The following is a 57,205-nucleotide window of genomic DNA, read 5'->3' as shown; positions in this document are numbered from 1 at the left end:
GTGCCGTACCGGAATGGCATGTTGGGCGAGGCCCGTGCTGATCTCGCGCCAGTACTGCTCGACCAGGACAGTCATGGGGATCACCAGAGTGCCGCCGGTGTAGTCGAGTACGTGGCGGGCGGTCTCGACGACGAGCGGCCGCCACGGCGGCCAGTGCTGGAAGTTGCCCGTCCAGGGCAGCCCCGGCTTGATGTCCATGAGTGTCTCGCCGACCTTCTCGGCGTCGAACACCCGTGAATTTGGGATCAGTGGCTGCACGAGTGCGCTGGTCGTCGTCTTGCCTGCGCCGTGGGTGCCGTTGAGCCATACGATCATGGGCCCCAACGCTAGCGGCCCTCATGAGCCCGGCGCACCCGCTCGGAGAGCACCGCCCGCGCGCGCTCGACGGCCACGATGGACTCCCGGATCCGCACGGTGACCTTGACGGGCGTGGGACCGGTCGAAGGCGTTCGAGCTGGTGCACCGCGTTCCGGTTCCGTTCCGGTTCTGCCTGGGCGAGCTCCGAGGGGCCCTGGCAGCATTCCGTTGAGGGGTGTCAGCGCACCCTGACCACCGAGCTGCCCGCGCTGTTGAAGGCCGCGATGGAGAATCCCGAGGTGACCGTCAGCGCGGTGTGCGGCGGCTCGCTCGTACTGGCCATGGCCGGCCTGCTGGTGGGACGCCACGCCACGACGCACCACATGGGCCTGGACATGCTCGACGCCACCGGCGTCCACGCGGTGAGCGCCCGCGTCGTCGACGACGGCGACCTCGTCACCGGCGCCGGTGTCACCTCCGGACTCGACCTGGGCCTGTACCTGCTGGAGCGTGAGGTGGGCCCCCGGATCGCCCACGCCGTCGAGGAACTGTTCGCCCATGAGCGCCGCGGCACCGTCTGGCGGAACACGGGCCCGCAGCCCGCCCGATTCTGACCCGCCCCTCCTCCCGCAGCACATCGTCAGGAAGAACAGCAGCATGTCCGTCGAAGGCACCTGGGACCTGTCGATCTCCACCCCCATCGGCAGGATCAAGGCCGTGGCCGAGTTCCGGCGCGAGGACGCGGTCCTCGTCGGCACCGCCCGCGGGGCAGGAGAGGAAGTCCCGCTCAACGACGTCGTCCTCGACGGCGACCGGCTCACGTGGCGACAGGCCATCACCAAGCCCATGCGGCTGAACCTGGCCTTCGCCGTGACGATCGACGGCGACTCTCTCACGGGAACGTCCAAGGCCGGACGTCTTCCGGCCTCGAAGGTCACCGGCGAGCGCCGCACCCTCCGGGCGGGCGCGGAGCACTGATCCCGAGAGTCTCCTTCTCTCCTTGCCCGTCCTGGGGCCCATGAGAGACGCCGACGGCGACAGTGATCACACACCGCCGGGTCACGCGGATGCCGCAGGCCGCCGGCCCCGGGGGTATCGAACCGGCGCTGAGGTCGATCTCGCGGTCACTCGTCTTCTCCGGCGGGAGCCGTACGAAGGCGAAAGCCCGTCGGGCCGCGTCACATGACGATCACGAGGTCAGCGGAGGCGCCTTTTCGGCGGACCCGCGATAACGCCCGACGTCGTATCTGCGCTCGTTCTCGTCCAGTTTGGCGTTGGTCGCCTCGGCCAGATCCACGCCGAGGCTGTCGGCCAGTCGGACCAGATACGCCATCACGTCGGCGATCTCCCCGCGCACCCTGGCCAACGTCGCGGGATCGAGGTCGGCCGACTCGGCGGGGGTAAGCCACTGAAACTCGGCGACCAGCTCCCCGACCTCGCCCGCGAGGGCCATCGCCAGATTCTTGGGGGTATGGAACTGCTCCCAGTCCCTCGCCCGCGCGAACTCACGCAGCCTGAGAGCCAGTCGCTCCAGTTCGGTGCTCACTCCGACAACCTTATTCAGCTCGCCGCATCCCCCTCCGGCTCGCTCCGCATTGACGCGCTCTCGCCGGATCGGTGGCCGAGGACACCGTGGTAGGCCCGCCGAACGGCAACGGGCGGATCTCTGCGGGCCGAACCCTCGGCTTTCGATCGCGGTGAGGGCCTTGCGCCGAAGTCCGAGCGGACGGCTTCGGAAAACCGTCCGCTCCGCCGGTGAGTACGCGGGCGAGGCTGCTACGTGGGGCCGGCGAGGCGGTTCTCCCAGGCCCAGGCGGCGATCCCGACCCGGTTGCGCACCTTGAGCTTGGCCTGGATGGCCGACACGTGGCTCTTCACCGTGCTCAGCGAGATGAACAGCTCCGAGGCGATCTCCTGGTTGGTACGGCCCCGGGCGATGGCCCGCACCACCTCGATCTCCCGGTCCGACAGCGGCCGGGCGGTCGCGGCCGAGGGCGGCGCGGCGCCGGTGGTCAGGTGGCGCAGCAGCCGGACGGTGACCGACGGGGACACGAGGGCGTCTCCCGCGTGCGCGGCCCGTACGGCCTCCACCAGCAGCGCCGGGCCCGCGTCCTTCAGGAGGAAGCCGACCGCGCCGCCGCGCAGGGCGCCGTAGACGTACTCGTCGAGGTCGAAGGTGGTGACCACGACGACCCGGAGCGGGTCGGCGACGCCGGGGCCGGCCAGCGCGCGGGTGACCTCGATCCCGTCGAGGAGGGGCATACGGATGTCCACGAGGCACACGTCCGGGCGCAGCCGCCTGGCGAGGGCGACCGCCTCGGCGCCGTCGGCGGCCTCCGCGACCACGCTGATGTCGGGCTGGTCCTCGAGGATGAGCCGCAGGCCGCCGCGGACCATCGCCTGGTCGTCGGCGATCAGCACGTTGATGGTCATCGCCGCTCCCGCGCCGGGACGGGCAGCGTGGCGAGAACCGACCAGCCGGCCTCCTCGCCCGGACCGGCGCGCAGTGTGCCGCCGAGCGCCTCGACGCGTTCCCGCATCCCGACCAGGCCGTACCCGCGCCGGTGGGGGGACCGGACGGGCGCGCGCGGCGCGTCGTCGGCGACCTCGACGGTCACGGCCTCCCGATCCTGGCCGACGCTGATCGTGACGGACCGGGCCTGCGCCGCGTGGCGGGAGACGTTGGTCAGCGACTCCCGGACGACCCGGTAGACGGTGCTCGCCACCTCGGGCGGCCACGCCGACTCGGCGTCGTCGCCGGGCAGCCGCAGGCGTACCGTCCGGCCGCCGCCCTCGAAGCGCCCGACCAGCTCGCTCAGCCGTTCGGAGGCGGGCGGGGCCGGGTCCGCGTCGCCGGCGTCGCGCAGCAGCCCGACGACGCGGCGCATCGCGGCGAGCGCGTCGGCGCCGGCCGCCTCGATGCCGGCGAGCGAGGACTCCAGCGTCTCCGGGCGTTTGCGCGCGACGAGCTGGGCGGCCTGCGCCTGGAGCACGATGCCGGTGACGTGGTGCGCGACCACGTCGTGCAGCTCCCTCGCCAGGGCCAGCCGCTCGTCGCGGCGCACCCTGCCCGCCATGGCTCTCCGGCGGGTGGCGAGCAGCCGGGGCAACAGCCCGGCGGCGACGGCGGCGAGCCATCCCGCGCCGCTCAGCATCGTCACGGAGGGGATCCCGAAGGCGAACGTACGGGCGCAGAGCAGGCTGCCGGCCACGATCGCGAGCCCTCCGGCGGCGACCGCGCACGCGGACCGGGCGGGGAGCGCCCGTACGGCCGAGCCCACGAGCACGGACAGGCCGAGGGTCATCGCGGGCCCCGGTTCCGCGGGCAGGTCGCCGAACCGGGCGGCCAGGATCGCGACCGCCGCGACGGCCAGCCCGGCGAACGCCGCCCACGCCCGGTCGCGCCGCCGCAACAAGGCGATCAGGCACACCACGGCGCCGGCGGCGCAGTCGAACCCCCAGTAGCCGCCTCCCCAGCTTTCCGCGATCCGGGACGCCCAGAACGCGAGCGCCGCCGCGAACACGACGGCGAGCCCGGCGTCGGCCGCGTTCCTGGCCCGTCCGGCCAGCCACTCGGGAACGTTCACAACGGTCGAGGCTATGAGATGGACCCCGGCGGGTCATACCGGCCGAAAGTACGATCGCGGCGGCGGCGAACCCCGCTTTCGGCCGGTGCCGGAGCCGGGCCACGGCCCGCAGGATGAGCGCCATGCCACACGAAGCTCTCTCTCCGGTCCCCGACGCGGGGACGCCGTCCGAGGGGCGCGGCGGGGTGCGGCCGCCGTCCGCCCCGCCCCGCCGCGCCGACCGGGCCGGCTCCCCTCCCGCCTCTCCCGGCGGCTCTCCGTACGGTCCTCCCGGCGCGTCTCCCGGGCGGCCGCGCATCGCGGCACTCGACGTCGTACGCGGGTTCGCCCTGTGCGGGATCCTGCTGGCCAACGTCCAGCCGATCGCCAGCGTCACCGCCCTCCGCGTGGACGAGCCGACGGCGGGCGCGGCCGAGACGTGGATGGGCCTGCTCGTCGATCAACGCTTCTTCCCGATCTTCTCCCTGCTGTTCGGCGTCGGGTTCTCGCTGCTGCTGGAATCCGCCACGGTGCGCGCCGCCAAGCCACGCCCGCTCCTCCTGCGCCGGCTTCTGGTCCTGCTCGCGTTCGGAGCGGCGCACTTCCTGCTGCTGTGGCAGGGGGACATCCTGAGCTGGTACGCCATCGTCGGCCTGCTGGTGTTGCTGCCCTCCACCTGGCTGCCGCGGTGGGCCGTGGCCGCGCTCGCTCCCGTGCTCGTCACCGCGTCGCTGATCGCGCAGGGTGAACGGGTCATGCTGATCGCCGGGCTGTTCCTGCTGGGGTCCGCGCTGACCAGGTACGGGGTGATCGGCCGGATCGAGCGCTCCACCCGGGTCCCGGCCGTACTGGGCCTGGTCTTCGCAGCGGCGGCGGCGCCCGCGCTGTGGTGGCAGACGCGGACGATGTCCGGCGACCTGCGCGGTTTCTCCTCCGCGCTCGCCCTGGCCGGGGTGCTGCTGGCCGGGACGTACGTGTGCGCCCTGCTCGTGCTGCTCAGGACACCCGCGCGGCCGGTGCTGCGGGCCGTGTTCGCGCCGCTGGGCCGGATGGCGCTGACGAACTATCTGAGCGCGTCGATCCTCGTGCTGGGCGCCGCGCGCGTCCTCGGCCTGCCGCTCGGCCGGTCGTGGGCCGCGGTGTTCGCGACCGCGGGCGTCATCCTCGGAGTCCAGTGGCTGTGGTCCACGCTGTGGCTGCGCCGATTCCGCTTCGGTCCGATGGAGTGGCTCTGGCGCTGGGCCACCTGGGGCCGCCGCCCGTCCCTGCGGATCCGCTGACCGTCCGGCCGGACCCCGGTTCCCGCATCACAGGGGGAGGGCCATGCGGGAGCAGACCGCGACGAGTTCCTCGGTGTGCCGGACGATCCGCTCCACGACCTCGATCCCCTCCGAGGCGGGAAGCCGTACGGCCTCGCCGCCGAGCAGCCGGTAGGAGATCCACTCCTCGCGGACCCGCACCTGCCATCCGCCGCCCTCGTGCAGCAGGGTTCCGTCGCCGGTCAGGTCTGCGCGCAGGCCGCGGGCGGTGAGCAGCGCGTGGATCCGCTCGGCGGACCGGCGGCAGGCCCACGGCCGCCGCCGTGCCGTCGCGGTCTCCGGGACGAGCTCCGTGGTCCGGGCGGAGACCGGGACGGTGAAGAACACCGCCTTCCCCGGGTACGGCGACGCGCCGAGGCGGGCGCGCGTAGGGTGCACTCCCCAGCGGCCGCCGTGCTCGGCGGTCAGCGCGTCCACCAGGTGCAGCCCGCGCCCGCCGGTGGAGTCGGTGGGCGGCGACTGCGGCGGACGGCGGAACGGGCCCTTCCACGGCACGGGGTCGACCACCTTGACGACGATCTCCGGCACCGAGCACCGCCGCAGGTAGGCCCACATCTCCGGGCGGCCCGTGCCCGGAGGCGTCCGTTCCGTCCGGTACGCGTGCAGGAGGGCGTTGGTGGCGAGTTCGGAGGCGATGAGCGTGACGTCGTCGACGATGTCGCGCGCCAGGCCGAACTCCTGGCACAGGGCTCGCGCGACCGACCGCGCGAACTCCGCGCACGTCGCGTCCAGCGGCAACGACCAGGCGGGGAAGCCGCCGTCGCTCAGCTTCGCGGGGATGTCCATGACCCGTTTCCGGTACGGACGTCGCCTGTGATCAGCACCATGTCGGCTCCTTCGAGGTCGCGCCGGGGTGTACGCCGGCACTTCACCGCCGCGGGCGGCCGGGGGATCCCGGCCGGGCCGGGCCGGGGCGTCGATGTCACGTTTCCGCCTCCGGATCCTGTGAGCAGCGGGGGAAGCCGTTTCCATTAGGAAACTTTCCTAATCAAAACGGACCGGCGGTCGGGAGTCAAGACCCACGCGCGACTCCGGTGCGGCCCGGCCGGGCCCTCCTCGGCCCGCCCGTGTTCACCTCCGGGGCGGTGTGCTCGGGCGGGCCGGAACCGCCCCAGGGGGAGCCTGCCGTCCGACTCCTGGATATGACGGATGGGTTATAGTGGGCCGATGAGCTGGGAGATCAGCCTTCATCCCGAAGTGGAAGAGTGGTATCTGGCAATCTGCGTGGATGATCCCGAGACCGGCGATCTGATCGCGGACGCCATCGATCAGCTCGCCGAGGAAGGGCCGATGGCCCGACGCCCGCTGGTGGACCGGCTTCAGGGCAGTCGCTTTCACAATATGAAGGAGCTGCGTCCGCCCTCATCGGGAAAGAGTGAGATCCGGATCATCTTCGCCTTCGATCCGGCGAGAGAGGCGATCTTCCTGGTGGCGGGGGACAAAGCGGGTAACTGGGACGGGTGGTATCGCGCGGCGATCCCCCTCGCCGACGAACGGTTCGAGGCGCACCTGATCTCGTTGAAGGAGGAGGGACGATGAGCGGCGGATACTCCAAATGGTCCGATGTGAGGGCGAGGGCGCGCGCGCTGGATTCGCGCCCCGACGCCGAGCGTGCGGCAGGACGGCAGGCCGCCCGCCAGCGGCGCGAGGCGTACGTGCGCGGCCACCAGCTCGCCGAGATGCGCAAGGCCGTGGGAGTCACCCAGGTGGAGCTTGCCGAGGCCCTCGGCGTGACGCAGGCGCGGATCTCCAAGATCGAGAACGGTGAGGTTTCCGGGATCGACGTCGTACGCGCCTATGTCGCCGCGCTCGGGGGAACCGTCGATGTCGTCGCGACCCTGGGCGACCGTACGTGGAAGGTCGCCTGACGGATTCCGTGGGCGTCCGCGTCATCCTGACGCCGGGCCGGTCGCGGGCGGCGCGGTGACCGGCCGCCACGGCACCGGGCTGGACAGGACCATCGTGCTGGACGGCCTGCCGTACTGCGCGAGCAGGTCGATCAGCGCCTCGAACGCCTCCATCGACGGCACCGCGACCAGGAGCAGGCAGCAGGTGTCGCCGGTGACGCGGTACACCTGGAGGATCTCCGGCCGGGCCAGGGCCTCCTCGTCGCGGAGCACGCAGCGCGGTCCGTAGCAGGACATGCGGATCAGCGCCCGCACCGTGCGCCCGGCCAGTCCGAGGTCCACATGGGCGTGGTAGCCGGAGATCACCCCGCTCTCCTCCAGCCGCCGGACCCGCTCCGCCACCGCCGGCGCCGACATGTGCACCCGCCGGGACAGCTCGCTGTACGACAACCGCGCGTCCGCCTGCAGCTCGGCCAGGATCGCCCAGTCCATCGCGTCCACCCGCACGCCTCCCCGGATCGGCCCGTACGGCGGAGCCCGCGGCGGTGAGGGCCGGGGCTCCGCATGAATGGAAGGCGATCCGTCGATCTGGCTTCGGAACGGAAGGCCGATCAGTCTTATCGCCTTTTTCATCCTATTTCCCCCTTTCGTGTGGTCGCGGATCATTGGAGGAGGAACAAGGAGGGGATATGCGAACGCCCACGGTGGACTTCACGCACCGCACGCCCTATGACGAGTACGTCGGCACCGACGTCCTGCACACGCTCCTGAGGCCGCGGACCGACGTCCCCGAGGAGCCCGCCTTCCTGGTGACGACGCAGGTCATGGAGCTGTATTTCGGGCTGATCAGGACCGAGCTGCGGCTCGCCGTGCGGCGGCTCGACGAGGACGACCTCGTCGGCGCGACCGTCGTCCTGCGGAGGGTCACGCGTTATCTGGAGGTGCTGAACGCGGCCTGGTCGGCACTGGGCACGCTCACCCCGGCCCGGTTCAACGCCTTCCGCGAGAGCCTCGGCGAGGCGTCCGGGTTCCAGTCCGCGATGTACCGCCACGTCGAGTTCCTCCTCGGGAACAAGTCGGAACCGCTGACCCGCCCGCACCGTGCCAACCCCGAGGTGTACCGGGAGCTGCTGGACGCCCTGCGTGCGCCGAGCCTGTACGACGCCGTGCTCGCCCTGCTGTCCCGGCACGGCCACCCGATCCCCGCCGGGACGCTCGCCCGCGATCCGGCCGAGCCGTACGAGCCGAGCCCGGTCGTGGAGGCCGCGTGGGTGCGCGTCTACTCGGAGTACGGGCCGGGAGACGCGCTGTGGGAGCTGGCCGAGACGCTCACCGACGTGGCCGAGCGGTTCTCGGAGTGGCGCTACCGCCACCTGATGGCGGTGCGGCGCACGATGGGCGCCAAGATCGGCACCGGCGGCTCCAGCGGCGCGGGCTGGCTGGAGCGCTCGATGCGGCGGGACGTCTTCCCCGAGCTGTGGTCCGCCCGCACGGCCATGTGAGGCCGCCCGGCGCCCGTCGTCGTACGGAGGCCGGTATGCGGCCCCGGGGCCGATGTGCGGCCCCGGAACGCGCCGGACCCCGGGACCGGGTCACCCTGTGCCGCGGTCCCGGGGTCCGGTTCGAGGTCACCGGGTGAGGGCGTGCCGGTCGGCCTCCTCCTGCAGCTCGTCGAGGTCCGTGCTGATGACAGCCGTCGGGAGGGCGTCGGGCAGCTCGTCCTCGATGTGGCGCAGCCGCCTGATCCGCAACCCGACGACGCCCCACACCGCGAGGATCACGCCCGACACGGCCAGCATCACACCGATCGCCGGGCCCGTCGCCGCCCCGGTCAGCGACTCGGACCAGGAGGTGAGCGGCGCCGCCGTCAGGTAGCCCACCGGCGTCATCGCCGTGGCCAGCATCTGGTTCGTGGCCAGCACGCGGCCCTGCAGCTCGATCCTGACCTTGAGCTGGATGATCGACAGCCAGTGGGCGTTGATCACGCTGGTCGAGCCCCAGCGCAGGGCCAGCCCGACGGCGATCACCGGGATCACCGCCGCCGCTCCGGTCACGCCGACCAGGACGGTCGCCAGCCCCGCAAGGGCCACGAAGCCGACCATGCCGTCGGCGAGGCGGCGCGTGCCGCCCCAGACCATCATCACGACGCTGCCCAGCACCGCCCCGAGGCCGCCGACCGCCGTGACCACGCCCAGGTCGGCCGCGTCGCCGAGCGACAGCACCATGGGGGAGACCACGGCGAGCGTCAGCGCGGTGAAGTAGTTGACGACCATGAAGTATCCGGCCATCACCATCAGCGGGGGCCGCCGCACGAAGAACCGCCAGCCGCCGGCCACCGCCGACCGGAACGACTCCTCCCTGCGCCGGAACATCCGGTTCGGGATCCGTACGGCGAGCAGCGAGAAGAACGCGATCGCGAACGTCACCACGTCGGCGCCGACCACGACCGGCAGCCCGGCGAGCGCGACGAGCGCGCCCCCCGCGAGCGGCGCGACCAGGTTGCCCAGGCCGAGCCCGGCCTGCGCCAGCGCGTTGGCCTGCGGCAGGTACGGCTTGGGCACGAGCTGCGCGATGGCCGCCAGGTAGGCGGGACGGTGGAACGCGGTGACCACCGACGTGAGCGTCACGACGCCGCACACCACGACGAAGTCGAGCCGGTCCAGCCACAGGAGCACCGCCACGGCCGCCATGGCGAGGCCGTTGAGCGCGTCGCAGACCAGCATGATCCACCGCCGGTCGTACCGGTCGGCGACCGCGCCGCCCACCGGCCCCACCAGCACGGTCGGCAGCAGCGCCAGCATCGTGACCAGGGCGAAGTCGAAGACGGCCCCGCTGCGCTGGAACGTCCACACGCCCAGGCCGAACGAGCTGAGCGAGCTGCCGACCATCGACACGAGCTGGCCGAGCGCCACGGTGTAGAAACCGCCCAGGCCGCGCGGTCCGGCTCCCGCCGCCTGGCCCGACGCCCCGCCCGTACGAGTACCGTCCGTCCGGCCACCGTGCGCCGGTGCCGCGGGCGCCGAGGCTCCGGCTCCCGGCGGCCCGTCGCCCGGTGCGCCGGTCGCGGCGCCGGCGGGTGTCACCCGGTCCGTGTGCCGGGCACCGCCGGGTGCGCCGGACCGGTCGCCGTCAGCCTGCTCGTCCGCCGCTGTGCCGGGCTCGGTCCAGCGGCGCAGCGCCGCGGCCAGATGGTCGCCGAGCTGGTCGGCCTGGTGGCGCAGGAAGTAGTGCCCGGCGTTCGGGATCACCGCCAGTTCGACCCGGTCGGCGAAGGCCGTCCACTCCCGGTAGCGCTCCTCGTACAGCTCGGTGGCGCGGTCGGCGCCGCCGATGACGACCAGCACCGGCGCGCGCAGCCTGTGGCCTCCCGGCTCGGCCAGCCGCCGGGTGAACCACGCCTGCGCCTGGCGCGCGTCGTGCCTGAGCGCCTTGACGGCGGTCTCGACCGTGGCGCCCTCCAGGTCCTCGGGCAGGCCGCCCATCGCCCGCAGGACGTCGCGGTAGGCGCGGTCCGACAACCACCGGTCCGCGGGCAGGCGCCGGTTGAACCACGCGGACAACTTTCCGGGGAGCCGCGCGGTCGGGAAGCTGCCGCCGAGGAACACGCCGGTGACCGGCACGCCCGTCTCCTCCAGCCGCAGGGCCAGGGCGGTGGCGAGCGCCGTGCCGACGCAGTGGCCGTAGACCGAGATCGGCCCGTTCTCCCTGGCGGCGAGCTCGGCCACGCAGCGCTCGACCACCTCCTCCACCGGCTGCGGCTCCTCGTCGGGGCGGGCCGGGTCGTGTCCGGGCAGTTCGAGCGCCAGCACCTCCACGCCGTCGGGCAGTGCCTCGGCGAGCGGGCGGTAGACGGCCGCCGATCCTCCGCCGTACGGCACGCAGACCACGGTCGCGGTCACCGTGCCGCCCGCCTTCGGGCCGCCGAGCCGGTGCAGCAGCCCGCCGCCCTGCCCACCGGAGCGGCCGTCGAGGAGGGCGGCCAGCTCGCGCACGGTCGGGTTGGTGAACAGGTCGATGACCCGCAGCCCCTCGTCGATCTCGTGTACGGCCTTGACCGCGACGAAGGAGTCGCCGCCCAGTGCGAAGAAGTCGTCGGTCGCGCCGACGGCGTCCAGGCCGAGCAGGCCCGCCCAGATCTCGGCGACGCGCCGTTCGGTGCCGGTGGCGGGGTCCACCCGCTCGCCCGCGCTCACCGTGCCCAGCTCGGCGACCAGCCGCGTACGGTCCACCTTGCCGTTGGCGTTCAGCGGGAAGGCGTCCAGCAGCGTGATGACCGAGGGCACCATGTAGTCGGGAAGCGCGTCGCGCAGCGCCGCCCGGATGCCGTCCACCGTCGGCGCCCCCTCCGGACGGGCGCCGGGTGCCGCCTCCGAGCCCGGCGCGGCGGAGTCCAGCGCTCCTGTGCCGGTCGCTCCTGTGCCGGTCGCCTCCGGGCCCGGCGCGGTGGGGACCAGCCAGGCGGCGAGACGCCGTCCCGTGCCCTCGCCCACCGGCAGGACCACGGCCTCCGCGATCCCGGGCAGGCCCCGGCACACAGAGGCCACCTCGCCGGGTTCGACCCGGTATCCCCGGATCTTCACCTGGTCGTCGATCCGGCCGAGGAACTCCACGAATCCCTCGGAGGTCACCCGGGCCCGGTCTCCCGATCTGTACCACCGGCCGTCGTCCCGCGTCACATAGCGCGGGTCCTCCGGATGTCCCAGATAGCCCCGCGCCACCTGCGGGCCGCCGATCCACAGCTCGCCCGCCACGCCGTACGGCAGGGCGCGCCCGGCGCGGTCGGCCACGAAGCAGCGCGCCTCGGGGAGCGGCAGGCCCAGCGGGACGTTCGCGGTCGCCCGCGGCGCGTCCCCGGTCGAGCAGCCCAGCACCGCGACCGTCGTCTCGGTCGGGCCGTAGTGGACCTGGACCTCCAGGTCGGGCCGTACCTCCGCGATCCGGTCCACCAGCGACCACGGCACCGCCTCACCCGCGAGGACGAGTATCCGACGCGGCAGCACCGCCGACAGGTCGCCGTGCGAGGCCAGCAGCTCCAGGTGGCTGGGCACGCACTTGAGGAAGTCGACGGCGTGGCCGGTCATGTGGGCGGCGAAGGCGGGCGGGTCGGTCGCGGTGTCCCGGTCGAGCAGGTGCAGCGCGGCACCGGTGGTCAGCGCGCCGAAGACGTTGAGGATGCCGAGGTCGGCCGCGGCCGTGGACGCCAGCGCCCACGACCGGAGCGGCCCCGCCGGGGCGAGCCGGGACAGGATCCCGTCGAGGTAGGCGGTGATGTTCCGGTGTTCGACCGCCACACCCTTCGGCGTGCCGGTCGAGCCGGACGTGAAGATCACGTAGGCCAGGTCCTCGGGCCCGACCTCCACGCCGCCGGGCGGCGTCTGGACCGGCCCGCCGTCCGCCCGCGACGGCTCCCCACTCGTCGGCCCGGCCCCGTCCGACACGGCGTCCCGGCCGGGAGCGTCATCGGCTGAGGCGTCTTCGGCCGGGGGACCCGCGGCCGGGGGAGAGGGCACGACGGCGGTGACTCCGTCCGGCACGCGGGCCGCCAGGTCGGGGGCGCAGACCACGACACGGGCCCCGGCGGTGGACAACACCGCGGCGATCCGGTCGTCGGGCGCGGCGTCGTCGATCGGGACGTACCCCGCTCCCGCCTTGAGCGCGCCGAGCATGGCGACCGGCAGGTCACGGGTCCGCTCCATCAGGACCGCCACCCGGTCCCCGCGCTCCACGCCCGCCGCCCGCAGCCGGCCCGCGAGCAGGGCGGCCCGCTCCTCCAGCTCGCCGTACGTGAGAGTGCCGTCCGCCGCGACGACCGCCGTCGCCGACGGGGTCCGGGCCGCGTGCGCGGAGATCCGCCCGTGCAGGGTCGGCCCGCCGAGCGGCGTACGCCGGGGTCCCGTCAGCGTCGAGTCCGTGCCCGGATCGAGGTCGAGGTCGCCGATCAGGCGGCCGGGATCCGCCGTGATCTGGTCCAGGACCGCCACGAGGAACCCGGCCATCCGCCGCGCCGTCGCCTCGTCGAACAGCTCGGGACGGTACGCGAGGCCGGCCCGCAGCCCCGTGCCGGTGTCCTGGACGGTCCAGCTCAGGTCGAACTTCGCGGTCACCGGCCGCATCTCCACCGCCTCGGCGGCGAGACCGGGGAAGCCGGTGATCGGACCGGGCGCGTCGTAGACGTTGAGCAGCACCTGGGGCAGCGCCTGCCCTGATTCGAGCGGTTCGCCCGCGTGCGCGAACGCGTCCAGCGTCTCCGCGCGGGCCCGCTCGACCAGGCCGCCGCCGGTGAGGCCGTCCTCCACCGACGTACGGATGACCAGGGTCTGCAGGAAGCAGCCGACGAGCCGTTCGGTCTCGGGATGCCGCCGGCCGGACTCGGGCACCGCCACGGCGATGTCGGAGCCGCCCGACATCCGCGCGAGCATCGCCTGGAGGCCCGCGAGCAGCACCATGAACGTCGTCGCGCCGCGCGCGGACGCCAGCGCCCGCACCCGGGCGGCCAGCCCGTCCGGCAGCTCCAGGTCCAGCAGCCCCACTCCGGTGCCGGGGGCGGCCGGCCGCATCCGATCGGCGGGAAGCGCGATCTCGGCGGGCATCCCGTCGAGCTTGGCCGCCCACCAGCCGGGATCCGTCGCCTCGGCGGACAGCCGCTGCCATTCCGCGACGTCGGCGAACTGGCGGTCGAGGGCGGCGGGCGCGGGCCGGGCCCCCGTGCGCGCCGCGTAGAGGTCGGCGAGATCGCGGAGCAGGACGCCGCGCGACCAGGCGTCGCTGGCGATGTGATGGAGCACGAGGGCGAGCACGTGCTCGCGCGGGCCGAGCACCAGGATCGCCGCGCGCAGCGGATACTCCTCCGCCAGCCGGAACGGCCGCACGGCCAGCTCGGCGAGGCGCGCCGCCACCGCCGGATCGTCGGCCCGCCTCCCCGGAGTGGACGTGTCCAGGTGGGAGACCACCTCCACGACGACCCGTGACGCCGGACCGGTCACCGCGTACGGCTCCGCGTCGCGGACCTCGACGGTCGAGCGCAGCACCTCGTGCCGCTCGGCCAGGTCCACGACCGCGAGCCGGAGCGCCTCCGCGTCGAGTTCGCCGTCGAACCGGATCACGACCGGCACGTTGTAGGCCGCGCTGTCCGGGTCCACCTCTCCGGCGAGCCACATCTGGCGCTGGAGCGGGGTCAGCGGGATCGGGTCGGTGCCCTCGCGCCGGGGGATCGCGGCGGGCGCGGGAGCCGTCCCGCTCCCGGGCAGCGCGTCCAGCGCGGCGGCCAGGTCGGCGAGCACCGGGTGCTCGAAGATCAGCCGCAGCGGGACCGTCACCCCGAGCGCCGGGCCGAGCCTCCCCGCCACGCGGACGGCGGTGAAGGAGTCGCCGCCCAGCGCGAAGAAGTCCGCCTCCGCCCCGATCGAGCCATACGCGGCCGCGCCGCCCGAGCCGTCCGCGTCGTTCGCAGCCCCACCACCGGAGCCGTCCATGCTCACGCCGATCGGACGGCCGCCGCTGCCGCGCGTGCTCGCGGCGGCGGCCCTGGCCCCGAGGAGCTCCGCCCAGATCTGTGCGATCAGCCGTTCGCTGTCCGTCTCGGGGGCGCGGCCCGCGCCGTCCGCCGTGAGGCCGCCGGACGGTGCGTCCGCGAGCCCGTCGAGCAGGCGGGCCCGGTCCACCTTGCCGTTCGCGTTGAGCGGCAGCGCCTCCACGAGCGTGATCGCCGAAGGCACCATGTAGTCGGGCAGCACGCGTCGCAGCGCCGCGCGGATCCCCTCCGCCGTCGGCGCCGCGCCGGTCGCCGCTTCGTCCGCGCGGTCCGGCGTCGCGGCCGGGCTCACGTCGGTCGGTGCCGTGCCGGTCGACGGGGTGCCGGTCGGCGGGGTGCCCGCCGACGCCGGGGCGGGAACCAGCCAGGCGGCCAGCCGCCGCGCCGATCCCTCGCCCGTGGGAAGCACGACCGCCTCCGCGATCCCGGGCAGGGCCCGGCAGGCGGCGGCGACCTCACCCGGCTCGACGCGGTATCCCCGGATCTTGACCTGGTCGTCGATCCGGCCGAGGAACTCCACGACCCCGTCACGGGTGACGCGCACCCGGTCACCGGACCGGTAGTAACGGCCGTCCGCGCGCTCCACGTAGCGCGCGTCACCGGGATCGCCCAGATATCCCCGGGCGACCTGGGGGCCGCCGATCCACAGCTCGCCCGCCACGCCGTGCGGCACGGCACGCCCGGCCGGGTCGGCGACGAAGCAGCGCACGCCGGGGAAGGGCGTGCCGAGCGGCGCCACCGCGCCCGTGCGCGGAGTGGAGCCGGTCGCGCAGCCGAGCACCGAGACCGTGGTCTCGGTCGGGCCGTAGTGGACCTGGACCTCCAGGTCGGGCCGCGCCTCCGCGATCCGGTCGATCAGCGTCCAGGGGGTCGCCTCGCCGGCCAGCACGAGCAGGCGGCGGGGCAGCACCGCCGCGAGGTCGCCGTGCGCGGCCAGGAGTTCGAGCTGGCTGGGCACGCACTTCACGGCGTCCACCTCGTGGCGGCGCAGCCAGGCCGCGTACGCGTCGGGATCGACGGCCGACTCCCGGCCGAGCACGTGCAGCGCCGCGCCCGTGGTCAGCGCGCCGAAGACGTTCAGCAGGCCGAGGTCGGCGGCGATCGTCGAGACGAGCGCGTACGAGCGGGGGGCCGCCTCGCCCGAGCCGACCCGGGTGAGCACCGCGTCGAGGTACGCGGTCACCTGGCGATGCTCGACCGCGACCCCCTTGGGCGTGCCCGTCGAGCCGGACGTGAAGATCACGTAGGCGAGGTCTCCGCCGTCCGCCGCACCGCCGTCCCCTGGGCCCGAGGACGTCCCGTCAACGTCCGCCGCGCCGCCGTCTCGCGCGTCGTCCTCGCCGGAGGTCGAGCGGCTCACGGCACGGGGCGTCCCGGACGTCCCGTCGTCGTCCGCGTGGTCGCCGGGCGTGAGCGCGGTGACGCCGGCGGGCAGGCGGTCCGCGAGCCCGGGCGCGCAGACCGCGACCCGCACCCCGCCCGCCGCCACCATCGCGGCGATCCGGTCGGCGGGCGCGGCGTCGTCGATCGGCACGTACGCCGCCCCGGCCCTGAGCACGGCGAGCAGGGCGACCGGGAGGTCGCGGGTCCGCTCCATGAGGAGGGCGACCCGGTCGCCGCGCGTCACCCCGGCCGCGCGCAGGCGCCCGGCCAGGCGTTCCGCGTGAGCGTCCAGCTCCGCGTAGGTGAGGGCGCCGTCCGCCGCCACCACGGCCGTGGCCGACGGCGTACGGGCGGCCTGGGCGGCGATCCGGCCGTGCAGGGTCGGCTCGCCGAGCACGGGCGCCGCGGGCTCGGTGAGGGTGTGCCGGGCGCCGGGCTCCAGCTCCAGCTCGCCGACCGGGCGGTCCGGCTCCGCCACGAGCCGGTCCAGCAGCGAGCCGAACCAGCCCGCCAGGCGGGCGGCGGTGTCCGGCGCGTACAGGCCGGAGCGGTAGGTGAGCGTGCCGCGCAGCGTGGTGCCGTCGTCGAGGAACGTCCACGCCTGGTCGAACTTCGCCGCGAACGGCGGCACCTCGACCGTCTCGGCGGTCAGCCCGGGGAAACCGGCGACCTCCGCCGGGGCGTCGTAGACGTTGAGCAGCACATCGAACAGCGGCGCCGCCGTGCCGGACCGGGGAGGGCGCACCCGCTCCACGACGCGGTCGAACGGCACGTCCGCGTGGCCGAACACGTCGAGGGCGGCGGAGCGGGCCCGCCCGACCAGCTCACGGCCGGTGCCGGCGCCGTCCACGGTCCCGCGTACGACCAGGGTCTCGACCAGGCAGCCGACCAGGGACTCGGTCAGCGGGTGCCTGCGGCCGGACTCCGGCACTCCCACGGTGACGTCGGCGCTCGGCCCGGAGCCGCCGGACACCCGGGCGAGCGTGGCCTGGAGCGCCGCCAGGAGCACCATGAACACGGTCGCGCCGGTCTCGGAGGCCAGCGCGCGCAGCCGGGTGACAGTCTCGGGGGCGAGGGGCACGTCCACGACGCCGGCCCGCCATTCCAGGTCCGGCGGGCCGGGACGGACCTGATGGTCCGGAAGGAGCCCGGGGGAGGGTTCGAGCCCGGCGAGCCACTCCTCCCACCAATCCAGCGCCCGTTCGGTCTCGGGGGACGCGGCGCGTTCGGTGGCCCACGCGGCCACGTCCGAGTACCGCGTCTCGGGCGGGTCGAGCGCGGGTCCGGCGCCCAGGCGGAACCGGTACTGCGCCGCGAGATCGCCGAGGAGCAGCGGCTCCGACCACGCGTCGATCGCGATGTGGTGCATGAGCAGGAGCAGCACGTGCTCCCGGGGGCCGGCCGTGAGGAGGGTCGCCCGCAGCGGATACTCCTCCGCCAGCCGGAACGGCACCCGCGCCAGCTCCGCGATCCGGCCCTCGACCGCCTCGGGGGCGACCTCCTCCACCGCGACGTCGATCCCGTCCGCGCCGCCGGTCACCGCGTACGGCTCGCCGTCGCGGACCTCCACGGTCGAGCGCAGCACCTCGTGCCGCTCCACCACGTCCGCCACGGCCCGGCGCAGCGCGTCCACGTCCAGTTCGCCGCGCAGCCGCAGCGCCACGGGCACGTTGTAGGCGGGGCTGTCCCGCTCCATCTCGGACGCGAGCCACATGCGGCGCTGCACCGGCGACAGCCGCCACGGCCCGTCGTCCGTACGCCGCGGGATGGCCGCGGGGGCCGCCCGCCGGGCCTGCGCGATGCGCCGGTTGAGCAGCTCGCGCAGCTTGTCCTCACCGGAGACGACGGTCATGAGTGGGCCTCCTGTCCGGCCATCTCGGCGATGACCTGTCGTTCCACTTCGGCGGCGTAGTCGGCGAGCACGGGATGGTCGAACAGCAGCCGTACGGCGAGGTCGCAGGCGAGCGCCTCCCGCAGGCGGACCGTCACCCGGGTCGCCAGCAGGGACGTGCCGCCGAGCGCGAAGAAGTCGTCGCGCGCCCCCACGAGCGGCACCCGCAGGACCTCCTGCCAGATCTCGGCGGCGAACTCCTGCATGGGGCCTTCCGGCGGCGTGTGCTCCGCGGCGTCCGCCTCGACGCCCTCAAGCGCCCGCCGGTCGAGCTTCCCGCCGGCCGTGCGGGGCAGCGCGCCGTGCGCCGCCCACCGGCGCGGCACCATGTAGCCGGGCAGCCGGTCCCGCGCGTAGTCCTCCAGCTCCGCGGAGCGGGCCTCGCCGCGCCAGACGACATGGCCGATGAGGTGGGCGTCCGGCCCGCTCGTGGCCACCGCCGCGACGTCGGCGACGGCCGGGTGGCCGCGCAGCACCGCGTCGATCTCGCCCAGCTCGATGCGGTAGCCGCGCACCTTGACCTGGCCGTCCACGCGGCCGACGAAGTCGAGCGCCGGCGCGCCCGCGCCGTCGGAGACCCAGCGCACGATGTCGCCCGAGCGGTACCGCCGCCCCGGCGGCGCGACCTCGAGGTCGGGGACGAAGGCGGCGGCGGTCAGGTCCGGGCGCCCCCGGTAGCCGCGCGCCACACCGGGCCCGCCCAGCCACAGCTCGCCCGGCACCCGGGGCGGAAGCAGGCGGCCGAGCGGATCCACGACGTAGAGGCGCTCTCCGGGGATCGGGTGGCCGATGGGGACGCTGTCCCCGACCGGCCCGGTGACCGGGTGCACGGTGGACGCCACCGTCACCTCGGCCGGGCCGTACGCGTTCCAGAGGCCGGCGGACCGCGTCCGCAGCTCCCGGGCCAGCGCCGGGTCGAGCGGCTCGCCGCCGACCAGCAGCCGCATCCCCGGACGGCCGCGCCAGCCAGCCTCGACCATCAGCCGCATCCGGCTCGGCGTGGTGAGCACCAGGGTGACCCCGGCCGTGTCGCACAGCTCGGCCAGCGCCCCGCCGTCGAACGCCGTCGCGGTGTCGGCCATGACCATGCGCGCTCCGGCGGTCAGCGTGGCCCACAGGTCGAACGCCGAGGCGTCGAACACCAGCGGCGACACGGCGAGCACGGCGTCGTCCGCGGTCAGGCCGGGATCGGCCTGGACGGAGGCGACGAACGCCGCCAGCGCCCGATGGGTGATCTCGATGCCCTTCGGGCGTCCGGTCGAGCCCGATGTGAAGATCACGTATGCGAGGCCGTCCGGGGCGGCGTCCGGGATCTCGCCGCGCGGCACGGCCATCAGGGCCTCCGCGTCGAGCACCGTCACGCCGTCGATCCCGGAGACCGCGGCACGCGCCTCGTCGCCGAGCGCGAGCACCCGCCGCACTCCGCCGTCCTCGGCGATCGCCGCCAGCCGCATGGCCGGAAGGTCGGGGTCCATCGGCACGTACGCGCCGCCCGCCCGCAGCACGCCGAGCAGCACGGCGGGCAGGCGGTGGTCGCGCGGCAGGCTGACGCCGACCGGCGTCTCCGCCGTGACGCCGGCGGCGACGAGGCCGGTGGCGACCCTGGCGGAGACCTCCTCCAGCTCGCCGTAGGTCATCCGGCGCCCGGCCGCCTCGATCGCGACCCGGTCCGGGTCCTGGGCGAGGACGGCCTCCACGATGGTGCCGGGCGGCCGCACCTCGGCCCCGGTGCCCGCCGCGAGCAGCGCCGTACGCTCCTCGTCTGAGATCAGCGGCAGCGCGGAGACCGGTGCGGACGGGTCGGCGAGGCCGCGTTCGAGCGCGCGGAGCAGCGTGTCGGCCAGCCGCCCGGCGTCGGCCGCGTCGAAGCGCGACGTGGCGTACTCGACCAGCAGCTCGGGTCCGTCCGCCCCGGCGTTCACCAGGACGCTCAGTTCGGCGACCGCGCCGCCGCAGTCCAGCTCGCCGACCAGCTCGACCCTGACCGACGGGGCCTCCCGCCCGGCGTCCGGCGCGCTCTCCGATGCGATCTCCGATGCGATCTCCACGGCGACGGGCACGTCCTCCGGCTGCACGGACAACACGACCGGCGTCGGACCGGTGCCCGGAGCGCGGCGCACCGCGGCGGAGACCGCCGCCCCCGCCTGCTCCTGGTGGGCGAGCGCCTCCCTGATCGCCGCGCCCGCCGCGGCCACCAGATCACCGAACGCCGGGTCGTCCCCGAAACCCACCGGGACCGGCAGCACGCCGAGCAGCGGACCCATGACCGTGTCCAGGCCGGGCCGGTCGCGCTCCGCCGCGGTGACGCCGATCATCGTCTCGGCCCGCCCGGTCAGCCCGCCGACGACGGTGGCGAGCGCGGCCAGGTGGACCGCCGCCGGGGTGACGCCGCGCCCGGCGGCGAACCGCGCGATCCGCGCGTGCAGGGCCGGGTCGACCGCCCGCCGGATCCGCCGCCCCTCGTGCGTCGCCGTCCCCTCCGCGCCCAGCAGGCCGTACGGCACGGCGGCATCGGCGAGCGCCTCCCGCCAGTGGGCGATCTCGCGCTCCAGCGCCGCCTCCCGGCGCTCCTCCTCGGCCAGGGCGACGTCTCCGAGCTGGAGGGCGGGGTCGGGCACCGGCCGCCCGGCCAGCCCGGCGGCCAGCTCGTCGATCAGGATCCGGACCGACCAGCCGTCGAACCCGACATGGTCCGTCACCACGACCAGCTCGGCCGCCGCCGGCCCCGTCCAGGCGAGCACCGCGCGCAGCAGCGGCACGTCGCCGGTCAGCTCGAACGGGGTCGCCGCCCGGCCCGCGAGGTCGAGGATCGCTGACTCGCGCGCGTCCGCGGCCAGGCCGCGCAGGTCGTGCTCGTCCACGCGTACCGGCGCGGCGTCCCGGACGCGGACGACCGGCTCGCCGTCCCGCAGCTCGATCACGCTGCGCAGCGACTCGTGACGGCGCACGACGCCGTCCAGGGCGGCCCGGAAGCGGCCCGCGTCCTCGACGCCGGACACGCGGAACCGCATCGCGATCGTCGTGGCGCCGGTGCCGGGCTCCATCTCCCGTACGGCCCAGAACTGGCGCTGCATGTCCGTCAGCGGGTACAGGTCGCGCCCTCGGTGCCGGACCAGGGGAGCGCGCCCGCCGGATCCGCAGCGTACGAGCCGGGCCAGGGCCGCCACCGTCGGCTCGGCGAGGAACGCGTGCAGCGGCACCTCGGTCCCGAGATCGGCGCCCGCCCGCGCCACGACCCGCGCCGCCGCCAGGGAGTGCCCGCCGAGGTCGGTGAACCGGTCGTCCACGCCCACCCGCGCCGCCTCGACCCCGACCACGTCGGCGACGATCGCGGCGAGCCGCCGTTCGAGGTCGTCGCGCGGCGCGGTGCCCGCCCCGCCCGCGGCGGCGGCCCGTACGGCGCCGAGCGCCAGGCGATCGATCTTGCCGTTCGGGGTCAGCGGGAGGCGGTCGAGCAGGGCCACCCGGTCGGGCGCCATGTACCCGGGCAGGCGCCCGCGCAGGAAGTCCAGCAGCTCCCGCTCGTCCACGTCCTCGGCCTGGGCGTACCCGGCGAGCCGCCGGGTGCCGTCCGCGTCGGGCAGCGCCAGCACGGCGGCGGCGGTCACGCGGGGGTGCGCCGCCAGGGCGCGCTCGACCTCGCCCGGCTCGACCCGGTGGCCGCGGATCTTGACCTGGTCGTCGGCCCGCCCGGCGAAGTGGTAGACGCCGCCCTCGAAGCGGACCAGGTCGCCGGTCCGGTAGGTCCGCCCGACGCCGGGCAGCTCGACGAACCGGTCCCGCCCGTCGCCGGCCGGCCGGTTCAGATACCCGCGGGCCACCACGGGACCGCTCACCCACAGCTCGCCGGTCTCACCCTCGGCGACCTCGGCGCCGTCGGCGTCCCTGACGCTCACCAGGGCCCCCGCGATCGGCAGCCCGATCGGCGGGACGCCGGCCGCCCCGCGCGGGATCTCGTGCGCGAGGCACTGGATCGTGCACTCGGTCGGCCCGTACAGGTTGAGGACCCGGTCGACCCGCGGGTTCCGGTAGATCTCCTCGATCAGCTCGGGCCAGGCCGCCTCGGCTCCCGAGTGGACGAGGCGGGCGCGCGGGGGCAGCGGGCCGGTGCGCAGCAGCGCCGCCAGCACGGACGGCGGCCCGCCGAGGGCCGTGACCTCGTCGCGTGCGGCAAGGCCCGGCAGCGCGAGCAGGTTGTCGGCCAGGATCACGGTGCCGCCCGCCATCAGCGGGGCGAAGATCTCCATCACCGACGGGTCGAAGCAGACCGACGTGGCGGCCAGGTTGCCGGCGAGCGCCTCGGGCCCCCACGTCTCGACGATCCAGGCGAGCTGGTTCAGCACGCTGCGGTGCTCGACGGCCACGCCCTTCGGCCGCCCGGTCGACCCGGACGTGTAGATGACGTACGCGAGGTTCTCCGGCGAGACGGCGGCGCCGGGGTCGGTGTCCGGGGACTCGGCGTCGTCGGTGCCGACGTGGATGACCCGCGCGTCGGGGGCGTGGCCGAGGCCGGGAAGCGTGATCAGCGACTTGAGGCCGCTGTCGGCCGAGATGAGCCGGATCCGGTCCGGGGGATAGGCCGGGTCGAGGGGCACGTAGGCCGCCCCCGCCTTCAACACGCCGAGCAACGCGGGGATCAGGTGCTCTCCCCGGTCCAGAAGCACTCCGACCGGCTCCTCGCGGGCCACGCCGTTCCGCAGGAGGGTGTGCGCGATCCGGTTCGCGCGCCGATCCATCTCCTTGTAGGAGATTCGCAGATCACCGGCCACGTAGGCGATCGCGTCGGGTGTTCGCGTCGCCTGGGCCGTCACCGCCACATGAATGGTCACGGGCGCTGACATTAGACAGCCATGATCATGCAGTCGATGATATGTCACATGTTTGGTGCCAAAACGGTATAAGACTGCCTCATATCCCTTATTGCGGCCCAGCGATATCCGTGCCATATGCCTTCGGGCACCCGGTGGGGGAGGCCGTCCGGCCCCTCTCGGTCACCCCGCCGCGCTTCGCCTGTCCTGCCGCGCCCGGCCGGGGCCGCCGCCGGCCGCCGTACTGCGTGGCGGCGGCGGGGTCGCGAGAGCGGGCGTCGAAGCCCTCCCATGACGGCGACCCAGATATCTGATCTACAAGGTAAAGGCGCTTGCCCGAGATCGTTCCGAGATCTTCTCCGCGGAGGATGGAGCCGCTCGTGCACAACCCGTCCGCCCGGAAAACGCGTTGCCGCGGGACTCCCGCGAGGAGACACGATGCCTCTGGACCGATCCGCGAGCGCGACCGGCGCGTCCCCGGGATGGTCGCCGGAGACGTTCACCGAGATGGAGCGCGCGCCGAATCAGCTCCCGATCATCTACGGCACGGCCCGCCGCCTGTACCGGGACCTGCTGGCGGCCGGCGCGCTGACCCTCGTCCCCGGCATGGCGCTCCCGTCGGCCGTGCTGGCCGCCATGGGACACCGGGTCGTCGTCGTCAACGGGTCGCCGCACCTGCTCGGCGGCACGCGCCCGGCCTGCTGTACGCGGGCTACCTGACCGGCAACCCGCTCGGCCTGACCGCCTGCCGCGATCCGGAGTTCTCCGGGACTCCGGGCACCGCGCGGATCACCGAGGTGGTCGCCCCGGGTGCGCCCGCCCTGACGCTGGACCGGCGCGGCCGTCCCCTCCTGGCCGGGTACGACCGGAACGGGCCGCTGCTGGCCTTCCTCGCCTGCGAGGACGACGACTGCGCCCGCCGGACGACCGCCCCGCTCGTGTCCGCGTACGGGGGCTGCGGATTCTTCGACCTGGCCATCGGGCCCGACGGCCGGCCGCGCCTCCTCTGGTACGGACGGCTCCGGCCCGGCGACGACGACGCCTACCACTTCCTGACCTGCGCCGACGCCCGCTGCTCAGTAGGAGCGTGAGGCCGCCGGGAGGGTGAGCGGGCGGGTGGATCGCGGACCTCCCGTGACCCGCCGATCGGCCCGCTGAGGGCGGACCGGGCGGCGTCCCGGCCGATCGGGGACGCGGCACGCTATTGACGCGCGCGGCGCCGCTCGTGATACTCCGATCAAAGTTAAATTTGATTCAAATTCAAGTAGGTGGCGCGATGCGCAGCTCACCGGTGGCGTGCCTCAACGCGGTCCCCACGGCCCGCTCCTGGCTGAGGCGGCCGATGAGCACGTGGACCGCCAGGCCGTCCAGCAGGGCGTTGAACCACGGCAGGAAGTCCTCGACGGCGACCGCGCGGAAGATCCCGCTCGCCGCGCCGTCCTCGATGATCGCGGTGAGATCCCGCATCCAGCCGTTGTCGATCTCCTGCGCGGTTCGGCTCATCTCGTCGTTGGTCACCGAGCGCAGCCAGGCCTCCAGCCAGAGCTTCCAGGAGACGTCGTGCCTGTCAACGGGCAGGTAGAGCCGGATGTACCGTTCGAGCCGCTCTTCGGGATCGGGGACCCCGTCCAGCTCGCTCGCCCGGCGCTCGGCGAGCAGGCGCTCGCTCCAGCGGAAGGTCTCGGCGAGGATCCGGTCCCTCGACTGGAAGTAGTACAGCACCCGTGCCGGGCTCATCCCCGCGCGGTCGGCGATCTGCTGAACCTGGATCTCGGCGACGGGCCGCTCCGCGACCTCGGCCAGCGCGGCCTCCAGCACGATGCGGCGTGCCTGGCGGCCACGCTCCTGCGTCTTGGTCCGGTCAGCCATCCGCCCATCGCATTCAGAAGGAGAACCCCGTGGAGAATATCCTCCGCCGCAGGACCGTGCTGACCGCCGGCGCCCTCACAGCCGCCGTCGCGGCCACCGAGGCCGCCTTCGCCCCGGCGGCCGGCGCCGCCGCCGGCCCCGCCGACGTCGTCTTCACCGACGGGTACGTCTACACCGTCGACGCCGCCGACAGCGTCCATCAGGCGCTGGCCGTGTCCGGCGGCCGCATCGTCTACGTCGGCACCACCGAGGGCGCCTCCCGGTACGTCGGCAAGGGGACGAAGGTCGTGAACCTGGGGGGCCGGATGCTGATGCCGGGCCTGCACGACGGCCACCTTCACGAGATGTCCGGCGGCAAGGGCCTGCTCGACTGTGACCTGAAATACGCCGCCCTCACCGTCGAGGAGTTCCGGACGACCATCCAGGAGTACCTCGACAAGACCGCGGAGAAGGAGCCGGACGGCTGGGTCAGCGTCGTCAACTGGTACCAGCAGGCCATCCGGCCCGCGGGAACGAAACTCACCAAGGCCGACCTGGACGTCCTGGACACCAAGCGGCCCATCATCGTCCAGTCCAGCGACGGGCACACCGTGCTGGTGAACAGCCGGGCGCTGGAGCTGGCGGGGATCACGTCCGCCACCAAGAACCCGCCCGACGGAGTCATCGAACACGACGCGGAGGGCCGGCCGACCGGCATCCTGCAGGACGGCGCCGGGAACCTGGTCGACGCGAAGATCCCCCGGCCCACCCGTGCGGAGAACCTGAAGATCGCCCGTACGGCGCTGGCCGCGCTGGCCGCGCAAGGGGTGACCACGTTCATGGACGCCATCGCGACCGAGGACGCGCTGCGCGCCTTCACCACGCTCGCCGAGCAGGGGCGGCTCACCGCGCGGGCGCACTTCGCGCACCTGGTCGAGGTGACCGACACCGACCCGGTGCCGGAGCTGTCGCGGCTGCGGCGCACGTACGACGGCGGCCGGATCAAGCCCAGGCCGGGCGTCGCCGTACGCAACGCCAAGCTGTTCATGGACGGCGTCCTGCAGCATCCCGCCCAGACGGCGAGCCTGCTGGAGCCGTACCTGGTGCACAAGCACAAGCACTGGGTGCCAGGCAAGAAGATGGGCGAGCAGTACTGGGAGCCGGCCAAGCTGAACGCCGTCGTGCGGAAGATCGCGGCGGCCGGGTTCGATCCGCACATCCACGCCATCGGCGACCGGGCGGTCCGGATCGCACTGGACGCGTACGCCGGCCTGCGCAGGGCCGGGAACCGCACCGTGCGTCCCGCGATCGCGCACGCCGAGCTGGTCGATCCCGCCGACATCCCCCGCTTCGCCAAGCTGAACGTCACCGCCGCGATGGGATTCCACTGGGCCAAGCCCGCCCCCGACTCCGTCGAGTCGGTCAAGCCGTATCTGGGCACCCGCCGCTGGGCCAACTACGAGCCGGAAGGCGACATCCTCCGCGCCGGCGGCCGCATCTCGCTGGGGAGCGACTGGCCGGTCGATCCGCTGGACGAGTGGGGCGCGATCAGGACCGTCATCACCCGCACCGCCGCCCCGGACAGCCCGTACGCCGAGCAGGGCGCGATGACCCCGCACCAGCGGCTCTCCCGGGCCGCCGCCATCCGGGCGGTCACCTTCAACGGCGCGTACCAGCTCAGGCAGGAGGCGTACACCGGCTCGCTCGAGGCCGGCAAGTTCGCCGACCTCATCGTGCTCGACCGCAACGTGATGAAGGTGCCCGCCGAGCAGATCGCCCAGACCGAGGTCCTGCTCACCATGGTCGGCGGAAAGGTCGTGCACGGCACCACCGAGTTCGACTGATCATCACCCCGGACGGGCTCCCGGGGAGCCCGTCCGGGTCGGCGCGCCGTGCGGTCAGGCCGTGAGCACCCGCCAGGGCCGGTCCCGTGCGTCCAGCGGCGAACCGTCGGCGACGCGCGCCGTCCGGAGCGCGGGTTCGAGCACGACGGTGGCGAGGGTGGCCCACCGCTGGCCGAGTGGCAGGGACATGTCCGGCACGCAGCACAACCGCGGCTCGCCCGGGCCGGAGTGGAGGAAGCCGAGCAGTTCGCGCGCGTCGCGCGGCTCCGGCCGCCGCGCGAGGCGGGCGGCCACGAGGTCGTACCGCTCGCCCGAGTCCGGCTGGTAGAGCTCGTTCTTCTCGCCCTCTCGGGGGGTCGGGGAGAGGAAGTGGTTGGTGCGGATGACGGTCCCGCCGACCGGCTCGACGACGAACACCCCGACCGGGGTGATGTCGGTGGTGACGACGGTCTCGTGGTCGAAGAGGGTGAACGAGCTCGACGCGCTGACCGGCGCCGAACGCACGAGGTCGAGCGCCTCCGCGACCGACCCGGCCTCCTCCAGCACGGCGGCGGCGAGGACATGCACCGGGACGCCGCCGACGCCGTCCTCGCGATGCCCGAGGATGTTGAAGTGCAGCGCGAGCCCGGCCGAGTTCACCCCGACCTTCCCGAGGATGCCGTGCTCCGTGAGCCCGACCACGTCGTACCGTCCGCCGCGCACCTCGTGCGTGTGCCAGTACGGCGCGAGCTCCACGTGCCAGTCCCAGGTCTGCGCGCCGAAGGTGCGCCCGCCGTTCCCGCCGTTCCCGCCGTTCTCGCGGGTCTCCAGCCGGTGGACGATGGTCGAGCACTCGCCGGGACGGCCCTCGGCGCTCTGCGCGAGGATCTCGGTGCGCGCGTTGAGCGCGTGGACCCGCCAGGGGTCGATCCCGGCGCCCGCGGCGACGCCGTCCAGCTCCTCCCGCAGGCGCGGGCGGAACGCGCCGATCACGTCAGCCGTGCGCCGCGCGTCCTCGCGTACGCGCTCCTCGGTCAGGTCGGCCCGCCGGAAGAGCTCGGCGTACAGGCCGAGCCCGCCGGGGAGGGTGTCGCGCAGCCGTTCGCCGCGCTCCCTGCCGCGCTCGAAGGGGTCGGACGCGCTGACGGCGATGTGTCGCCTTTCGGGGTTCATGTCTTCCTTCGTTCGGGGGTTCAGCCGTGCTGCGGGCGGCCGTCGACGACCGTGGCGATCACGGGGTTGACGGCCTGCCGCTCGGGGGTGAGCCGCAGCGGGTTCTCGGCGAAGAGGGTGAAGTCGGCCTCGTACCCCGGCGCGACGCGCCCTCGGCTCGTGGCCCGGCCGGCGGCGATCGCGGCGTGGGTGGTGAGGCCCTCGTAGGCCATGCGGGCGGTGAGCGCCTGCTCCGGCTGCACCGGCGCGGTTCCCGGCTCCTCCACGGGACGGCGGAGCTGCGCGTCGGCGAGGAGGACCCGCGGATCGGCCGTCCCGATGGGCCAGTCCGAGCCGAGGGCGACGACCGCGCCGCGCTCCCGCAGGTCCCGGCAGCGCCAGCCGCGCGACGCGCGTTCGGCGCCGAGCCGTACCGACCAGTTGTCGCTGCGGTCGGCGCGCGTGTGCCGGGTGCCGTGGACGGGCTGCATGCTCGCGACGACGCCGAGCCGCGCGAAGCGGTCGACCGTCTCGTCCGGGATGGTCTCGACGTGCTCGATCCGGTGCGGGGCGGCGGGCCCGGCGCCGACCTCGGCCACGGCGTCGAGGGCGAAGCGCACGGCGCGGTCGCCGATCGCGTGGGTGGCGGTGGGGACGCCGCGGCCGGCGAAGAACGCGACCGCCGCCCGGTAGGCGTCCGGGTCCGTCCACAGCGCCGCGTGGTTCTCCCCGTAGGCGTCCGGTTCCTCCAGCCAGGCCGTGCCGTTGTCGATCGTGCCGTCGAGCATGAACTTCACGCCCTCGACGCTCCAGCGCCGCCCGCGCAGGCCCAGGAGCGCGGCGATCTCCCGCCAGGTCTCCGGACCGGAGTCGGCGGGGACGAGCGGCGAGCAGCGCAGCTTGATCGGCAGCTCGGCGCGCGACTCGATGTCCAGGAAGATCTCGTGGCTGGGCGGGCCGAAGTCCATCGCGTGACCGCCGGTGAGCCCCGCGGCGGCCGTCTTCGCCAGCTCCGCGAGCACGTAGTCGGCCTGTTGCCGTACGGAAAGCGCCGGGTAGAGGGGCTCCACCAGCGCCATCGCGCTGAGTTCGAGGAGCAGCCCGCTCGGCGCGCCGTCGGGATGGAGCGCCACCGACGCCCGGTCGTCGAACGTCTCCCGCCCGGTCAGGCCGGCCAGTTCGATGACGCGCGGGCTGACGACGAGCGAGTGGGCGTCCCGGAGCAGCAGCGCGACGGGCCGGTTCGGCAGGGCCTCGGCGAGCATCCTGCCGTGCGGGGCGCCGTCGAAGACGTTCGGGTCGAGCGCGTGGCCGAAGATCCACTCGTCGTGCGCGGTGCCGGCCGCGGCGGACCGGAGCGCGCCGAGCACGCCGTCGAGGGTGGCGATCCCGTCGAGGTCGACGGCCCGGCCCAGCTCGACGGAGCCCCAGACCGGGTGCACGTGGCAGTCGGTGAGACCGGGGAGCAGGACGGCGTCCTCGTACCGGTGCACGACCGTGCGCGGCCCGAGATGACGCTCGGCGACCTCGGCGCCGCCGACCGCGAGCACGCGTCCACCGGTCACGGCGATCGCGGTGGGCCTCGGCCCCGGCTCCGGTGTTCCGTCGAACGGTTCGACCTCGCCGACGATGTAGACGGCGTCCGCCGCGATGTCCATCGATGTTCCTCCTGTCGTGGGTCAGAGCGCGGCGAGCAGGCGCCGCGAGTACTCATGGGCCGGATCGGTGAAGAACCGCTCGGCCGGCGCCGTCTCGAGCACCTCGCCGTGACGCATCACCGCGATCGTGTCGGCCACGCGCCGTACCGCCGCGAGGTCGTGCGAGATGAAGAGGGCGCCGAACGTGTGCGAGGCCTGCAGTTCGCGGATGAGCTCGAGGATCTGCGACTGCACGGACACGTCGAGGGCGCTCACCGCCTCGTCGAAGACGATGAAGCCGGGCTCCGTGATGAGAGCCCGCGCCACGGACACCCGCTGCCGCTGGCCGCCGGAGAGCTCATGGGGGTACCGGTCGGCCGTCGCCGCGTCGAGCCCGACCTGCTCCAGGATGCGGACCACGCGCTCCCGCTGCTCCTCCCGGCCGAGACGGCGCGCGGCCACCGCGAGCGGTTCCCGCACCGAGACGCCTACGCGCCGCCGCGGGTTCAACGACCAGTGCGGGTGCTGCAGCACCGCCTGCACCCGTCCGCGCAGCGCCCGCCCGCGCTCCGCCGCGGGCCGTCCCAGCACCTCGACGGTTCCGCTGTCCGGCCGGCGCAGCCCGAGCGCGACGGATCCGGTGGTGCTCTTGCCCGAGCCGGACTCGCCGACGACCCCGAGCGTGCGCCCGGCCTCGACCTCCAGGGTGACGTCCTTCATCGCCCGGGACCGGGTGCGCCGCCGCCCCCATCCGCTGGTGAAGGTGACGTTCACGTCCGACATCTTCAGCACCGTGGTCATGCCTTCTCCCGTTCGTCCGCGGCGGGTGTCATCGCGAGCGCGTCCAGGAGCCGCCGCGTGTACGGATGCTCCGGCCGGCCGAACACGTCCTCGGTCGGTCCCGCCTCGACCACCTCGCCCGCCCGCATCACCATCACGCGTGTGCACCAGCGCCGCACCGCCCGCAGGTCGTGGCTCACCCAGAGGAGCGCGGCCCCCGACGAGGCGATGAGCCGCACCATGAGGTCGAGCACGTCCTCACGTACCTGGGCGTCGAGCGCCGCCGTGGGTTCGTCGGCGACGAGGACGCGCGGCTCGCGCGCCATCGCGAGCGCGATCGCGACCCGCTGGGCCATCCCGCCCGAGATCTCGTGGGGATAGAGGCGCAACACGCGCTCCGGCTCGCGGATCTGCACGCCGTCCAGCAGGGCGACGAGCGCCGTGTGGTCGTAGGGCCGCCTGAGCGGGCGGAGGGCGAGGCGGAGCTGGCGGCCGATGCGCAGGGTCGGGTCGAGGGAGCCGATCGGGTCCTGCGGGATGAAGCCGAGCACGTCGCGGCGCAGCGCGCGCAGGGCCGGGCCGTCGAGGCCGGCGACGTCCACGCCCCCGATCTCCACGGTGCCGGAGGTGACGCGGCACGAGCCCGGCGACATCCGGCCGAGCGCGGCCGACAGCGTGCTCTTGCCCGACCCGCTCTCCCCGACGACGCCGAGGAGGTCACCCGGTTCGAGCGACAGGTCCACGTCGCGGAGGGCGGCGATCGTGCCGAGACGGGAGCGGTACTCGGCCGACAGTCCGCGCACGTGTACGAGCGGGGCGCGGGTGGGGACGGTCATCCGAGGCTCCTCGTCTCGCGCGGCTCCAGGCGGTCCCGGAGGGTGTCGCCGATGAGGTTGATCGAAAGGATCGCCAGCACGAGCACGAGGGCCGGCGTGAAGAGCAGCCAGGGCGCGTGGGCCATGTAGGCCCCGCCCTGCTGGATGAGCGAGCCGAGCGACGACTGCGGCGGCTGCACGCCGTACCCGAGGAAGCTCATCCCGCCCTCGACGAGGATGCCGACGGAGAGCGCGTACGTGCCCTGCACGGCGATCGTGCCGCCGATGTTCGAGAGGACGTGCCGGCCGAGGATGACCGGGGCCGGCACTGCGCTGATCTTCGCCGTGGTGACGAAGTCCCGCTCGGCGACCGAGGCCGCCGCGGCAGTGATCATCCTCGTCATCAGGGGGACGGTGACGAGCACGATGGCGGCGACCGCGCAGGCCAGGCCGGGGCCGACGACCGCGGCGACCAGCACCGCGAGCACGATCGAGGGGAACGCGTAGAGGACGTCGCCGAGGCGCGTCACCGCTTCCCGCAGCGGGCCGCCGCAGTAGCCGGCGACCATGCCGAGGAGCGTGCTGACCACGGCGGTCGCCGTGACGGCGGCGATCGAGACGAGGAGGGTCGTCCCGGCTCCCTCCAGCACGCGGGCGAGCAGCGAGCGGCCGAGCGCGTCGGTGCCGAACGGCCACCGCGCCGACGGCGGCGAGAGCCGGGGCCCGACGATGGCGTCCGGGTCGCCCGCGAACGGGACGACCGCGGCGATCGCGGCGGTGGCCGCGATGACGGCGAGGACGCCGGCCGCGACGGTGAACAGGCCGTCCCGCCGCCGGGGCGCGACGCGGGACCGCCGCGCGAAGGACACGAGCGTCATCGGACTCCCTTTCGTGTGGTGGCGACGCGCGGGTCGAGCAGGCCGGACGCGAGCTCGGTGAGCAGGCTCACGACGACGAACGCCGCCGCCGTGAACAGCACGGTCGCCTGCACCACCCCGAAGTCGCGGCGGCCGAGCGCGGACACCATGTACGACCCGAGTCCCGAGATGTTGAAGAGGGACTCGACGATCACGGCGCCGCCGAGCAGGTAGGCGACGACGCTGCCCAGCAGGGTGAGGACCGGGATGCCGATGTTGCGCAGCACGTGGTGGCGGACGATGTGCCAGGGCGACTCGCCCCGGCCGATCGCGGCGGCGATGTGCGGCTCGACGAGGACGCCGAGCACCGCGTCCCGCGTGGTGCGCGCGGTCGCGGCGACCGAGAACACCGAGAGCACGAGCGCGGGCAGGATGAGCGCCTGGAAGGCCGCGCCGGACCCGGAGGCGCCGGTCGCGAACCCGCCGATCCGCAACCCGAGCGCGTACCGCGAGAAGACGTAGATCACCACGCTGCCGAGCACGAACTCCGGCAGGCTGATCCCGATCGCCGACAGGAGGCGGCCGGCCGCGCCGCCGCGGCCCCCGCCGCCGCGTACGGCGGTGAGGACCCCGAGCGGCACGCCGACGAGGAGGGTGACCGTGAGCGACATCGCCGCCAGCAGCGTCGTCAGCGGCAGCCGGAGCGCGAGCTCGTCGACGATCGGCGCCTGGGTGACCATCGAGATGCCGAGGTCGCCCCGGACCAGCGCGCCGAGCCAGAGGAAGAACTGGACGAACACCGGCTGGTCGAGGCCGAAGCGGGCCGCCACGGCGGCGCGCTGCTCGGGGCCGGCCAGCGGCCCGAGGATCACGTCCTCATAGCCGCCCGGCATGAGCCGTACCGCGACGAAGATCAGCAGGGAGATGCCGAGCAGGGTGACCGCCGCGCTGACGACGCGGCCGGCGATCCATCGGAGCATCGGCGGCTACTTCCCGAGCAGGCGGAAGTCGGCGATGTGGCGCAGGAAGTCGCCGTACCCCTCGTCGCTTTGCACGGTCGGGCTCACCACCGAGGTGTCCACCGCGAGGAACGACGGCCGGTGCACCAGCGGCACGATCTCCGAGTGGCGGTCGGCCGACGCGCACAGCTCGGTGAGCGCGGCGGCGCGGGCGCTCTCGTCGCCGGTCGCCTGGGCCTTGGCGATGAGCGCGTCGAGGTCCGCGTGGTCGCCGGCGAATCCGGAGGTGAAGCCGGAGAGCTTCGGGTTCCACCAGCGTGTGACCATCGAGGCGTCGACGTAGCCGACGAACCAGCCGATCGCGAGGTCGAACTCGCCGGGCCGGGTGGTGAGCACCCGCTTCTCGTACGTGCCGACGTCGTACTGCTCGATCTTCACGGTGACGCCGATCTGGGCGAGCTGCTGCTGGATGACCTGGGCGAGCTGCGCGAGCACCGGTTCGGAGTTGTCGATGAGGAGGTTCAGGGAGACGTTCTTGGCGCCGCTCTCCGCGAGGAGTCCCGCCGCCTTGCCCGGGCCGGCCTTCGCCGAGGGCAGTTCGGCGGGTGCGCACCCGCCGGGCAGGTTGCTCGGCGCGGCCGCGGTCGGCGCGCTCTCGCCGCCGAGGGCGACGTCGACGAGCGCCCGGCGGTCGATCGCCGCGTTGATCGCGAACCGCACCTTCTCGTCCGCCAGGGGCGAGCCGGGACGCCGCGAGTTGACGAGCAGGTAGAAGTAGTCGCTCTGCTTCTGCGCGAACACCTTCGTCTTCGGGCTGTCGGCGAGGAGGTCGATCGCGTCCGCGTTGTTGAAGTTCGCGATCTGCGCGCTGCCCTCGCGCAGGGCGGCCATCCGCGTCGAGTCCTGCGGGACGATGTCGACGGTCAGTTTGGTGATCTTCACCTGGTCGGCGTGCCGGTAGGACGGGTTGCGCTCGAACGTCCACGACTTGTCCTGCCGGTGCTGCGTGGCGACGTACGGGCCGCTGCCGACCATCTGCTTCTTGAGGTCGATCGTGCCCGCGTTCACCTCCTTCATCGGGAGCACGGCGGCCGGGGTGTTCGCCAGCGCCGCCAGGAACGGCGCGTACGGCTCGGCGAGCTTGACGGTCACGGTCGAGGCGTCGGTCGCCTCGACGCTCGACACCGGTCCGAGCTGCCCCGACCACACGCCGCCGCCCTCGCGGAGGCGTTCCAGGCTGCCGACGACGTCGTCGGCGGTGACCTTCCGTCCGTTGGAGAAGGTGGCCGCCGGGTCGAGGGTGAACACGTAGGTGCGGTCGTCGGGCGTGGTCCACGACGTGGCGAGCTCGGGGACGATGGCGAACTTCTCGTCCGTGGTCACGAGCGTCTCGTAGCTGAGGCCGGTCAGCATCCAGGTGCGGGCCCACTGCGCGGTCTGCGGGTCGAGGCCGTCGGCCTCGGCGGTGTCGTAGTCGAGCTGGACGGTCGCCTCGCCGGTGCGCGTCGCCGACGTGTCGGCGACGGCGGCGAATCCGGGGGCGACCTCCTTCTGCGGGGCGCGCTCGGCGGGAGCCGCCGGCGCGCAGGAGGCGATGGCGGTGACGGCCGCCGCCACGAGGGCGGCGGCGACGGGGGAGCGTGTCACGGGATGGCTCCTTCGGCATGGGCCGGATCGAACCGGGCCAACGCTAGAGAAGTAAAAGGTTTTATGCCATGCCGAGCAGATACTGTTATAAATCGATTTATGATCGTTCGACCGGGGGAGGGCCGCGGATGGCACGCAGGAAGGGCCTGACGATCGAGGACGTGGCGCGGGCAGCCGGTGTCTCGATCGCCGCCGTCTCCCTCGCCCTCAACGACAAGGGCACGCTCAGCCAGGAGACCCGGGCCCGCGTCAAACGGGTCGCCGCCGAGCTCGACTACCAGGCCGACGCCCTCGCCCGCGGACTGCGCCGCTCGCCCATGGGGACGATCGGGCTGGTGCTGCGCCCGCTCGACGCGATCGGCTCGTACACGCTGAACGGCGTCGACTTCTTCAGCCGGCTGCTCGCGGCGGCGGCGGTGGCGGCGATGGACCGCGGCATCGGGATGATGCTCGTCCCCAACCTCCTGAGGTCGCCGGTCCCCGCCTTCGCCTACTCCCTGGACGGCTACGTCGTCGCCGAGCCCGAGGTGGACGACCCCGTGGTGCGGCGGCTGGAGGACCGCGACATCCCCTACGTCTCACTCGGGCGGAACGTCGCCCGGCCAGACTCGCCGTACTGGGTGTCGTCGGACGACGAGGGCTCCATGGCGGCGGTGCTCGACCACTTCGCCTCCGCCGGCGCGCGCGACATCGTCCTGGTCGGCGGCACCGACTCCAACGGCTGGAACCAGGACTGCGAGGCCGCCTACCGGGCGTGGACGGCGGGGGCGGGGCTGCCTCCCCGCGTTCTGCGCGCCGCCGAGGGAGCCGGAATCCGGGGCGGTCGCGCCGTCGCCGCCCGGCTGCTCCGCGACGGCGTGCCCGACGCCGTCCTGTGCGCCACGGGACGGCAGGCCGTCGGCGTGCTGGAGGAACTGCGCGAGGCCGGAGTGAGCGTGCCCGGCCGTACGCTCCTGGCGACGGCGTCCGACTCCGAGCACGCCCGCACCGCGAGCCCCGCGATCTCGGCGGTCGACATGCACCCCGAGCGCCTCGCCGAGGGCGCCGTCGACATGCTCCACGGTCTGATCCACGGCACACCCGTCGCCGAGCGCGTCCGGCTTCCGACGTCGTTCTTCGTCAGGGAGTCCTCGTCGAGAGCCGGCTGAAGCCCCGGCGGAGCCGCGGCCCGTGGCCGCCGGTGCCGTGCGGCCGATCAGACGGGCTCGCCGGACGCGCCGTGGCGGCCGGTGAACTCCAGGATCCGCCGCCACGCGTCGGCGCACGCCTCTCCCCACTCGGCGTACGCGCGGTCGAAGAAGGAGTGCGGTGCGCCGGGGTAGGTGTGCCGGCTTCCGCCGAAGCAGAAGCCCACGGTGAAGGCGGGGCCGGTCGCCCCGCGCTCCGCCAGGTGCGCCACCACACACCGCCGTCGCCGGGAGAGGCGGTGTCGTCCTCGCGGCCGGACGCGCGGTGGAGGGAACCCGGCTATCGGGCCGGGAGTTCGCCCTTGAGGACCTTGGCGGCGTTGGACAGCCGGGTCTCGTTGAGCGCCTTGATGGTGTTCAGCCGGTCGCGGTGTCCGGCGATGACCCTGTTGTGATGGTCGGTGTAGACCGCCCGCCGGACGCCGTAATAGCCGGTGTCCAGGCGGCAGCCGGCGTCCGCGACGGCCGTCTCGATCTCCACCCGGGTGCCGCGGGGTTTCTCGATGTGGTCGTCGGCGGCCGTCACCGCCCACCGGCGGTCGCCCATCGCGTCGGCGGGGGTCGCGTAGTCGAAACCGGCTTCCTTCATGCACGCGCTCCACGAGCGCTCGGCCGCCCGGACCCTCGGGTCCTTCCACGCGAGATCGGCCGCGTCGTAGGAGAAGGTGAGCATCTCGTCGTCGTTGAACTTCCTGGCCGACTCGGCGGGCGGCACGCCCTTCGCCCCCTGGTTGAGGACGCCGTCCGCCTCCGCGAAGCATCCGCCGGGCGGCACCGGTGTGCCCCGGTACCGCTTGACCTTTCCTTCGAGCACGAAGAACTGCTCGTCCGTGACGCTGTATCCGGTCCGGATGCCGGTCTGCGCGGCCGCCGCCTCCTCCGCCTGCCCGGGCGGGGCCGCGTATCCGTACTTCTCGACCTGGTCGCGGTCGAGCAGGTCGATGTAGGAGGCGTTCCTCGGATAGGTCACCGGCTCCGTCGAGGGGCCCCGGAAGTCGATCCGGAACCGCCGCATGCAGTCCCGGATCAACGCGAACCGCGCGCGCTGGACCCGGGCCTGGTCCTCGTGGGTGAGCTGGTAGGCGTCAAGGGGCAGCGCGAGGTCGTCCCATGGGTCCGCCGGGTCGGCCGTGCAGCTCGTGACGGCGGCGACGCACAGCAGCGCCGCCGCCCACCGGAGGGTTCCGTACGTCGACAAGGAGATCATCGACCTTTTGTACCGAAGCGCGGCGAACCGCACCCCGCGTACGCGGAAGATCGCCGGTTCGGGTGCGCGGAGGAGGGTTGAACCGGCCGCAGGGGGAGGTTCTAGCGTTGCCCCCGTGATCGGGAAGGACAGGGCCGGACGCCGGTGGAGCATCGGGGAGCTGGCCGAGGCCAGCGGCGTGACGGTGCGGACGCTGCGCCACTACGACGAGATCGGCCTGCTGAGGGCCGGTGAGCGCACGGCGTCGGGGCATCGCCGCTACACCGAGCGCGACCTGCGGCGGTTGTACCGGGTGCGCGCGCTGCGCGCTCTCGGGCTGTCGCTGGACGAGGTCGCGGGCGTGCTCGACGACTCGGGGGACGAACCCGAGGCGATGCGCGCGCTGCTCGCCGCCCAGCTCCGGGACCTGGAGGAGCGAGCCGGACAGATCGCGCTGCTCATGGACCGGATCCAGGGGTTGCTGCGGCGGCTGGACGGCCGGTCGATGCCCGATCCAGACCAGTTCATGACGACCCTGGAGATGATCTCTGTGTTCGAGGCCTATTTCACGCCGGAGCAGCGGGAACGGCTGGCCGAGCGCCGCGCCGAGCTCGGGAGCGAGGCCGTCGACGCGGCCAGGACCGAGTGGGCCGGGCTGGTCGAGGAGCTCCTCGGCCATGTCCGGGCGGACACGCCGGTCGACGATCCGCGGGTCCGCGACCTCGTCCGGCGCTGGGACACGATCGGCGCGGCGTTCCACGCCGGGGACGAACGGACAGCCGGGGCGGCCCGCCGGATGTGGCGGGACCACGGCCCCGAGCTGGCCCGCGGCCTCCCCTGGTCGGCCGACCTGCTGAACGGCCTGGTCGCGTACGTGGACCGGGTGCGCCGGGCCGGGTGACGCGGCTCAGGGGTGGTGGCAGACGGCCTCGTGGCCCGAGGTGAGGACCCGGAACGTCACCTCCGGCGGCCGGTAGAGGGTGTTGTACACCGGGCAGTGCCCGATCGCCGCGGTGAACGACGCGCGCAGCCCCTCCGGGAGGCCGGGCGCCTCGACGTCGAGGGCGACCTCGCTGAGGTGCGCCGGTTGCAGGCCGAGCACGTACCGCGCGGTGACCGTGACGCCGGCGGGCAACTGGCATCGGTGCAGGTAGCGCTCGGCGCAGTGCGCGACGCACGCGGCGAGGCTGCCGACGAAGAGTTCGGTCGCTGTGGGACCGGTGTCGCTTCCGCCGAAGTCCCTCGGCTCGTCGACCCGTACGGAATGCCCGCGGATCCCGATGTCGAAGCGGCCACCGCCGTGCCACGCGACCCGCAGGGTTTCGCTCCGGCTCTCGGCCATGGGTGGCTCCACGCTCGTGACTTTCGCTCCCAGATGATGCGGGTGCCCCTCAACACTGACCGAAAAACCCCTCAAATCGTGCTATTTCCCCCAAGGTCAAGACCTTGGGCGGGGATGCGGCTCCGGCTGGACCGAGGCTCCGGGCGGAGCGGCCGACCCGCGCGTGCGGCCGGTGCGCCGCGCGTGCCCCTGTGATGCCCCCGCGCCATCTCGGGTAGTGGCGATGCCGTACGGCCCGGGGCGCGAGAGGGGGAGCGATGGCCGGACCGATCCTCGTCGGAGTGGACGGCTCCCCGGCCGCGACGGCGGCCGTCGTCTGGGCGGCCGACGACGCGGCCAGGAAGGGGGTGCCGCTCGCCGCCGTCCACACCATCCCGTCCCCGGCGTACGCGAGCCGCCCCTACCCGATCCCCGGGCTCGGCGAGGCGCTGCTGCGCGCGGGCGACCAGATCCTGCGGGAGGCCGAGCAGACCGCGCGGGACCGGCACCCGGACCTGGCCGTGTCCACGAGGCGGCTGGAAGGAGCCCCGGCCCGCGTCCTGCTCCGGGAGGCCGAGAACGCGTCCGAGCTGGTGGTCGGGAGCCGCGGCAGGGGCGGGTTCGCCGGGATGCTGCTCGGCTCGGTGAGCGGGCACCTCGCCGGTCACACCGCCGTCCCCGTCGTCGTCGTACGGCCCGGCCACATGCCGGGCGGCGTGCCGGACGCCGGAGCGGAGGTGGTCGTCGGCGTGGACGAGTCGGAGGAGTGCGAGCCCGCGCTGGCCTACGCGTTCGAGCAGGCCCGGCTGCGCGAATGCCCGGTCCGCGCGGTGTACGGCTGGCGGCTGCCTCCCGAGATCTACACCGGCTGGTTCGTGTACGACCTCCAGGAGATGCGGCAACTGCGGCAGACGATCGCCACCGGGAGGATCGCCGGGTGGCGCGCGAGATACCCCGGAGTGCGGGCGGAGGTCGAGGTGATCTGCGACCACCCGGTGCGCGCGCTGGTCGAGGCGTCCGCGACCGCGTACGTGCTCGTCGTGGGGTCGCACGGCAGGAGCGGGATCGGCGCGATGGTGCTCGGCTCGGTGAGCCGCGGCGTGCTCCACCACGCCCGCTGCCCGGTCGCGGTGGTGTGCTCCCGGCCCGGCGGCCGCCCACCGCCGCAAGGCCGGGAACCCCCCGAGTGACGGCCCTCGAAAGTCCCGAGGGCTCTCAGCGCAGCCGCCGGCGGTACGGCGAGGGCGGGGGAGCGGCCGGAGCGAGCCGGATCCGCACGTCCACCGCCGCGACCCCGTTGGGGGTGACGATCAGCGGGTTGATGTCGAGCTCGGCGACCTCGGGCAGGTCGTCGAGGAGCCGCCCGACGCGCACGATCCGCTCCTCCAGCGCCCGCACGTCCACCTCGGGACGGCCCCGGTATCCGGACAGCAGCGGCGCGCAGCGCAGCTCCCGGAGCATCTCGGCCGCGTCGCCGCGCGTCAGCGGCGGCACCCGGAACGCGTGGTCGGCCAGCAGCTCGGCGGTCACCCCGCCCATGCCGACCATGACGAGCGCGCCGAAGGCGGCGTGCCGGACGCCTCCCACGATCATCTCCACGCCGCCGGTCACCATCCGCTGGACGAGCCCGCCGGTCATCGCCGGGCCGATCCGCTCGGCCGTCTCCCGGTAGGCCTCGGCCACCTCCTCGGGGGTGCGCAGCCCCAGCCGCACCCCTCCGACGTCGCTCTTGTGCACCAGCCCGGGGCCGGTGGCCTTCAGGACGGCGGGCAGCCCGGTCAGGGCCGCCGCCTCGGCCGCGCTCTCCGGGCCGTCCACGCCGATCGACTCGACCACGCTCACGCCGTAGCAGCCGAGCAGCCGCGCCGCGGTGGGATGGTCGAGCCAGCCTCCCTCCGGCGTACGGGCGAGCTCCCGGGAGACGATCTCCTCGGCCGCGGCGAGGGCGCGCCGGTCCCTCTCGGAGTCCGTCCCCGGTTCCGGCTCCTCCGGCCGCGCCCGCCAGCGGGCGTGGCACACCGCGCGGGCCAGGGCGTGCACCGCCTGCTCGGGGAACGCGTAGGACGGCACCCGGCCGCCGATCAGCCCGTCGTGGCCCACGACGCAGGCGAGCACGGTCTTCGCCGTGTCCCGCGTCGCCTCGTCGATGGCGGCCTCCGTCAGGGCGCGGCCCGAGCCGAAGGGCGGCGTGTAGACGACGATGACGGCGTCCACGCCGGGGTCGGCGAGCACGGTCCCGATCGCGAAGCCCAGCTCGCCGGCGTCCCCGTCGGCGGTGAGGTCGATCGGGTTGCCGACGGCGGCCCCCGGCCGCAGCCGGTCGCGCAGCAGCCGCCTGGTCTCCGCCGACAGCTCCGGCACCTCCAGCCCCTGGCGTTCGCAGGCGTCGGCCGTCAGCGCCTCGGGGCCGCCGGAGTTGCCGACGATCGCGACCCGCGCGCCGCCGGGAAGCGGCTGCCCGATCAGGAGTCGGGCCGTGTCGAGCAGATCCTGGACGGTGTCGACCCGGATCACGCCGGCACCGGCCAGCAGCGCGTCGACCGCCGTGTCCGGGGTCGCCGCGGCGGCGGTGTGCGACCGTACGGCACGGTCGCCGGAGGCGCTGCGGCCGCTCTTGACCACCACGATCGGCTTGGTGCGGCCCACCCGCCGGGCGATCCGCCCGAAACGGCGCGGGTTGCCGAACGACTCCAGATAGAGGCCGATCACGTCGGTCCGGTCGTCGTCCTCCCAGTACTCCAGCAGGTCGTTGCCGCTCACGTCGGCCTTGTTGCCCACGGACACGAAACCGGACAGCCCGAGCCCGACCTCGGCCGCGCGGTCGATGAGCGCCACCGCGACGGCCCCCGACTGCGACATCAGGGCCAGGCGGCCGGGCGGGGGCGGCGTGGGCAGGAAACCGGCGTTGAGCCGCGACCCGGTGTCGACGACGCCCAGGCAGTTGGGCCCGACCAGGCGCATCCCCGCCTCGCGGCAGATCGCCAGCAGCTCCGCCTCCCGCTTCGCGTCGCCGGTCTCGGCGAAACCCGCGCTCACCACGACCAGGTTCCCGACGCCCGCCCTCGCGCAGTCGCGCGCCACGTCCGTCACGGCCTCCGCGGGGACGGCGACGACCGCCAGGCCGATCGGCCCGGGGACGCTGTCCAGGTCCGGGTACGCGGTGAGCCCGCAGAGCCGGTCCGCGCGCGGGTTGACCGGATAGATCGGGCCGGGGAAGCCGCCGTCGACGAGGTTGCGCAGCACCCGGTGGCCGACGCCGGACGGGTCGCGGCCGGCGCCGATCACGGCCACCGACTCCGGCGCGAACAGCCGGGCCAGAGAGGCCCGCTCCGCCTCGTGCGCGCGCTCCTCGACCTTCGCCAGGAGGCGGCGGGTGGGCCGCAGGGCGATGCGCAGCTCCACCTGGTCGCCGTCGTGCCTCCGCCCCACTTCCAGGCCCAGGTCCCGTACGACGTCGAGCATGGGACGGTTCTCGGCCAGGACGTCGGCGACCATCTCGCGGACGCCGCTCTCGGCGGCGTCCAGGGCCAGGTGCTCCAGCAGGAGCGTGCCGAGCCCCAGACCGTGCACGCCGTCGTCGAGGAGGATGCCGAGGTCGGCCACCTGCCCCGCGCCGTCGGGCACGTACTCGGCGACCGCCACGAGCCGGCCGTTCATGAGGGCCACCAGCGCGTGGCCGGGATACCCGGGGTCGGTCAGGTGATCGGCGTGGACGTGCGCGGAGGCCCGGCCGCCGCTGAAGAAGCGCAGATAGGCCGAGCGTTCGCTGGTCCGGTCGACCAGCGCGTGCAGGGTGGGCCGGTCCGCGGGACGCAGCGGGCGCAGATGCGCGATCCCGCCGTCGCGGAGGAGGACGTCGCATTCACCGGAGGGCGCTCGTTTCATACCTCCAGCCTCGGGGCGGGCGAGCGCCGGGAACAGGGCCTTTGTGCCCGGCGGGCACGGGCTCTCGCCCCTGCTGATCGCCCCTGCTGATCGTCCTGCTGGTCGTCCCTGCTGGCCGTCCGCGCCGATCGTCCTCGGGCTCGCCGTCCCGTCCGGCGGCGTGCCCGATCACATGGCGTGCTGCTGCGGTTTCGCCTCCACCCAGCGCTGCGCCGTGTCGGCCTGGTCCCGCAGCCCGGCCAGGAGCGCGGCCAGGGCCTCGTGATCCATGTAGGCCGTCTCGCCGATCGACGACGAGTGCGCCCTCACCTGCTCGGCCAGGGAGTCGATCGCTCCCAGGGCTCCGACGATGTACCGGGTCTCCTCAGAGTTCAGATCGCACATGAAGTTCACCGTAAAAACGAGAAATGTCGTGGTAAAGGTTTGCCGGGGGTGAAGGCCCTTCCCCGCCGGACACCCTGTCGGGGACGCCACTCCTGTTGACAGGCGCGGCCCGCGCGTCTCCGTCCCGCGGCGTCGAGGACGGCGCCTCCGCCCGCGCGCCGCTGGGTCGCGCTTCTCACCGGCGTACCCGCCTGGGAGGATGCTGGGCATGTCGTCCGAGGAGCCGGCCCTGCGCCTGCCGCGAGCCATCGTGTTCGCGGCGGTGTGCGTCGTCGTCTCCGCCGCCGCGCACGCCTTCGCGGGCGGCGGCGCGGTTCCGCCCGACGTCATGGCGCTGGGCGCCGTCGGGGCGCTCGCGATCGCGTACGCGCTGAACGCCCGCGAGCGCGGTCCCGAGGTGGTGCTCACGGCGACGATCGGCGTCCAGGTCCTGCTGCACGAGCTGTTCGTCTGGTCCGCGCCGGGCGCCTCGCTGACGCCCCTGCCGGCCGCCGGGATCACGCCGGCCGTGTACCCGCTGCCGACCGTGCCACCCGGAACGGGGCACGGCGGCCACCTCGGCGTTGGCATGTCGCTGGCGCATCTCGTGCTCGCGGTCACGACGGGCTGGTGGCTGTATCGCGGCGAGCGTGCCGTGTGGCTGATGTTGCGCCTCTGGAGCGCGGCCCCGTTCGCCGTGCTCCGCTGGATGCGCGCGGTCTCCGCCGGGATGTTCACGGCGCCGGACCGGCCCGTGCCGCAGACCGAACCCGGGCCGTACATCGGGCGGGAGGTCGAGGCGGCGATCCATCGGCGCGGCCCGCCGAGCCGCCCCGCGCCGGCTCCGACCCGCTGACGCCGGCACACGCGACGATCGAACGCTCCGCGACATCGCGAGAGCGCCTTTCCGCTTTGCCCGGTACAGCCGGGTTCTTCGTCTATGGAGTCAGTGATGGCATTCTTGCCACGAATCATCCGCGGTGGCCTCGTGGCCGCGCTCGGCTGCGGGATGTTCCTCACCTTCGCGACGCCCGCCGCCCAGGCCCACGACAGCCTGAAGAGCAGCACTCCCGCCGAGAACGCCGAGGTCACCGACCTCAAGGAGATCGAGCTCGACTACAGCGCCCAGGTCCGGTTCCCCGTCATCGCCATGCGCGACAGCGCGGGGAAGCCGGTCGGGGTCGGCGCGCCCCGGTCCGAGGGGGCCAAGGTTCTCGCCGACGTCACGGCGCCGCTGGCGCCCGGCGGGTACGTGATCGCCTGGCGCGTCGTCTCCTCGGACGGCCACCCCATCGAAGGGGAGATCCCGTTCACGGTCACCGGTTCCGGAGGCGCCGGGGCGGCCACGCCGACGGCCGCCATCTCGCCGTCGATCGCCGCCGCCACGAGCGAGGCGTCGCCCGGCACCTCATCCGCGCCTTCCGCCTCGACGGAGGCGCCCACCTCGTCCGCGTCGACGGCCGCGGCGGCGCCGGACGCGGACGGCCCGCGCGGCGCGGGAGGCTGGATCTGGGGCGGGCTGCTCGCCGTGGCGGTCGTCGGCGCGGTCATCTGGCTGCGCAACAGCAGGGGAGGCGCCCCCGGCCGGCAGGAACCGGGCCAGGGATAGGAGCTCCGGCGCGAGCGCGGCCGGGGCCGGGCAGGCGGCCGGACCGTGGTTCGGACGGCGGATCGGACGGCGCGGGGCGGCGGCGCTGGTCAGGGGCGGGGCTCGGGCTCCAGGGCGAGCACCTCCTCGGGGCTGCGCGGGTCGGGAGCGGCGGCGGGCAGCCCGCCGAGCGCGCGCAGCACCCGGCCCACCGCCGGGCCCCAGGCCGGGCGGAGCGAGGCGCCGCGCAGCAGCGCGGAGTCGGTGAGCAGCGTGTCCGCCGGGCCCGCGTGCAGCGTGCCGCGCGCGATGATCGCGGCGTCGTCGGCCCACCGGTGGGCGAAGTCGACGTCGTGCGTGGACACGATGATCGTCGTCCCGCCCGCGCGCAGCCGTTCCAGCGTCGTGAGGAGCGCCTCCGTGCCGGCCGGGTCGAGACCGGCGGTGGGCTCGTCCAGGATGAGCACCACCGGGCGCAGGGCGAGCGCTCCGGCGATCGCGACCCGCTTGCGCTGGCCGAAGGACAGCAGGTGGGTGGGCTGGTCCGCGAGCGGGAGGATCTCCATGTCCTCCAGGGCCGAGGTCACCCGGGCTGCCGCCGCCTCCGGCGGCAACCCGAGGTTCAACGGGCCGAAGGAGACGTCCTGGCGGACCGTGGCCGCGAAGAGCTGGTCGTCGGGATCCTGGTGGACGAACTGGACCTGCGTGCGGAACTCGGCGAGCGCCACGCGTCCGTAGGAGAGGGGCCGGCCGCGCAGCAGGACGGTGCCCGCCATGGGGCGCAGCCCGCCGCACAGGAGACGCAGCAGCGTGGTCTTCCCGCCGCCGTTGGGTCCCAGCACGGCGAGGGAGGTCCCCTGGGTCACCTCCAGGCTGAGCTCCGAGAAGACCGGGGGAGCCCCCGGATAGGAGTACGAGAGCCGGTCGGCGGCGAGCACCGCGGTCATTGCGGCTTCCCTTTCGGACGAGGAGGTCGGGGACTTCACGGCGCGATGTCCGGACCGGGCCCGGACGCCGCCTCAGGTGACGGCCGACGCGGAGGTCAGCGCGAGGGTCAGCCCGGCCGCCGCCAGCCCGGGAAGCGGGGCGAGCGCGAGGAAACGCCCGGACAGGGGGAGGGGCTCCACGCTCACGGCGAGGCTTCCCGTGTAGCCGCGGTCGCTCAGGCCGTCCTCCAGGCGTCTGGCCCGGTCGAAGGACAGGACGAAGACCTGCGCGGCCAGCCCGGTGACGGACCTCCACCTGGCCCCCCACGACAGGGTGCCGAGCCGGTCCGCCTGGGCCCGCCGTACGGCCTCGACCGTCTCCAGCACGACGGACAACATCCGGTAGACGAGACCGGCGACCTCGGCGAGGCCGGACAGGCCGCGCCTGCGGGCGACGCGGGGGAGCACGTCGGCCAGCGGGGTCGTCATCGCGAACAGGAGCTGCGCGAGGACGGCGGCCACGCAGCGGCCGATCACCTCGCCCGCCCGCGCCGCGCCGCCGGGTGCCCAGGCGAGCCCGGACGCGTTCACGCTGACCAGGAAGGTCAACGAGCCGGTGACGACGAAGGCCAGCGGGGCGCGCGCCGAGCGCAGGAACGCGCGCGGCGGCACGCGGGCCCAGCCCAGCGCGACCGCGAGCGTGATCGCGGCGGTGACGGGGGCGCCCGGCCAGGGCGGCAGGAGCAGGGCGCACAGGAGCAGCGCCCCCGCCAGGACCGCCTTGGCCGCGGGATGGCGCCGCCGCCACGGGCTCCGATAGGCGGCGGCGTCGATGGCGAGCACGTGGAGGACTCAGGAGACGGGCGCGCCGGGTCCGGCGGCCGTTCCTCCCGCCCTCGGCACGTCCCCCGGCTCGGGGGAGCCCCCGGACGCCCGCGCGTGTTCCGTCTCCCGCGGACCGCCGACCGGGTCGGGCGCGGCCGGGTGCGCCGAGGCGGTGGCGTGCCGCAGCCGGTTGCGGGTGCGCGCGACCCCGAAGTAGTACCCGAGGAAGCCCGCGCCGACCGCGGCCTGCAGGGCGAACAGGGCGGACTCGATCTCTCCCGACGGAGGCTCGTACAGCGAGGCGAACCACGGCCGGTAGTCGGGCGCGAGCTCGCTGATCGCCGTCTCGGCCTGCGCGTCCGCGCCCGCGAAGGGCTCCTCGTGCCCGTCGCCCGCCCCGATCGCCAGGGGCAGGACGGCGAGCGCGGCGACGGCGGCCAGCAGGAGCAGGTTGACGAGGACGTTGCGCTTCACGAGGCCACCTGGCCTTCCTTCAGGACGCGGAGCCGGATCAGCTCGGCCGCGCTGGTGGAGCGGAGCAGGCGTACGACGAGCACGGTGAGCAACCCCTCGCTGACGGCCAGCGGGATCTGCGTCACCGCGAAGATCGCGCCGAACTTGGTCAGTGCCCCGGTGAAGCCGCTCGCCGGGTCGGGGAAGGCGAGCGCGAGCTGCGCCGACGTCACGCAGTACGTCACCAGGTCGGCGACGAAGGCTCCGGCGAAGACCGCGACGAGCAGCCCGCCGCCCAGGCGCCGGACCAGCGCGTACGCTCCGTAACCGGCCCAGGGGCCGACGACGGCCATGGAGAAGGCGTTGGCCCCGAGCGTGGTCAGCCCGCCGTGGGCCAGCAACAGGGCCTGGAACAGCAGCGTGATCGTGCCGAGCACGGTCATCACGGGGGGCCGGAAGAGGATCGCCCCCAGCCCGGTGCCGGTGGGGTGGGAGCAGCTCCCCGTGACCGACGGGATCTTCAGAGCCGACAGCACGAAACAGAACGCGCCCGACGCTCCGACGAGCAGCTTGGCCTCGGGGTTCTCCCGCAACTGGCGGTTGAGGCGCACGACGCCGTGGACGACGAAGGGGGCGGCGGCGACGGTCCACCCCGCCGCGTGCAGGGGAGGGAGGAATCCCTCGGCAATGTGCATGGCGAAACTCCGACCTTTCCAGCACCTCGTGGATGGTGTTTCCGTGCCTTGGCCGGTCTCCTGGCTGACGGGTTGGAAGGTCTCGCTCGCCTTCCCAGGCGGCTGGCGCCCAGTGGCTTCCGCGTACGCGGATGAGCGGGACCATGCCCGATCACAGTGGCGAGGGCCGCGCCGGATTCGCGTCCCGGATCGGGACGCACACCGGACTTCCCGTTTGCCGAGGCGGCTTCAGAGTAAGCCTGGCCTCTCCCTATCGACAAGGCAGGGTATGTGCGTGGGTTCGCCGTTACGTCTCGCGGGACGGAGAAGATCCGGAGTGGCGGACGAGTTCGGCATCACCCCGAGCCGGACGCTCCGCGAGGAAGCGGGACGAAGTTGACGTTCGCGATCGGGGCGGGATACGTTCCCGGGGATTCGCGGTGGTTCCGAGGGAAGTCCGGTGAGATGCCGGTGCGGTCGCGCCACTGTATCCGGAACGCGAGTTCCGGGAGCCAGGTCACTCGGCCGCCGCGTCCTCGTCTGACGGGACGCGTCATCCCAGGGAGGCAACGATGAGCGGGCCGGCGACCTCGCCCCCGAACCCGATTCCCCACCACGGCACACCGCGCGCCCGGACACGGCGCGACGCGCTCCGCCGCGCCGCTGGATCATCGTGACCGGCGGGTATCCGTTCAGCGCGGTGGTGGGGCTCGACGACCTCAAGCTCGCGCTGATCCTCAACGCGGTCTCCCCCCGGGTGGGCGGCGTGCTGGTGCGCGGGGAGAAGGGCACCGCCAAGTCCACGATCGTCCGCGCGCTGGCCGCCCAGTTGCCTCCCGTCGAGGTGGTGGCCGGATGCCGGTTCGCGTGCGACCCGTCCGCTCCCGACCCCTCCTGCCCCGACGGCCCGCACGGCGCCGGCGAGGGCCGCCGGACGCGTCCGGCGGCGCTCGTGGAACTGCCCGTGGGCGCGTCCGAGGACCGGCTGGTGGGCGCGCTGGACATCGAGCGGGCGCTCACCGAAGGCGTCAAGGCGTTCGAGCCGGGCCTCCTCGCCGCCGCCCACCGGGGCGTGCTCTACGTCGACGAGGTCAACCTGCTGCACGACCACCTCGTGGACCTGCTGCTCGACGCCGCCGCGCTCGGGACCTGCGTCGTCGAGCGCGAGTCGGTCTCCGTGCGGCACGCGGCGCGGTTCCTGCTCGTCGGCACGATGAACCCGGAGGAGGGCGAGCTGCGGCCCCAGCTCCTGGACCGCTTCGGGCTGACCGTCGAGGTGCGCGCGTCCCGCGACCCGGCCGAGCGGGCCGAGGTCGTACGGCGGCGCCTGGCCTTCGACGCCGACCCGGCGGGGTTCGCGGCGCGATGGGAGGCGGAGGAGGCGGCGCTCGCCCGGCGCGTCCTGCGCGCCAGGGAGCGGGTCGCGGACGTCGTCCTGCCGGACGCGCGGCTCCGCCAGATCGCGGGGGTGTGCGCGGACTTCGAGGTGGACGGGCTCCGCGCCGACCTGGTCACCGCCGCCGCGGCGATCGCGCACGCGGCATGGCGGGGCCGCACGAGGGTGACCGGAGAGGACGTGCGCGCGGCGGCCCGGCTCTCCCTGCCGCACCGCCGCAGGCGCGACCCCTTCGACGCGCCCGGCCTCGACGAGGACCTCCTCGACGACCTCCTGGCCCGGCACGACGAATCCGATCCGGACGACGACCCGGACGGCCCCGCCCCCGCCCCCGGCTCCGGACCGGGGCCCGATCCGGAGCCCTCCCCGGATTCCGGTTCGGCTCCCGGCGCGGACCGCCCCGACGCCGGCCCAGGTCCCGATCGCGGCCGCGACTCCGGCGTGGGGCGCGGCGGCGAGCCGAACGCCCCCGAAGCCGGCGGGCCGGAGCGCGCCGGCACCGGTGACTCCGGGGCCGCGGGCACCGGGGAGGCGGCACCGGGGGAGGGGGACGGCGGGTCGCCCGGCGCGGTTGCGGACCGGGTGATCGCCGCGGCCGAGCCGTACCGGGTGCGCGCGTTCCGCGTCCCGGGACTGGGGGAGGGCGCGGCGGGGCGGCGTTCCCGGGCGCGCACCCCGAACGGCCGCACCGTCGGCGCGCGCGTCCCCTCCGGACGGCTCCGGCGGCCGCACCTGGCCGCCACCCTGCTGGCCGCCGCGCCGCACCAGCGCGAACGCGGACGCACGGGGCCCGGCCTGCTGGTACGCGACACCGACCTGCGCGAGGCGGTCCGCGAGGGCAGGGAGGGCAACCTCGTCCTGTTCGTCGTGGACGCGAGCGGCTCGATGGCGGCGCGCAGGCGGATGAGGGAGGTCAAGGCCGCCGTGCTGAGCCTGCTCCTGGACGCCTACCAGCGGCGGGACAAGGTCGGGCTGATCACCTTCCGGGGGCCGGGCGCCGAGCTGGTGCTGCCGCCGACCTCCTCCGTGGAGGCCGGGGCGGCGCGGTTGCGGGAGCTGCCGACCGGGGGCCGCACCCCGCTCGCGGACGGGCTGCGCCGCGCCGCCGAGGTGCTCCGCGTGGAGCGGATGCGCGATCCGTCCCGGCGGCCCCTGCTGGTGGTGGTCACGGACGGCCGGGCCACGGCGGGTGGCGACGTCGCCGGCGCCGCCGCCCGGCTCGCCGGCACGGCCGGCATCGTGGTGGACTGCGAGAGCGGTCCGGTGCGGCTGGGCCTCGCGCTCGACCTCGCCGCCCGGCTGGGCGCGCCCGCCGTACGGCTCGACGCGCTCGCGGCGGGGGGACTGCGCGACCTCGTCCGCGACCACAGGAACGGGCATGTGAACGGGCGCCGGAAGGCGCATCCGCGCGAGCGCGGGAGGGGCCGAGACCTCGCCGGCGCCCGCGTGGACGGACGCCCGCGCGACGACTACAGGAGGGCGGTCTGAGATGCCGCAGGGCAAGCCGGCCGTCGTTCCCGACGACGGCCTGACCACACGGCAGCGCCGCACCCGGCCGCTGCTGATCGTGCACACGGGCCCCGGCAAGGGGAAGTCGACCGCCGCCTTCGGGATGGCGCTGCGGGCGTGGAACCAGGGGTGGCCGATCGGGGTGTTCCAGTTCGTCAAGTCGGCGAAGTGGCGCATCGGGGAGGAACACGCCCTGCGGGTGCTCGGCGCCTCCGGCGAGGGCGGCCCGGTGGCCTGGCACAAGATGGGCGAGGGCTGGTCGTGGATCCAGCGGCCCGGCACCGAGGAGGACCACGCCGCCGACGCCCGTGAGGGCTGGGAGCAGATCAAGCGCGACCTGGCCGCGGAGACCTACCGCTTCTACGTGCTCGACGAGTTCACCTACCCCCTCAAGTGGGGGTGGCTGGACGTCGGCGAGGTCGTCGAGACGCTGACCGGGCGGCCGGGCGTCCAGCACGTCGTGATCACCGGCAGGGACGCCGATCCGCGGCTGGTGGAGGCCGCCGACCTGGTCACCGAGATGGGCAAGGTCAGGCACCCCATGGACGCCGGGCAGAAAGGCCAGAAGGGCATCGAATGGTGATCCCGCGACTGGTGATCGCGGCGCCGTCCTCGGGCAGCGGGAAGACCACGGTCGCGACCGGCCTGATGGCGGCGCTGCGCGCCAGGGGGCTGCGGGTGTCGCCGCACAAGGTCGGGCCCGACTACATCGACCCCGGCTACCACGCGCTGGCCACCGGCAGGCCGGGACGCAACCTCGACCCGTGGCTGACCGGCGCGGACCTGGTCGCGCCGCTGTTCCTGCACGGCGCGCGCGGCGCCGACCTGGCCGTGGTCGAGGGCGTCATGGGCCTGTACGACGGGGCCGGGCTGGAGGAGTTCGCCTCCACCGCGCACGTCGCGCGGCTGATCGAGGCGCCGGTCGTCCTGGTCGTGGACGCCGCCCGGCAGGGCCGTTCGGTCGCGGCGCTGGTGCAGGGGTTCGCCTCGTTCGACACCCGGGTGCGGCTGGCCGGGGTGGTCCTCAACCGGGTCGGCTCCGAGCGGCACGAGGAGATCTGCCGGTCCGCCCTGTCGGAGAGCGGCGTCCCGGTGCTCGGCGTGGTCCCGCGCGTGGACGGCGTGGCGACCCCCTCGCGCCACCTCGGACTGATCCCGGCCGCCGAACGCCGTGCGGAGGCCGTGGCCGCCGTCGGCCGGATGGGGGAGCTGGTCGCCGCGTCCTGCGACCTGGAGGCGCTGGTCGCGCTCGCCCGTTCCGCCCCGCCGCTCGCCGCCGCCCCCTGGACACCGCCGCCGGCCGCCGAGCCCCGCGCCTCTGCGCTCGCCGAGATGTCCGCGCCCTCTCCACAGCCGCCGGGCCCCGGGGCGGCGCGGAGTGCCGCGTCCCCGCACGGGCGCCGGGCCGGGAGGGGATCGCCGCGGCCGGTCGTGGCGGTGGCGGGCGGCTCCGCCTTCACCTTCGGGTACGCCGAGCAGGCCGAGCTGCTGGCCGCCGCCGGAGCCGAGGTGGTGACGTTCGACCCGCTCCGCGACGAACGCCTCCCCGAGGGCGCGGGGGCGGTCGTCGTCGGCGGCGGCTTCCCCGAGATGTACGCGGCCGAGCTGTCGGCCAACGAACCGCTGCGCCGCGAGGTGGCCGGCTTCACCGGGCCGATCGTCGCGGAATGCGCCGGGCTGCTGTACCTGGCACGCGAGCTGGACGGCCACCCCATGTGCGGCCGGCTCCCGGTCACCGCGACGATGACCGGAAGGCTCACGCTCGGCTACCGCGACGCGGTGGCGACCGCGGACTCGGTGCTGACCCGCGAGGGGGAGCGCTATCGCGGCCACGAGTTCCACCGCACCGCCGCCGACCCCGGGCACGCGGAGCCGCCGCTGTTCCGCTGGCGGGGCGGCGCGGACGGCTTCGGCGGGCCGCGGCTGGCCGCGTCGTACCTCCACCTGCACTGGGCCGGCAGTCCCGGGCTGGCCGCCCGCCTGGTCGCCGCCTGCGCCCCGGCGCCGCCCGGGACGCCGGAACGCGGCTGACCGGAGCCGGTGCGGTCAGGTGAGGTCCAGGTCGATGACCTGGTAGAAGGCGTTGCCGGTGTCGGCGACCTCCCACACCGCGAGGAGCACGTGGTAGCCCTTGCGGTCCCGGGGCAGGCGGACGCGGTGGACGGTCGGGTTGTCCGGGATGAGGTCGTCGCTCGACCAGAACGGCTGGCCCGCGTTCTGGATCGTGGCGATGGGAGCGGGATCGAACTGCGAGCGCGCCAGCGGCTTGTTCGGATCCCAGCTACCGCTGGTGAGGAAGTAGTTCCAGCGGCGGGTCTTGTGCGGTGCGTGCATGTGCCAGGTGATCTCCAGTTCCTGGCCCGCGCGCGCCGGGTGCTTCGTCCAGTCGTCCCGCGGCTCGTCGAGCGAGGCGGCGAAGTCGAGCCCCGCGCTCGCGATCTTCCCGTCCACTGGGGGCGTGTTGTTGGCGACGTCGTCCGGGGCGTAGGGGTCGCGCAGGCCGGCCTGCATGGCCGGGAAGAACTTCCCCGCCTCCAGAGCGGCGGCCTGCCAGTCCTGGAGGTGGAAACCGGCTCTGGACTGCGGGCTGGTCACGTTGCCATGCCGTGCTGATGACATGTTTTCTCCTCGCTGGCGTGCAGAGTGTGTGTCCCCCACGTGTGTTACCCAGAGTGGTGACATAACTACCCAATGCACTCAAAGGGGAGAAAGCGGTCTCGGCTCGGGTCTATCGCCCGCCGCTAAGGAGACCGCACCAGATAGCCGGCGCGCGGCCGGCGCCCAGCGGGTCTCGGCGCCATGTCAGCGGTCCTCCAGGTCGCCTTCGATCGCCAGATACGCCGCGCGCAGCTCCTCGAGGACCTCCGGGTCCGGGTGCTCCCACATCCGGCGGTCGGCCGCCTCCAGCAGCCGCTCGGCGATCCCGTGCAGCGCCCACGGGTTCGACCGGGTCATGAACTCCCGGTTATCCGGGTCGAGCACGTACGTCTCGGCCAGCCGGTCGTACATCCAGTCGGCCACCACGCCGGTCGTCGCGTCGTACCCGAACAGGTAGTCCACGGTGGCCGCCAGCTCGAACGCGCCCTTGTAGCCGTGGCGGCGCATCGCCGCCAGCCAGTTGGGGTTGACCACCCGGGCGCGGAAGACCCGCGCGGTCTCCTCGTGCAGCGTCCTGGTGCGGACCGCGTCCGGGCGGGTGCTGTCCCCGACGTACGCGGCGGGCGCCCGCCCCGTCAGCGCCCGCACGGTCGCGATCATCCCGCCGTGGTACTGGAAATAGTCGTCGGAGTCGGCGATGTCGTGCTCGCGCGTGTCGATGTTCTTCGCCGCCACCGCGATCCGGCGGTACGCGTTCTCCATGTCCTCGCGCGCGGGCGTCCCGTCCAGGTCCCGGCCGTACGCGTAGCCGCCCCACACCGCGTACACCTCGGCCAGGTCGGCGTCGTCGCGCCAGTTCCTGCTGTCGATGAGCGGGAGGAGGCCCGCGCCGTACGCGCCGGGCCGGGAGCCGAAGATCCGCAGCGTGGCCCGCCGCTCGTCGCCGTGGACCGCGCGGTCGGCCTCCGCGTGCGCCCGCACGTAGTTGTCCCCGGCGGGCTCGTCCAGGCGCGCGACCATCCGCACGGCGTCGTCCAGCATCGTGACGACGTGCGGGAACGCGTCCCGGAAGAACCCGCTGACGCGCACGGTCACGTCGATGCGGGGACGGCCCAGCTCCGGCAGCGGGATCGGTTCGAGACCGGCGACCCGCCGGGACGCCTCGTCCCACACCGGCCGGACGCCGAGCAGCGCGAGCACCTCGGCCACGTCGTCGCCCGACGTGCGCATGGCGCTGGTGCCCCACACGGACAGGCCGACCGAGCGCGGCCACTCGCCGGTCTCGTCCCGGTACCGGTCGAGCAGCGAGTCGGCCATCGCCTGCCCGGTCTCCCAGGCCAGCCTGCTCGGCACCGCACGCGGATCGACGGAGTAGAAGTTCCGCCCGGTCGGCAGCACGTTGACCAGCCCGCGCAACGGCGAGCCGCTCGGCCCCGCCGGGACGTACCCGCCGTCGAGGGCGTGCAGCAGCGCGCCGATCTCGTCGGTGGTCCGGGCGAGCCGGGGCACGATCTCCTCCGCCGCGAACCGCAGCACCTCGCGCACCTCCGCCGTGTCCCGCCCGGCCGTGTCCCGCCCGGCCGTGCCGAGCACGGACGCGGTGACGCCGGGCACGGCCGACGGATCCCAGCCGCGCCCCTCCATGCCCTCGACGAGCGCGCGGGCGAGCGACTCGGCCTCGTCCACGCTCACCCGGGCGGCGGCGCCGTCCTCCGCCAGGCCGAGCGCCTCGCGCAGCCCCGGCAGCGCCTCCCGCCCGGCCCAGATCTGGCGGGCGCGGAGCACGGCCAGCACGAGGTCCACCCGGGCCTTCCCCTCGGGGGCGACGCCGAGCACGTGCAGGCCGTCGCGGATCTGGGCGTCCTTGACCTCGCACAACCAGCCGTCAACGTGCAGCAGGAAGTCGTCGAACTCCGTGTCGTGCGGCCGGTCGGCGATGCCCAGGTCGTGGTCGAGCCGGGCGGCCCGGATCAGCGTCCAGATCTGCGCGCGGATCGCGGGCAGCTTCGCCGGGTCCATCGCGGCGATCGAGGCGTGCTCGTCGAGGAGCTGCTCCAGGCGGGCGATGTCGCCGTACGTCTCGGCGCGGGCCATCGGCGGCACCAGGTGGTCGATCAGCACCGCGTGCGCCCGCCGCTTGGCCTGGGTGCCCTCGCCGGGGTCGTTCACCAGGAACGGATAGATCAGCGGGAGGTCGCCGAGCGCCGCGTCGGGCCCGCAGGACGCGGACATCCCCGCCGACTTGCCGGGCAGCCACTCCAGGTTGCCGTGCTTGCCGACGTGCACGATCGCGTGCGCGCCGAACTCGTCGGCCAGCCAGCGGTAGGCGGCCAGGTAGTGGTGGCTCGGCGGCATGTCCGGATCGTGGTAGATCGCGATCGGGTTCTCCCCGAAGCCGCGCGGCGGCTGGACCAGCACCACGAGGTTCCCCGCCCGCAACGCGGCCAGCACGATCTCCCCGCCGGGGTCGCGCGACCGGTCCACGAACAGCTCGCCGGGCGGCGGCCCCCAGTGGCGCTCCACGTCGCCGCGCAGGTCGTCCGGCAGCGTCTCGAACCAGGCCCGGTAGCGGCCGGCCGGGATCCGCACCGGGTTCGCCGCGAGCTGCTCCTCGGTCAGCCAGTCCTGGTCCTGGCCGCCCGCCGCGACGAGCGCGTGGATCAGCGCGTCGCCGTCCTGCTCCGCGACACCGGGGAAGCCCTCCCCGAGGTCGTACCCGGCGTCCCGCATGGCGGCGAGCAGCCGGACCACGCTCGCGGGGGTGTCCAGGCCGACCGCGTTGCCGATGCGGGAGTGCTTCGTCGGATAGGCCGAGAGCATGACCGCGACCCGCCGCCGCGCCGCGGGGACGTGCCGCAGCAGGCCGTGCCGTACGGCGATGCCGGCGACGCGGGCCGCCCGCTCCGGATCGGCGGCGTAGACGGTCAGCCCGTCGGCGTCGATCTCCTTGAACGAGAACGGCACGGTGATGATCCGGCCGTCGAACTCGGGGATCGCCACCTGCGACGCGGCGTCGAGCGGGGACAGGCCGTCGTCGTCCGCACGCCACGCGTCCCGCCCGGTCGTCAGGCACAGGCCCTGCAGGATCGGCACGTCCAGCTCGGCGAGCGCGCCGACGTCCCACGCCGCGTCGTCGCCCCCGGCCGACGCGGTCGCCGGGCGGGTGCCGCCCGCCGCGAGCACGGTGACGACCAGGGCGTCCACCCGCCGGAGGGTGTCCAGCAGCTCGGGTTCCGCGGTCCGCAGCGACCCGCAGTAGAGGGGCAGCGCCTGCCCGCCCGCGTCCTCGACCGCCCGGCACAGGGTCTCGACGAACGCGGTGTTCCCGGCGACGTGGTGGGCGCGGTAGTAGAGCACGCCGATCACCGGGCCGTCCGCGCGCCGTGCCGTACGCTCCAGCGGGCCCCAGCTCGGCAGCGGCTCGGGCGGGGCGAACCCGCGCCCGGTGAGCAGCACCGTGTCGGAGAGGAACGCGTGGAGCTGGGCCAGGTTCGCCGGGCCGCCGTGCGCGAGGTACGCGTGCGCCTCGGCGCACACCCCGCCCGGCACCGTGGACAGCTCCATCAGCTCGGCGTCGGGCGCCTGCTCGCCGCCGAGCACCACGACCGGGCGGGGGCCGGCGAGCAGCGCGTCCAGCCCGTCCTCCCAGGCCCGCCGCCCGCCGAGAAGCCGTACGACGACGAGGCGGACGCCCTCCAGCAGCGCCGGGAGGTCGTCCACGTCGAGCCTGGCCGGGTTGCCCAGCCGGTAGCCCGCGCCACTGGCCCGGGCGCTGAGCAGGTCGGTGTCGGAGGTCGACAGCAGCAGGACGTCAGCCTGCCCGCGGGACGGCACGGAGCGCACGCGAAATCCTCCCTCGGGGTCCTCGCCCCGGGTCGTGGTCGTCACGACGGCAGGAGTCTCCTGGCTCCCGGATCGACGCTCGCCCCGGCCTTCCCGTCCGTCGCCGGACCGTGGCCTTCGGTGGGGGTCGCTCCCCGGTTACAGTGGCGGGACCGCGCCGGTTTCACACCGGCTTCCTCCCTGTGCCGTCGCCTGGGATCACACTATGCCAGGCGGACATCCCCCGGGAAACAGGGCGTTAGCATCCTCTGCGTGTTCATCGGTGACCTTTCCGGACGCTCCGGACCCGACGCGTGCCCGGGAGCGCTTCAGATCCACGCCGCCGCGGACGGCGGTCTGGCGCGGATCCGGGTTCCCGGCGGCGCCGTGACCGCGCACCAGCTCCGCGTGGTCGCCGCCGCCGCCCGCGAGCTGGGGTCCGGCGTGATCGAGCTGACGTCGCGGGCGAACCTCCAGGTGCGCGGCCTGCCGCTCCCACCCGAAGCCACCCCCGGCCCCGGAGGCGCCGCCTGCGAAGGCGCCGGTCCCGGGGACGGCGGCCTGGGGGGCCGCGCGAGCTCCCGAGACGCGGCGGGGTCCGGGGACGCTGCCGGTCGCGGCGGCGCTCAGGACTTCGCGGCGCGGCTGGCCGCCGCCGGGCTGCTGCCGTCCGCCACGCATGAGCGGGCGCGCAACATCGTGGCCTCGGCGCTCGCCGGGCGGAGCCCGGACAGCGTGCTCGACGTACGCCCGCTCGCGGCGGAGCTGGACCGCGCGCTGTGCGCCCGTCCCGGGCTCGCCGCCCTGCCCGGGCGGTTCCTGTTCGCGCTCGACGACGGGTCCGGTGACGTGGCCGGTCTGGGAGCCGACGTCACGCTGCTGCCGTCGCCCCCGGAGAGCGACGCCGCCCCCGGCCACGCGGGCTCGGAGGACGCGGGGCCCGGTTTCGTGGGGCCGGGGGACGCCGGGCCGGGCGCGGGCCCGGGGCTCGCGGGTTCGGATGGCGTACGGCCGGGAGCCGCGGAGCCGGGAGCCGCGGAGCCGGGGGACGCGGAGGAGGTCGCGCTGCTGCTCGCCGGGGTCGACCACGGGCTGCGCGTACCCGCCGGCGCGGCCACGGAGGGCATGCTCGCCGTGGCGGAGGCGTTCCTGGCCGAGCGCGCCGAGCAGGGCTCGCAGGCGTGGCGGCTCTCCGAGCTGGTCGACGGGCCCGGGCGGGTCGCGGCCCGCGCCGCCCGGAGCGAACCCCGTCTGCGCCTGGCCGCAGCCCGCCCGTCCGAGCCGTCCAGGCCGTGCGACGACGCGGCCGGTG

At 74.4% G+C, this 57,205-nt stretch carries 45 protein-coding genes and 2 riboswitches (2 of these 47 only partly in view); of the genes, 18 read left to right on the top strand and 27 right to left on the bottom strand.

The window, feature by feature from the left end; translation table 11 throughout:
* Positions 1–315, bottom strand: the 5' portion of a protein-coding gene (locus AWQ70_RS23340) for a P-loop nucleotide/nucleoside kinase family protein (protein WP_067179562.1). 207 nt of this gene lie to the left of the window's left edge; only the first 315 of its 522 coding nucleotides appear in the window; its start codon is at positions 313–315; the stop codon falls past the left edge of the window.
* Between the two features lie 23 nt (positions 316–338).
* Here AWQ70_RS23340 and AWQ70_RS42070 point away from each other — a divergent pair, with 23 nt between their 5' ends.
* Complete coding sequence (locus tag AWQ70_RS42070) at positions 339–911, top strand: DJ-1/PfpI family protein (RefSeq protein WP_218004623.1); 573 nt, start codon at positions 339–341, stop codon at positions 909–911.
* A 43-nt stretch (positions 912–954) separates the two neighbouring features.
* Positions 955–1,275, top strand: coding sequence for a hypothetical protein (locus tag AWQ70_RS23330; protein WP_067179560.1), 321 nt, complete (start codon positions 955–957; stop codon positions 1,273–1,275).
* Between the two features lie 211 nt (positions 1,276–1,486).
* On the opposite strand, the gene AWQ70_RS23325 is transcribed toward AWQ70_RS23330, so the two are convergent.
* From AWQ70_RS23325 to AWQ70_RS23315, 3 genes are all read right to left on the bottom strand, one after another.
* Complete coding sequence (locus AWQ70_RS23325) at positions 1,487–1,843, bottom strand: nucleotide pyrophosphohydrolase (protein WP_245647112.1); 357 nt, start codon at positions 1,841–1,843, stop codon at positions 1,487–1,489.
* Positions 1,844–2,073: 230 nt separating this feature from the next.
* Positions 2,074–2,730, bottom strand: coding sequence for a response regulator (locus AWQ70_RS23320; RefSeq protein WP_067179558.1), 657 nt, complete (start codon positions 2,728–2,730; stop codon positions 2,074–2,076).
* Positions 2,727–3,884, bottom strand: a complete 1,158-nt coding sequence (locus AWQ70_RS23315) for a sensor histidine kinase (protein ID WP_084517686.1) — start codon at positions 3,882–3,884, stop codon at positions 2,727–2,729. The genes AWQ70_RS23320 and AWQ70_RS23315 overlap by 4 nt, the downstream gene beginning before the upstream one ends.
* 122 nt (positions 3,885–4,006) lie before the next feature.
* Here AWQ70_RS23315 and AWQ70_RS23310 point away from each other — a divergent pair, with 122 nt between their 5' ends.
* Entirely contained in the window at positions 4,007–5,143 is a 1,137-nt protein-coding gene (locus AWQ70_RS23310) for a DUF418 domain-containing protein (protein WP_084517685.1), read from the top strand.
* Between the two features lie 27 nt (positions 5,144–5,170).
* Here the strand turns inward: AWQ70_RS23310 and AWQ70_RS39180 are convergent, their stop codons facing one another.
* A complete protein-coding gene (locus AWQ70_RS39180) occupies positions 5,171–5,968 on the bottom strand; it encodes an ATP-binding protein (protein ID WP_067179556.1) in 798 nt (265 codons plus the stop codon).
* Positions 5,969–6,349: 381 nt separating this feature from the next.
* On the opposite strand from AWQ70_RS39180, the gene AWQ70_RS23300 reads away from it, so the two are divergent.
* Together AWQ70_RS23300 and AWQ70_RS23295 are read left to right on the top strand one after the other, a co-directional pair.
* On the top strand, positions 6,350–6,721 hold the full coding sequence (locus tag AWQ70_RS23300) for a type II toxin-antitoxin system RelE/ParE family toxin (protein ID WP_067179555.1): 372 nt from the start codon (positions 6,350–6,352) through the stop codon (positions 6,719–6,721).
* Complete coding sequence (locus tag AWQ70_RS23295) at positions 6,718–7,050, top strand: helix-turn-helix domain-containing protein (protein WP_067179553.1); 333 nt, start codon at positions 6,718–6,720, stop codon at positions 7,048–7,050. Before AWQ70_RS23300 ends, AWQ70_RS23295 begins: the two co-directional genes overlap by 4 nt.
* A gap of 21 nt (positions 7,051–7,071) precedes the next feature.
* Here the strand turns inward: AWQ70_RS23295 and AWQ70_RS23290 are convergent, their stop codons facing one another.
* A complete protein-coding gene (locus AWQ70_RS23290; protein WP_067179638.1) occupies positions 7,072–7,521 on the bottom strand; it encodes an Lrp/AsnC family transcriptional regulator in 450 nt (149 codons plus the stop codon).
* Between the two features lie 197 nt (positions 7,522–7,718).
* Between AWQ70_RS23290 and AWQ70_RS23285 the strand changes: the two genes are divergently transcribed.
* Positions 7,719–8,531 carry a tryptophan 2,3-dioxygenase gene (locus AWQ70_RS23285; RefSeq protein WP_067179551.1) on the top strand — a complete coding sequence of 271 codons (813 nt, stop codon included), beginning with the start codon at positions 7,719–7,721 and terminating at the stop codon, positions 8,529–8,531.
* Between the two features lie 126 nt (positions 8,532–8,657).
* Here AWQ70_RS23285 and AWQ70_RS41415 read toward each other — a convergent pair whose 3' ends face one another.
* A complete protein-coding gene (locus tag AWQ70_RS41415; protein WP_067179549.1) occupies positions 8,658–17,795 on the bottom strand; it encodes a non-ribosomal peptide synthetase/MFS transporter in 9,138 nt (3,045 codons plus the stop codon).
* Complete coding sequence (locus tag AWQ70_RS23275; RefSeq protein WP_169808726.1) at positions 17,792–22,663, bottom strand: non-ribosomal peptide synthetase; 4,872 nt, start codon at positions 22,661–22,663, stop codon at positions 17,792–17,794. The genes AWQ70_RS41415 and AWQ70_RS23275 overlap by 4 nt, the downstream gene beginning before the upstream one ends.
* A gap of 417 nt (positions 22,664–23,080) precedes the next feature.
* On the opposite strand from AWQ70_RS23275, the gene AWQ70_RS23270 reads away from it, so the two are divergent.
* Both AWQ70_RS23270 and AWQ70_RS23265 read left to right on the top strand, forming a co-directional pair.
* Complete coding sequence (locus AWQ70_RS23270) at positions 23,081–23,362, top strand: hypothetical protein (RefSeq protein ID WP_067179545.1); 282 nt, start codon at positions 23,081–23,083, stop codon at positions 23,360–23,362.
* Positions 23,363–23,439: 77 nt separating this feature from the next.
* Entirely contained in the window at positions 23,440–23,733 is a 294-nt protein-coding gene (locus AWQ70_RS23265) for a hypothetical protein (RefSeq protein WP_067179544.1), read from the top strand.
* A gap of 169 nt (positions 23,734–23,902) precedes the next feature.
* Here AWQ70_RS23265 and AWQ70_RS23260 read toward each other — a convergent pair whose 3' ends face one another.
* Positions 23,903–24,511, bottom strand: coding sequence for a TetR/AcrR family transcriptional regulator (locus AWQ70_RS23260; RefSeq protein ID WP_067179539.1), 609 nt, complete (start codon positions 24,509–24,511; stop codon positions 23,903–23,905).
* A 29-nt stretch (positions 24,512–24,540) separates the two neighbouring features.
* On the opposite strand from AWQ70_RS23260, the gene AWQ70_RS23255 reads away from it, so the two are divergent.
* Entirely contained in the window at positions 24,541–26,334 is a 1,794-nt protein-coding gene (locus AWQ70_RS23255) for an amidohydrolase (protein WP_218004622.1), read from the top strand.
* A gap of 54 nt (positions 26,335–26,388) precedes the next feature.
* Here AWQ70_RS23255 and AWQ70_RS23250 read toward each other — a convergent pair whose 3' ends face one another.
* Genes AWQ70_RS23250 through AWQ70_RS23220 form a run of 7 tightly spaced genes read right to left on the bottom strand, consistent with a single transcriptional unit; the run spans position 26,389 to position 34,160 of the window.
* Positions 26,389–27,486 carry a C45 family autoproteolytic acyltransferase/hydrolase gene (locus AWQ70_RS23250; protein ID WP_067179535.1) on the bottom strand — a complete coding sequence of 366 codons (1,098 nt, stop codon included), beginning with the start codon at positions 27,484–27,486 and terminating at the stop codon, positions 26,389–26,391.
* A gap of 20 nt (positions 27,487–27,506) precedes the next feature.
* Positions 27,507–29,123, bottom strand: a complete 1,617-nt coding sequence (locus AWQ70_RS23245; protein ID WP_067179533.1) for an amidohydrolase — start codon at positions 29,121–29,123, stop codon at positions 27,507–27,509.
* A 21-nt stretch (positions 29,124–29,144) separates the two neighbouring features.
* Positions 29,145–29,903 carry an ABC transporter ATP-binding protein gene (locus tag AWQ70_RS23240; protein ID WP_067179531.1) on the bottom strand — a complete coding sequence of 253 codons (759 nt, stop codon included), beginning with the start codon at positions 29,901–29,903 and terminating at the stop codon, positions 29,145–29,147.
* Complete coding sequence (locus AWQ70_RS23235; RefSeq protein ID WP_067179529.1) at positions 29,900–30,718, bottom strand: ABC transporter ATP-binding protein; 819 nt, start codon at positions 30,716–30,718, stop codon at positions 29,900–29,902. Before AWQ70_RS23235 ends, AWQ70_RS23240 begins: the two co-directional genes overlap by 4 nt.
* Positions 30,715–31,575, bottom strand: coding sequence for an ABC transporter permease (locus AWQ70_RS23230; RefSeq protein ID WP_067179527.1), 861 nt, complete (start codon positions 31,573–31,575; stop codon positions 30,715–30,717). The genes AWQ70_RS23235 and AWQ70_RS23230 overlap by 4 nt, the downstream gene beginning before the upstream one ends.
* Positions 31,572–32,534, bottom strand: a complete 963-nt coding sequence (locus tag AWQ70_RS23225; RefSeq protein ID WP_067179525.1) for an ABC transporter permease — start codon at positions 32,532–32,534, stop codon at positions 31,572–31,574. The genes AWQ70_RS23230 and AWQ70_RS23225 overlap by 4 nt, the downstream gene beginning before the upstream one ends.
* 6 nt (positions 32,535–32,540) lie before the next feature.
* A complete protein-coding gene (locus tag AWQ70_RS23220; protein ID WP_067179523.1) occupies positions 32,541–34,160 on the bottom strand; it encodes an ABC transporter substrate-binding protein in 1,620 nt (539 codons plus the stop codon).
* 128 nt (positions 34,161–34,288) lie between these two features.
* On the opposite strand from AWQ70_RS23220, the gene AWQ70_RS23215 reads away from it, so the two are divergent.
* Positions 34,289–35,308, top strand: a complete 1,020-nt coding sequence (locus AWQ70_RS23215; RefSeq protein WP_067179521.1) for a LacI family DNA-binding transcriptional regulator — start codon at positions 34,289–34,291, stop codon at positions 35,306–35,308.
* Between the two features lie 47 nt (positions 35,309–35,355).
* Here AWQ70_RS23215 and AWQ70_RS40620 read toward each other — a convergent pair whose 3' ends face one another.
* Entirely contained in the window at positions 35,356–35,559 is a 204-nt protein-coding gene (locus tag AWQ70_RS40620) for a hypothetical protein (RefSeq protein ID WP_067179519.1), read from the bottom strand.
* A gap of 68 nt (positions 35,560–35,627) precedes the next feature.
* On the bottom strand, positions 35,628–36,554 hold the full coding sequence (locus AWQ70_RS23205; protein WP_157530267.1) for a hypothetical protein: 927 nt from the start codon (positions 36,552–36,554) through the stop codon (positions 35,628–35,630).
* A gap of 115 nt (positions 36,555–36,669) precedes the next feature.
* On the opposite strand from AWQ70_RS23205, the gene AWQ70_RS23200 reads away from it, so the two are divergent.
* Entirely contained in the window at positions 36,670–37,434 is a 765-nt protein-coding gene (locus AWQ70_RS23200) for a MerR family transcriptional regulator (RefSeq protein WP_067179515.1), read from the top strand.
* Positions 37,435–37,440: 6 nt separating this feature from the next.
* Here the strand turns inward: AWQ70_RS23200 and AWQ70_RS23195 are convergent, their stop codons facing one another.
* A complete protein-coding gene (locus tag AWQ70_RS23195) occupies positions 37,441–37,875 on the bottom strand; it encodes an OsmC family protein (protein ID WP_067179513.1) in 435 nt (144 codons plus the stop codon).
* A gap of 257 nt (positions 37,876–38,132) precedes the next feature.
* On the opposite strand from AWQ70_RS23195, the gene AWQ70_RS23190 reads away from it, so the two are divergent.
* Positions 38,133–39,044, top strand: coding sequence for a universal stress protein (locus AWQ70_RS23190; protein ID WP_067179512.1), 912 nt, complete (start codon positions 38,133–38,135; stop codon positions 39,042–39,044).
* Positions 39,045–39,069: 25 nt separating this feature from the next.
* Here AWQ70_RS23190 and AWQ70_RS23185 read toward each other — a convergent pair whose 3' ends face one another.
* A complete protein-coding gene (locus AWQ70_RS23185; RefSeq protein ID WP_067179510.1) occupies positions 39,070–41,739 on the bottom strand; it encodes a bifunctional acetate--CoA ligase family protein/GNAT family N-acetyltransferase in 2,670 nt (889 codons plus the stop codon).
* Positions 41,740–41,907: 168 nt separating this feature from the next.
* Positions 41,908–42,123, bottom strand: a complete 216-nt coding sequence (locus AWQ70_RS23180; RefSeq protein WP_157530265.1) for a hypothetical protein — start codon at positions 42,121–42,123, stop codon at positions 41,908–41,910.
* Positions 42,124–42,331: 208 nt separating this feature from the next.
* On the opposite strand from AWQ70_RS23180, the gene AWQ70_RS23175 reads away from it, so the two are divergent.
* A complete protein-coding gene (locus AWQ70_RS23175; protein WP_067179506.1) occupies positions 42,332–42,958 on the top strand; it encodes a hypothetical protein in 627 nt (208 codons plus the stop codon).
* A 96-nt stretch (positions 42,959–43,054) separates the two neighbouring features.
* Complete coding sequence (locus AWQ70_RS23170; protein WP_169808725.1) at positions 43,055–43,711, top strand: copper resistance CopC family protein; 657 nt, start codon at positions 43,055–43,057, stop codon at positions 43,709–43,711.
* 89 nt (positions 43,712–43,800) lie between these two features.
* Here AWQ70_RS23170 and AWQ70_RS23165 read toward each other — a convergent pair whose 3' ends face one another.
* The 4 genes from AWQ70_RS23165 to AWQ70_RS23150 all read right to left on the bottom strand — a co-directional run bounded on the left by AWQ70_RS23165 (position 43,801) and on the right by AWQ70_RS23150 (position 46,589).
* Complete coding sequence (locus tag AWQ70_RS23165; RefSeq protein ID WP_067179504.1) at positions 43,801–44,637, bottom strand: energy-coupling factor ABC transporter ATP-binding protein; 837 nt, start codon at positions 44,635–44,637, stop codon at positions 43,801–43,803.
* Positions 44,638–44,709: 72 nt separating this feature from the next.
* Positions 44,710–45,459, bottom strand: coding sequence for a cobalt ECF transporter T component CbiQ (gene cbiQ / locus AWQ70_RS23160; RefSeq protein ID WP_067179503.1), 750 nt, complete (start codon positions 45,457–45,459; stop codon positions 44,710–44,712).
* Between the two features lie 9 nt (positions 45,460–45,468).
* On the bottom strand, positions 45,469–45,915 hold the full coding sequence (locus tag AWQ70_RS23155; RefSeq protein ID WP_067179502.1) for an energy-coupling factor ABC transporter substrate-binding protein: 447 nt from the start codon (positions 45,913–45,915) through the stop codon (positions 45,469–45,471).
* Positions 45,912–46,589, bottom strand: a complete 678-nt coding sequence (locus AWQ70_RS23150; protein WP_067179501.1) for an energy-coupling factor ABC transporter permease — start codon at positions 46,587–46,589, stop codon at positions 45,912–45,914. Before AWQ70_RS23150 ends, AWQ70_RS23155 begins: the two co-directional genes overlap by 4 nt.
* Before the next feature lie 33 nt (positions 46,590–46,622).
* Positions 46,623–46,826: riboswitch (cobalamin riboswitch) on the bottom strand.
* Between the two features lie 409 nt (positions 46,827–47,235).
* On the opposite strand from AWQ70_RS23150, the gene AWQ70_RS23145 reads away from it, so the two are divergent.
* Genes AWQ70_RS23145 through AWQ70_RS23135 form a run of 3 tightly spaced genes read left to right on the top strand, consistent with a single transcriptional unit; the run spans position 47,236 to position 51,504 of the window.
* A complete protein-coding gene (locus AWQ70_RS23145; RefSeq protein ID WP_373282364.1) occupies positions 47,236–49,452 on the top strand; it encodes a VWA domain-containing protein in 2,217 nt (738 codons plus the stop codon).
* A 1-nt stretch (position 49,453) separates the two neighbouring features.
* Positions 49,454–50,056, top strand: a complete 603-nt coding sequence (gene cobO, locus AWQ70_RS23140; RefSeq protein WP_067179500.1) for a cob(I)yrinic acid a,c-diamide adenosyltransferase — start codon at positions 49,454–49,456, stop codon at positions 50,054–50,056.
* Positions 50,050–51,504, top strand: a complete 1,455-nt coding sequence (locus tag AWQ70_RS23135; RefSeq protein ID WP_067179499.1) for a cobyrinic acid a,c-diamide synthase CobB — start codon at positions 50,050–50,052, stop codon at positions 51,502–51,504. Before cobO ends, AWQ70_RS23135 begins: the two co-directional genes overlap by 7 nt.
* Before the next feature lie 15 nt (positions 51,505–51,519).
* Here the strand turns inward: AWQ70_RS23135 and AWQ70_RS23130 are convergent, their stop codons facing one another.
* Positions 51,520–52,092 carry a lytic polysaccharide monooxygenase auxiliary activity family 9 protein gene (locus tag AWQ70_RS23130; RefSeq protein WP_067179497.1) on the bottom strand — a complete coding sequence of 191 codons (573 nt, stop codon included), beginning with the start codon at positions 52,090–52,092 and terminating at the stop codon, positions 51,520–51,522.
* A gap of 183 nt (positions 52,093–52,275) precedes the next feature.
* A complete protein-coding gene (gene cobN, locus AWQ70_RS23125) occupies positions 52,276–55,905 on the bottom strand; it encodes a cobaltochelatase subunit CobN (protein WP_067179633.1) in 3,630 nt (1,209 codons plus the stop codon).
* 63 nt (positions 55,906–55,968) lie between these two features.
* Positions 55,969–56,092, bottom strand: a riboswitch (cobalamin riboswitch).
* A gap of 74 nt (positions 56,093–56,166) precedes the next feature.
* Here cobN and AWQ70_RS40615 point away from each other — a divergent pair.
* A protein-coding gene (locus AWQ70_RS40615; protein ID WP_067179495.1) for a ferredoxin-like domain-containing protein crosses the window boundary here: on the top strand, positions 56,167–57,205 show its 5' portion. Its footprint extends 569 nt past the window's final position; only the first 1,039 of its 1,608 coding nucleotides appear in the window; its start codon is at positions 56,167–56,169; the stop codon falls past the right edge of the window.

The sequence above is a fragment of the Microtetraspora niveoalba genome (genome assembly GCF_001570405.1).
Taxonomy (GTDB): Bacteria; Actinomycetota; Actinomycetes; order Streptosporangiales; family Streptosporangiaceae; genus Microtetraspora; species Microtetraspora niveoalba.
Note: the sequence above shows the minus strand (reverse complement) of the source record. Positions and strands in the feature narration are given on the sequence as shown.

Coding starts and splice junctions, on each gene's coding strand:
- AWQ70_RS23225 (WP_067179525.1), bottom strand. CDS start 32,534: ATGCTCCGATGGATCGCCGGCCGCGTCGTCAGCGCGGCGGTCACCCTG.
- AWQ70_RS23170 (WP_169808725.1), top strand. CDS start 43,055: ATGGCATTCTTGCCACGAATCATCCGCGGTGGCCTCGTGGCCGCGCTC.
- AWQ70_RS23195 (WP_067179513.1), bottom strand. CDS start 37,875: ATGGCCGAGAGCCGGAGCGAAACCCTGCGGGTCGCGTGGCACGGCGGT.
- AWQ70_RS23130 (WP_067179497.1), bottom strand. CDS start 52,092: ATGTCATCAGCACGGCATGGCAACGTGACCAGCCCGCAGTCCAGAGCC.
- AWQ70_RS23295 (WP_067179553.1), top strand. CDS start 6,718: ATGAGCGGCGGATACTCCAAATGGTCCGATGTGAGGGCGAGGGCGCGC.
- AWQ70_RS23135 (WP_067179499.1), top strand. CDS start 50,050: ATGGTGATCCCGCGACTGGTGATCGCGGCGCCGTCCTCGGGCAGCGGG.
- AWQ70_RS41415 (WP_067179549.1), bottom strand. CDS start 17,795: ATGACCGTCGTCTCCGGTGAGGACAAGCTGCGCGAGCTGCTCAACCGG.
- AWQ70_RS23205 (WP_157530267.1), bottom strand. CDS start 36,554: ATGATCTCCTTGTCGACGTACGGAACCCTCCGGTGGGCGGCGGCGCTG.
- AWQ70_RS23150 (WP_067179501.1), bottom strand. CDS start 46,589: ATGCACATTGCCGAGGGATTCCTCCCTCCCCTGCACGCGGCGGGGTGG.
- AWQ70_RS23310 (WP_084517685.1), top strand. CDS start 4,007: ATGCCACACGAAGCTCTCTCTCCGGTCCCCGACGCGGGGACGCCGTCC.
- AWQ70_RS42070 (WP_218004623.1), top strand. CDS start 339: ATGAGCCCGGCGCACCCGCTCGGAGAGCACCGCCCGCGCGCGCTCGAC.
- AWQ70_RS23230 (WP_067179527.1), bottom strand. CDS start 31,575: ATGACGCTCGTGTCCTTCGCGCGGCGGTCCCGCGTCGCGCCCCGGCGG.
- AWQ70_RS23285 (WP_067179551.1), top strand. CDS start 7,719: ATGCGAACGCCCACGGTGGACTTCACGCACCGCACGCCCTATGACGAG.
- AWQ70_RS23250 (WP_067179535.1), bottom strand. CDS start 27,486: ATGAACCCCGAAAGGCGACACATCGCCGTCAGCGCGTCCGACCCCTTC.
- cobO (WP_067179500.1), top strand. CDS start 49,454: ATGCCGCAGGGCAAGCCGGCCGTCGTTCCCGACGACGGCCTGACCACA.
- AWQ70_RS23240 (WP_067179531.1), bottom strand. CDS start 29,903: ATGACCACGGTGCTGAAGATGTCGGACGTGAACGTCACCTTCACCAGC.
- AWQ70_RS23175 (WP_067179506.1), top strand. CDS start 42,332: ATGTCGTCCGAGGAGCCGGCCCTGCGCCTGCCGCGAGCCATCGTGTTC.
- AWQ70_RS23300 (WP_067179555.1), top strand. CDS start 6,350: ATGAGCTGGGAGATCAGCCTTCATCCCGAAGTGGAAGAGTGGTATCTG.
- AWQ70_RS23235 (WP_067179529.1), bottom strand. CDS start 30,718: ATGACCGTCCCCACCCGCGCCCCGCTCGTACACGTGCGCGGACTGTCG.
- AWQ70_RS23245 (WP_067179533.1), bottom strand. CDS start 29,123: ATGGACATCGCGGCGGACGCCGTCTACATCGTCGGCGAGGTCGAACCG.
- AWQ70_RS23215 (WP_067179521.1), top strand. CDS start 34,289: ATGGCACGCAGGAAGGGCCTGACGATCGAGGACGTGGCGCGGGCAGCC.
- AWQ70_RS23190 (WP_067179512.1), top strand. CDS start 38,133: ATGGCCGGACCGATCCTCGTCGGAGTGGACGGCTCCCCGGCCGCGACG.
- AWQ70_RS23185 (WP_067179510.1), bottom strand. CDS start 41,739: ATGAAACGAGCGCCCTCCGGTGAATGCGACGTCCTCCTCCGCGACGGC.
- AWQ70_RS23165 (WP_067179504.1), bottom strand. CDS start 44,637: ATGACCGCGGTGCTCGCCGCCGACCGGCTCTCGTACTCCTATCCGGGG.
- AWQ70_RS23260 (WP_067179539.1), bottom strand. CDS start 24,511: ATGGCTGACCGGACCAAGACGCAGGAGCGTGGCCGCCAGGCACGCCGC.
- AWQ70_RS23290 (WP_067179638.1), bottom strand. CDS start 7,521: ATGGACTGGGCGATCCTGGCCGAGCTGCAGGCGGACGCGCGGTTGTCG.
- AWQ70_RS23330 (WP_067179560.1), top strand. CDS start 955: ATGTCCGTCGAAGGCACCTGGGACCTGTCGATCTCCACCCCCATCGGC.
- AWQ70_RS39180 (WP_067179556.1), bottom strand. CDS start 5,968: ATGGACATCCCCGCGAAGCTGAGCGACGGCGGCTTCCCCGCCTGGTCG.
- AWQ70_RS23270 (WP_067179545.1), top strand. CDS start 23,081: ATGCCTCTGGACCGATCCGCGAGCGCGACCGGCGCGTCCCCGGGATGG.
- AWQ70_RS23320 (WP_067179558.1), bottom strand. CDS start 2,730: ATGACCATCAACGTGCTGATCGCCGACGACCAGGCGATGGTCCGCGGC.
- AWQ70_RS23180 (WP_157530265.1), bottom strand. CDS start 42,123: ATGTGCGATCTGAACTCTGAGGAGACCCGGTACATCGTCGGAGCCCTG.